At 72.7% G+C, this 56,072-nt stretch carries 55 protein-coding genes and 1 pseudogene (1 of these 56 running past the window's edge); 23 read left to right on the top strand and 33 right to left on the bottom strand.

Annotated elements, in window-relative coordinates; translation table 11 throughout:
- Together VGN18_RS02865 and VGN18_RS02860 are read left to right on the top strand one after the other, a co-directional pair.
- A protein-coding gene (locus VGN18_RS02865; RefSeq protein ID WP_327538125.1) for an STAS domain-containing protein crosses the window boundary here: on the top strand, positions 1-177 show its 3' end. It extends 177 nt beyond the left edge of the window; 177 of the gene's 354 nt are visible here — the last part of the coding sequence; the start codon falls outside the window, past its left edge; its stop codon occupies positions 175-177.
- Positions 178-313: 136 nt separating this feature from the next.
- Positions 314-640 carry an STAS domain-containing protein gene (locus VGN18_RS02860; RefSeq protein WP_327538124.1) on the top strand — a complete coding sequence of 109 codons (327 nt, stop codon included), beginning with the start codon at positions 314-316 and terminating at the stop codon, positions 638-640.
- An 11-nt stretch (positions 641-651) separates the two neighbouring features.
- Here the strand turns inward: VGN18_RS02860 and VGN18_RS02855 are convergent, their stop codons facing one another.
- The 3 genes from VGN18_RS02855 to pruA form a co-directional block, all read right to left on the bottom strand.
- Positions 652-1,170, bottom strand: coding sequence for a hypothetical protein (locus VGN18_RS02855; RefSeq protein WP_327538123.1), 519 nt, complete (start codon positions 1,168-1,170; stop codon positions 652-654).
- 82 nt (positions 1,171-1,252) lie between these two features.
- Entirely contained in the window at positions 1,253-1,417 is a 165-nt protein-coding gene (locus VGN18_RS02850) for a hypothetical protein (protein WP_327538122.1), read from the bottom strand.
- A gap of 64 nt (positions 1,418-1,481) precedes the next feature.
- On the bottom strand, positions 1,482-3,110 hold the full coding sequence (gene pruA, locus VGN18_RS02845) for an L-glutamate gamma-semialdehyde dehydrogenase (RefSeq protein ID WP_327538121.1): 1,629 nt from the start codon (positions 3,108-3,110) through the stop codon (positions 1,482-1,484).
- 151 nt (positions 3,111-3,261) lie between these two features.
- Between pruA and VGN18_RS02840 the strand changes: the two genes are divergently transcribed.
- The 8 genes from VGN18_RS02840 (at position 3,262) to VGN18_RS02805 (ending at position 10,753) form a co-directional block, all read left to right on the top strand.
- Entirely contained in the window at positions 3,262-4,272 is a 1,011-nt protein-coding gene (locus VGN18_RS02840) for a helix-turn-helix domain-containing protein (protein ID WP_327538120.1), read from the top strand.
- Between the two features lie 139 nt (positions 4,273-4,411).
- Positions 4,412-5,563 (top strand): FAD-dependent oxidoreductase, encoded by a 1,152-nt coding sequence (locus tag VGN18_RS02835; protein ID WP_327538119.1) that lies wholly within the window; start codon positions 4,412-4,414, stop codon positions 5,561-5,563.
- Positions 5,563-6,711 carry an acyl-CoA dehydrogenase family protein gene (locus tag VGN18_RS02830; protein ID WP_327538118.1) on the top strand — a complete coding sequence of 383 codons (1,149 nt, stop codon included), beginning with the start codon at positions 5,563-5,565 and terminating at the stop codon, positions 6,709-6,711. Before VGN18_RS02835 ends, VGN18_RS02830 begins: the two co-directional genes overlap by 1 nt.
- Positions 6,708-8,105: a class I adenylate-forming enzyme family protein gene (locus tag VGN18_RS02825; RefSeq protein WP_327538117.1), complete on the top strand. Its 1,398-nt coding sequence runs from the start codon at positions 6,708-6,710 to the stop codon at positions 8,103-8,105. Before VGN18_RS02830 ends, VGN18_RS02825 begins: the two co-directional genes overlap by 4 nt.
- A 61-nt stretch (positions 8,106-8,166) precedes the next feature.
- Entirely contained in the window at positions 8,167-9,003 is an 837-nt protein-coding gene (locus VGN18_RS02820) for a DUF6282 family protein (RefSeq protein WP_327538116.1), read from the top strand.
- Positions 9,000-10,049 (top strand): isocitrate/isopropylmalate family dehydrogenase, encoded by a 1,050-nt coding sequence (locus VGN18_RS02815; RefSeq protein ID WP_327538115.1) that lies wholly within the window; start codon positions 9,000-9,002, stop codon positions 10,047-10,049. The genes VGN18_RS02820 and VGN18_RS02815 overlap by 4 nt, the downstream gene beginning before the upstream one ends.
- The gene (locus VGN18_RS02810) at positions 10,046-10,492 is read left to right on the top strand and encodes a VOC family protein (RefSeq protein ID WP_327538114.1); all 447 of its coding nucleotides are present in this window, start codon (positions 10,046-10,048) and stop codon (positions 10,490-10,492) included. Before VGN18_RS02815 ends, VGN18_RS02810 begins: the two co-directional genes overlap by 4 nt.
- A complete protein-coding gene (locus VGN18_RS02805; protein ID WP_327538113.1) occupies positions 10,493-10,753 on the top strand; it encodes a pyridoxamine 5'-phosphate oxidase family protein in 261 nt (86 codons plus the stop codon).
- 7 nt (positions 10,754-10,760) lie between these two features.
- On the opposite strand, the gene eboE is transcribed toward VGN18_RS02805, so the two are convergent.
- The 14 genes from eboE to VGN18_RS02735 all read right to left on the bottom strand — a co-directional run bounded on the left by eboE (position 10,761) and on the right by VGN18_RS02735 (position 27,168).
- Entirely contained in the window at positions 10,761-11,972 is a 1,212-nt protein-coding gene (gene eboE, locus VGN18_RS02800; protein WP_327538112.1) for a metabolite traffic protein EboE, read from the bottom strand.
- Positions 11,973-11,996: 24 nt separating this feature from the next.
- Positions 11,997-13,247 (bottom strand): 2-oxo acid dehydrogenase subunit E2, encoded by a 1,251-nt coding sequence (locus tag VGN18_RS02795; protein WP_327538111.1) that lies wholly within the window; start codon positions 13,245-13,247, stop codon positions 11,997-11,999.
- Positions 13,244-14,221, bottom strand: coding sequence for an alpha-ketoacid dehydrogenase subunit beta (locus VGN18_RS02790; protein WP_327538110.1), 978 nt, complete (start codon positions 14,219-14,221; stop codon positions 13,244-13,246). Before VGN18_RS02790 ends, VGN18_RS02795 begins: the two co-directional genes overlap by 4 nt.
- Positions 14,209-15,273 carry a thiamine pyrophosphate-dependent dehydrogenase E1 component subunit alpha gene (locus VGN18_RS02785; protein ID WP_327538109.1) on the bottom strand — a complete coding sequence of 355 codons (1,065 nt, stop codon included), beginning with the start codon at positions 15,271-15,273 and terminating at the stop codon, positions 14,209-14,211. Before VGN18_RS02785 ends, VGN18_RS02790 begins: the two co-directional genes overlap by 13 nt.
- Positions 15,270-16,616 (bottom strand): Xaa-Pro peptidase family protein, encoded by a 1,347-nt coding sequence (locus VGN18_RS02780; RefSeq protein WP_327538108.1) that lies wholly within the window; start codon positions 16,614-16,616, stop codon positions 15,270-15,272. The genes VGN18_RS02785 and VGN18_RS02780 overlap by 4 nt, the downstream gene beginning before the upstream one ends.
- A 72-nt stretch (positions 16,617-16,688) precedes the next feature.
- Positions 16,689-17,228 (bottom strand): VOC family protein, encoded by a 540-nt coding sequence (locus VGN18_RS02775; protein ID WP_327538107.1) that lies wholly within the window; start codon positions 17,226-17,228, stop codon positions 16,689-16,691.
- An 11-nt stretch (positions 17,229-17,239) separates the two neighbouring features.
- On the bottom strand, positions 17,240-18,310 hold the full coding sequence (locus VGN18_RS02770; RefSeq protein ID WP_327538106.1) for a 2,3-butanediol dehydrogenase: 1,071 nt from the start codon (positions 18,308-18,310) through the stop codon (positions 17,240-17,242).
- A gap of 23 nt (positions 18,311-18,333) precedes the next feature.
- The gene (locus VGN18_RS02765; RefSeq protein WP_327538105.1) at positions 18,334-20,835 is read right to left on the bottom strand and encodes an ATP-binding cassette domain-containing protein; all 2,502 of its coding nucleotides are present in this window, start codon (positions 20,833-20,835) and stop codon (positions 18,334-18,336) included.
- A gap of 94 nt (positions 20,836-20,929) precedes the next feature.
- Positions 20,930-22,039, bottom strand: a complete 1,110-nt coding sequence (locus VGN18_RS02760; protein ID WP_349259816.1) for a substrate-binding domain-containing protein — start codon at positions 22,037-22,039, stop codon at positions 20,930-20,932.
- Positions 22,040-22,193: 154 nt separating this feature from the next.
- The gene (locus VGN18_RS02755; protein WP_327538103.1) at positions 22,194-23,213 is read right to left on the bottom strand and encodes an ABC transporter permease; all 1,020 of its coding nucleotides are present in this window, start codon (positions 23,211-23,213) and stop codon (positions 22,194-22,196) included.
- 149 nt (positions 23,214-23,362) lie between these two features.
- Positions 23,363-24,232, bottom strand: coding sequence for an NAD(P)-dependent oxidoreductase (locus tag VGN18_RS02750; RefSeq protein WP_327538102.1), 870 nt, complete (start codon positions 24,230-24,232; stop codon positions 23,363-23,365).
- Positions 24,225-25,277 carry a zinc-dependent alcohol dehydrogenase gene (locus VGN18_RS02745; RefSeq protein WP_327538101.1) on the bottom strand — a complete coding sequence of 351 codons (1,053 nt, stop codon included), beginning with the start codon at positions 25,275-25,277 and terminating at the stop codon, positions 24,225-24,227. Before VGN18_RS02745 ends, VGN18_RS02750 begins: the two co-directional genes overlap by 8 nt.
- A gap of 26 nt (positions 25,278-25,303) precedes the next feature.
- Positions 25,304-26,284, bottom strand: a complete 981-nt coding sequence (locus VGN18_RS02740) for a zinc-dependent alcohol dehydrogenase (RefSeq protein ID WP_327538100.1) — start codon at positions 26,282-26,284, stop codon at positions 25,304-25,306.
- A 95-nt stretch (positions 26,285-26,379) separates the two neighbouring features.
- Positions 26,380-27,168, bottom strand: coding sequence for an XRE family transcriptional regulator (locus VGN18_RS02735; RefSeq protein WP_327538099.1), 789 nt, complete (start codon positions 27,166-27,168; stop codon positions 26,380-26,382).
- 150 nt (positions 27,169-27,318) lie between these two features.
- On the opposite strand from VGN18_RS02735, the gene VGN18_RS02730 reads away from it, so the two are divergent.
- The 6 genes from VGN18_RS02730 to VGN18_RS02705 all read left to right on the top strand — a co-directional run bounded on the left by VGN18_RS02730 (position 27,319) and on the right by VGN18_RS02705 (position 32,784).
- Complete coding sequence (locus VGN18_RS02730; RefSeq protein WP_327538098.1) at positions 27,319-28,392, top strand: SDR family oxidoreductase; 1,074 nt, start codon at positions 27,319-27,321, stop codon at positions 28,390-28,392.
- Positions 28,389-29,855, top strand: a complete 1,467-nt coding sequence (locus VGN18_RS02725) for an aldehyde dehydrogenase family protein (protein WP_327538097.1) — start codon at positions 28,389-28,391, stop codon at positions 29,853-29,855. Before VGN18_RS02730 ends, VGN18_RS02725 begins: the two co-directional genes overlap by 4 nt.
- Before the next feature lie 286 nt (positions 29,856-30,141).
- Positions 30,142-30,276, top strand: coding sequence for a hypothetical protein (locus VGN18_RS21165; RefSeq protein ID WP_327538096.1), 135 nt, complete (start codon positions 30,142-30,144; stop codon positions 30,274-30,276).
- Positions 30,277-30,307: 31 nt separating this feature from the next.
- Positions 30,308-31,342 carry a proline racemase family protein gene (locus tag VGN18_RS02715; protein WP_327538095.1) on the top strand — a complete coding sequence of 345 codons (1,035 nt, stop codon included), beginning with the start codon at positions 30,308-30,310 and terminating at the stop codon, positions 31,340-31,342.
- Positions 31,339-32,262, top strand: coding sequence for a hypothetical protein (locus VGN18_RS02710; protein WP_327538094.1), 924 nt, complete (start codon positions 31,339-31,341; stop codon positions 32,260-32,262). Before VGN18_RS02715 ends, VGN18_RS02710 begins: the two co-directional genes overlap by 4 nt.
- A 117-nt stretch (positions 32,263-32,379) precedes the next feature.
- Positions 32,380-32,784 carry a VOC family protein gene (locus VGN18_RS02705; protein WP_327538093.1) on the top strand — a complete coding sequence of 135 codons (405 nt, stop codon included), beginning with the start codon at positions 32,380-32,382 and terminating at the stop codon, positions 32,782-32,784.
- Positions 32,785-32,799: 15 nt separating this feature from the next.
- On the opposite strand, the gene VGN18_RS02700 is transcribed toward VGN18_RS02705, so the two are convergent.
- Positions 32,800-33,450, bottom strand: a complete 651-nt coding sequence (locus VGN18_RS02700) for an FMN-binding negative transcriptional regulator (RefSeq protein WP_327538092.1) — start codon at positions 33,448-33,450, stop codon at positions 32,800-32,802.
- Positions 33,451-33,521: 71 nt separating this feature from the next.
- Here VGN18_RS02700 and VGN18_RS02695 point away from each other — a divergent pair, with 71 nt between their 5' ends.
- Positions 33,522-35,432 (top strand): SpoIIE family protein phosphatase, encoded by a 1,911-nt coding sequence (locus VGN18_RS02695; RefSeq protein WP_327538091.1) that lies wholly within the window; start codon positions 33,522-33,524, stop codon positions 35,430-35,432.
- Between the two features lie 10 nt (positions 35,433-35,442).
- Here VGN18_RS02695 and VGN18_RS02690 read toward each other — a convergent pair whose 3' ends face one another.
- The 3 genes from VGN18_RS02690 to VGN18_RS02680 are packed head-to-tail and all read right to left on the bottom strand — an operon-like array spanning position 35,443 to position 37,540.
- Entirely contained in the window at positions 35,443-36,318 is an 876-nt protein-coding gene (locus VGN18_RS02690) for a 5'-3' exonuclease (protein ID WP_327538090.1), read from the bottom strand.
- 34 nt (positions 36,319-36,352) lie between these two features.
- The gene (locus VGN18_RS02685) at positions 36,353-36,823 is read right to left on the bottom strand and encodes a MarR family winged helix-turn-helix transcriptional regulator (protein WP_327538089.1); all 471 of its coding nucleotides are present in this window, start codon (positions 36,821-36,823) and stop codon (positions 36,353-36,355) included.
- Positions 36,824-36,871: 48 nt separating this feature from the next.
- Entirely contained in the window at positions 36,872-37,540 is a 669-nt protein-coding gene (locus VGN18_RS02680) for a response regulator transcription factor (protein ID WP_327538088.1), read from the bottom strand.
- 145 nt (positions 37,541-37,685) lie between these two features.
- Here VGN18_RS02680 and VGN18_RS02675 point away from each other — a divergent pair, with 145 nt between their 5' ends.
- Positions 37,686-38,108 carry a response regulator transcription factor gene (locus VGN18_RS02675; RefSeq protein WP_327538087.1) on the top strand — a complete coding sequence of 141 codons (423 nt, stop codon included), beginning with the start codon at positions 37,686-37,688 and terminating at the stop codon, positions 38,106-38,108.
- A gap of 6 nt (positions 38,109-38,114) precedes the next feature.
- Here VGN18_RS02675 and VGN18_RS02670 read toward each other — a convergent pair whose 3' ends face one another.
- Positions 38,115-39,728 (bottom strand): GAF domain-containing protein, encoded by a 1,614-nt coding sequence (locus VGN18_RS02670; RefSeq protein WP_327538086.1) that lies wholly within the window; start codon positions 39,726-39,728, stop codon positions 38,115-38,117.
- A gap of 189 nt (positions 39,729-39,917) precedes the next feature.
- Between VGN18_RS02670 and VGN18_RS02665 the strand changes: the two genes are divergently transcribed.
- Positions 39,918-40,631: an EAL domain-containing protein gene (locus VGN18_RS02665; protein ID WP_327538085.1), complete on the top strand. Its 714-nt coding sequence runs from the start codon at positions 39,918-39,920 to the stop codon at positions 40,629-40,631.
- 3 nt (positions 40,632-40,634) lie between these two features.
- On the opposite strand, the gene VGN18_RS02660 is transcribed toward VGN18_RS02665, so the two are convergent.
- Positions 40,635-41,090: a hypothetical protein gene (locus tag VGN18_RS02660; RefSeq protein WP_327538084.1), complete on the bottom strand. Its 456-nt coding sequence runs from the start codon at positions 41,088-41,090 to the stop codon at positions 40,635-40,637.
- Between the two features lie 177 nt (positions 41,091-41,267).
- On the opposite strand from VGN18_RS02660, the gene VGN18_RS02655 reads away from it, so the two are divergent.
- The gene (locus tag VGN18_RS02655; RefSeq protein WP_327538083.1) at positions 41,268-42,698 is read left to right on the top strand and encodes a PAS domain-containing sensor histidine kinase; all 1,431 of its coding nucleotides are present in this window, start codon (positions 41,268-41,270) and stop codon (positions 42,696-42,698) included.
- A 10-nt stretch (positions 42,699-42,708) separates the two neighbouring features.
- Here VGN18_RS02655 and VGN18_RS02650 read toward each other — a convergent pair whose 3' ends face one another.
- From VGN18_RS02650 to VGN18_RS02610, 9 genes are all read right to left on the bottom strand, one after another.
- A complete protein-coding gene (locus VGN18_RS02650) occupies positions 42,709-43,131 on the bottom strand; it encodes a response regulator transcription factor (protein ID WP_327538082.1) in 423 nt (140 codons plus the stop codon).
- A 114-nt stretch (positions 43,132-43,245) separates the two neighbouring features.
- Positions 43,246-43,752, bottom strand: coding sequence for a hypothetical protein (locus VGN18_RS02645; protein WP_327538081.1), 507 nt, complete (start codon positions 43,750-43,752; stop codon positions 43,246-43,248).
- Positions 43,749-45,035: a DUF58 domain-containing protein gene (locus tag VGN18_RS02640; RefSeq protein WP_327538080.1), complete on the bottom strand. Its 1,287-nt coding sequence runs from the start codon at positions 45,033-45,035 to the stop codon at positions 43,749-43,751. The genes VGN18_RS02645 and VGN18_RS02640 overlap by 4 nt, the downstream gene beginning before the upstream one ends.
- The gene (locus VGN18_RS02635; protein WP_327538079.1) at positions 45,032-45,991 is read right to left on the bottom strand and encodes a MoxR family ATPase; all 960 of its coding nucleotides are present in this window, start codon (positions 45,989-45,991) and stop codon (positions 45,032-45,034) included. The genes VGN18_RS02640 and VGN18_RS02635 overlap by 4 nt, the downstream gene beginning before the upstream one ends.
- Complete coding sequence (locus tag VGN18_RS02630; RefSeq protein ID WP_327538078.1) at positions 45,991-46,509, bottom strand: hypothetical protein; 519 nt, start codon at positions 46,507-46,509, stop codon at positions 45,991-45,993. Before VGN18_RS02630 ends, VGN18_RS02635 begins: the two co-directional genes overlap by 1 nt.
- Positions 46,502-47,251: a DUF4129 domain-containing protein gene (locus VGN18_RS02625; RefSeq protein WP_327538077.1), complete on the bottom strand. Its 750-nt coding sequence runs from the start codon at positions 47,249-47,251 to the stop codon at positions 46,502-46,504. The genes VGN18_RS02630 and VGN18_RS02625 overlap by 8 nt, the downstream gene beginning before the upstream one ends.
- A 10-nt stretch (positions 47,252-47,261) precedes the next feature.
- Positions 47,262-49,337: a phosphate acetyltransferase gene (gene pta / locus VGN18_RS02620; protein WP_327538076.1), complete on the bottom strand. Its 2,076-nt coding sequence runs from the start codon at positions 49,335-49,337 to the stop codon at positions 47,262-47,264.
- A gap of 74 nt (positions 49,338-49,411) precedes the next feature.
- Positions 49,412-50,881 (bottom strand): hypothetical protein, encoded by a 1,470-nt coding sequence (locus tag VGN18_RS02615; RefSeq protein WP_327538075.1) that lies wholly within the window; start codon positions 50,879-50,881, stop codon positions 49,412-49,414.
- A complete protein-coding gene (locus tag VGN18_RS02610) occupies positions 50,878-51,462 on the bottom strand; it encodes a TetR family transcriptional regulator (protein ID WP_327538074.1) in 585 nt (194 codons plus the stop codon). Before VGN18_RS02610 ends, VGN18_RS02615 begins: the two co-directional genes overlap by 4 nt.
- An 85-nt stretch (positions 51,463-51,547) precedes the next feature.
- On the opposite strand from VGN18_RS02610, the gene VGN18_RS02605 reads away from it, so the two are divergent.
- A complete protein-coding gene (locus tag VGN18_RS02605; RefSeq protein ID WP_327538073.1) occupies positions 51,548-52,465 on the top strand; it encodes an SDR family oxidoreductase in 918 nt (305 codons plus the stop codon).
- 45 nt (positions 52,466-52,510) lie between these two features.
- The gene (locus VGN18_RS02600; RefSeq protein WP_327538072.1) at positions 52,511-53,086 is read left to right on the top strand and encodes a DinB family protein; all 576 of its coding nucleotides are present in this window, start codon (positions 52,511-52,513) and stop codon (positions 53,084-53,086) included.
- 151 nt (positions 53,087-53,237) lie between these two features.
- Here VGN18_RS02600 and VGN18_RS02595 read toward each other — a convergent pair whose 3' ends face one another.
- Complete coding sequence (locus VGN18_RS02595; RefSeq protein WP_327538071.1) at positions 53,238-54,767, bottom strand: DHA2 family efflux MFS transporter permease subunit; 1,530 nt, start codon at positions 54,765-54,767, stop codon at positions 53,238-53,240.
- Between the two features lie 167 nt (positions 54,768-54,934).
- Between VGN18_RS02595 and VGN18_RS02590 the strand changes: the two are divergent.
- Positions 54,935-56,072, top strand: a pseudogene (locus VGN18_RS02590) (hypothetical protein); the annotation flags it as partial.

Below are 56,072 nucleotides of genomic sequence, written 5' to 3'. Positions count from 1 at the left end.
ACCGGACTCGGCGCGCTGATCACCATTCACTCGCACGCCGTCGACCGGGGCCTGCCGCTGGTGTTGTGCGGCCCCCGCGTCGGCCTGCTCCGGCTGCTGACGCTCACCGGCGTGGACACGCTGTTCACGATCCTGCTCGATGCGCCCGCATCGGCGGACGTGGAGCCGACCGCCTGACGCCGGCAGCCCCGGCTCCGGCGCCTGGGCTAGTGTCACTGTCACCGCGTCCCGCCCTCAACCCCAGCGGACGAGAGCGTCGAAGCAGCTCCCGGGACACGATGAACCGCTTCGTCGACGATTGCGACCAAGCCCCATGGCTCTCGAATTCAGCGTGACCCAGAGCCGTACCGGCGACACGATCGTCGTGGCCGTCGGCGGCGAGGTCGACATGCTCACCGCGCCGGTCGTCGAGAAGGCAGCGGCGGCGGCCGTCCTCGAGCCGGACGCGGTGCGGGTCGTCGTGGACATGACGTCGGTGTCCTTCCTCGACTCGACCGGTCTCGGCGCCCTGGTGCGCGTTCGTGAACTCGCCGAGAGCAACCGAACCGACCTGGTGTTGCGCGACCTGTCGCCGGAGATCCTGCGACTGTTCGAGCTCGTCGGGCTGCGAACCGTGTTCGACATCGAGCCGCGCGGCTGAAGGCACGCCGTTCACGACTCGTGGAACCGCGCCGCCACCCTGGGCCAGACGCTCGCGGCGCGTTCGGGCGAGGCGGGCGCGGCCCGGTCGAGAACGCGGTGTTCGACGCGGTCGAGGAACGAACGCACCGTCGCGGCGGCGAACCGCCGGCCGATCACGCGATCGATGACGACCCCGACGTTGCCCATCGGGGGCAGGTAACTGCCGATCATGCGGACGCGGGTCGACCCCGCATCGACGGCCTCCACGCTGATCGTGGCCTCCAGACTCGGGTAGAGGTCGTGCATCGGGCCGGTCGCCGACCAGCTCAGCGCGATCTCCGCCCCTGCCGCCGTCACCGCCGTCGGCAGGGCCCGGATCACGACCTGCTTGGTGGCGACGGAGACGCCGGCGCGGAGGAGGAGCGCATCCTGATCCTGGGCCGTGTCACTCGCACGGCCCGCCGCGCTCTCCGACCGCAGGTACTGCTCGAGCCGGGCCAGCACCCAACCGGCCGCCTCGGGCACCACGATCTCGTCACGCACGAACACCGGTTCATGCTCGCCCGGCAGCCGACCGGGACGCCAGAGTCGTCCGACTCAGCGAACGACGGGTCGATCCGGGCCGGCCGGTCTACCAGGCGCGGTTGGGATCGTCCTCGGCGAGTCGCGAGTGACTGCCGTCGTCGTCCTCGTCGGCCTTGGCGGCCGCGTCGGGGTCAGGATCGTCGACGGGTACGTCGAGACCGTCGTCCTGCTCTCCGGTGGGCAGCGACCTGTCGGACTGGATGTCGGGCATGGCAGCTCCTCTCGTCGCCGAGAGGCTCCCCAGGATCACCCGATCTTGAACCGGGTCACCCGCGTCAAGCCTCGAGGTGCGGGTAGCGGTAGTCGGTCACCCGCAGGTGGTTGCGCTTGGTCGAGCGCGGGCTGGCGAAGCGGATGAGGTTCCAGACCGTGCCGGCCTTGTCGTTGGTGCCTGAAGCCCGGGCGCCGCCGAACGGTTGGGCGCCGACGACCGAGCCGGTCGGCTTGTCGTTGACGTAGAAGTTCCCGGCGGCGTAGCGCAGCTCGTCGTTCGCCTCGCGCACCGCCGCCTCGTCGTCGGCGAACAGGGCGCCGGTGAGCCCGTACGGGGTCGACTCGTCGACGAGCCGCAGCGTGTCGGCCCAGTCGGCGTCGTCGTAGACGTAGGTGGTCAGAACGGGGGCGAAGAGCTCCTCGGTGATGAACGGCGAGCGCGGGTCGTCGACCTCGAGCACGGTGGGGTCGACGAACCAGCCGACCGAGTCGTCGGTGGTGCCCCCGACCACGACGCGACCCTCGGCCCGGGCCCGGGCCAGCGCCTCGGTGTGCTTGGCGTGCTGCTTGGCGTTGATGACCGCACCGACGTAGGTCTCGGTCTCGGTGGGGTCGCCGACGACGATGGACTCGGTGAGCTCGACCAGCCGCTCGCGCAGCGCCGGCCACAGGCTGCGCGGCGCGTACAAGCGCGAGGCGGCCGAGCACTTCTGCCCCTGGTACTCGTAGGCACCGCGGACGCAGGCCGTGGCCAGCGAATCCACGTCGGCCGACGGGTGAGCGACGATGAAGTCCTTGCCGCCGGTCTCGCCGACCACGCGCGGGTAGTTGCGGTACTTGCCGACGTTCGCGCCGACCGTGCGCCAGATGTGCTGGAAGGTGCCGGTCGACCCGGTGAAGTGCACCGCGGCGAGGTCGCGGTGATTGAGCGCCACGTCGCCGACCTCGGCACCGTCGCCGTACACGAGGTTGATCACGCCGTCGGGCAGGCCGGCCTCGCGCAGCAACTGCAGCGACAGGTGCGCGACGAGCGACGCGCTCTCGGCCGGCTTCCACACCACCGTGTTACCGAGGACGGCCGGCCCGAACGCGAGGTTGTTCATGCAGGTGAAGTTGAACGGCGTGACCGCGAGGACGAAGCCCTCGAGCGGCCGGTACTCGGCCGAGTTCCACTCCCCCGGCCGCGACGTCGGCTGCACGGCGTACATGTCGAGCATGTTCTTGACGTTGGCCCGGATGAAGTCGAGCGTCTCGCAGGCGGCGTCGATGTCGGCCTGATACGTCGTCTTGGACAGTTCGAGCATGGTGGCGGCGTTGAGCTTCGCCCGCCACGGCCCGTGCTCCAGCATGTCGGCGGCGCGCAGGAACGGCGCGACGCGGTCCTCCCACGGCAGGCGCCCCCACCAGCGGGCGGTGGCGAGCGAGGCGTCGATCGCCTGCTGCGTCTCGGCCGCGCCGGCCCAGTGCGTGACGCCGAGCTGCACCTTGTGCGCGTGCGGCGTGACGATCGGCGCGGTGCGCCCGGTGCGCACCTCGACACCGTCGATGACGTTGGCGACCTCCCATTCGGTGCCGCGGAGGTCGGCGAGCGCCGCCGCCGTCGCGGCCCGTTCCGGCGAGCCGGGCGCGAACGACAGTGGCGTGGTGGGTCCGACCGGGAAGAGCGGGGTGCGGGCGGCGGGTGCGGTCATGGCGGCATCCTGTCCAGGTTGCGAGCGACGTGTCTGCCGCTCGACGCTAGGCCGGTGCCCTCGGCGTGGCATCAGCCGCAGCGCGGAAACTCGCGGCGTGCTTTCCTACGATTGTCGGACTCGGCACCGGGGCCGGGGCGAGGAGGCGGACGTGCCCGACATCCAGCGCGAGGTGGAGGAGCTGGCCACCACCGTCGGATGCCCGGTGCTGGTCGAGGACAGCGCGCACCGGCCGCTGTGGTGGAGCGTCCAGGGGCAGGTCGACACCGTCCGGATGCAGAACATCATGCAGCGCCAACCGCCGCCGGCCGCGGCCGCCGTCGTCACCCGGCTCGGCCTCCCCGACGCGCCCGGCCCGGTGCGCACGCCGGCCGCGCCCGAGCTCGACATGGCCGAACGCTGGTGCGTGCCGATCCGCCACGGGCGGCAGCTGCTCGGCTACCTGTGGGTCGTCGACCCCGACGGCAAGATCGGCGAGGACGATCTCGCGCCGCTCGTGGCGTGCGCCCGATCGGCCGGCGAGGTGATGGCGGCCGAACTGCCGGTGATGCGCGACCGTGAGGAGCGCCGCCGGGACGCGCTCACCCGGCTCGCCGCCGCCCACGACGAGGAGGCGGCCGCCGAACTGATCCGGTCGGAGCGGCTGCCCCCCGGCTGCCTGGTCGCCGTCAACGCCCCGCCCTCGTCGACGGGGTGGGCGTTCGACGGCGTGAGCATCCACGCCGATCCCCCTGCGGCGGCAGCGTTCACCAGCGGTCGCCCGGTGCCGCTGGCCGACCTCGCCGTCGCGATCGGGCGGGCCACCGCCGTCCGTCGCGCGGTCGCCGCCGGCGCGATGCTGACCGCGCCGACCTGGGACGCGCTCGGGGGTTGGCACCTGATCGTCGCCGCGCCGGCCGAGCTGACCCCCGGTCGGATCCATCGCGGCGTCGACGTCCTGCTGGCGCAGAAGCGGTCCGACCTGCTCGACACGGCCCGCTGCGTACTCGACAACGGCGGCGATGTCACCCGCAGCGCCGAGGCCCTGCACATCCACCGCACCACGCTCTACTACCGGCTCGAGCGGATAGAGGCGCTCACCGGCGTCAACCTGCGCCTCGCCGAGGGGCGCGACGACCTGCACCTCGCCCTGCAACTCGCCGCGTACCGCAGCGTCGACTGATCGAGTCGTTCTTCGACAGTTGTCGGAAAGGTTGGTCTCGACTTCCGCTTTCCCGCCGATGCGGGGTCACGGCTGCGACGCCTAGCGTCGAGCCATTCGCGGCCCCGACCGGCGGCGCCGCGCGGAGCGAGGGTGGCCCATGAGCGAATCAGTCGCCGACGTGGTCGTCGTCGGGGCCGGCGCGATCGGCGCCAGCAGCGCGTTCCAGCTGGCGTCGGCCGGTCACCGGGTCACTCTCGTCGAGGCCCTGGACGGCCCGGCCGAGGGCAGCACCGGACGGTCGTTCGCGTCGATCCGGGGGCAGTGGGCCGACGAGCTCAACGTCGAGCTGTCGTGGCGCAGCATCCGGGCCTACCGCGACTTCCCCGCGGTGCACGGGATCGACGTCGGCTACCGCCCGTCGGGCTACCTGCTGCTCGTCTCCGAGCCCGCCTGGGCGGCCCAGTTGGAGGCGGTCGAACTGCAGCGCGCGCACGGCGTGCCGGTCGAGGTGCTCCCGTTCGCCGCCGCCCAGGAGCGGACGCCGTTCGAGACGGCCGGCCTGGGCGGCACCACCTGGGGACCGGCCGACGGTGTCGTCGACCCGCACCTGGCCAGCAGCGCCTACGTCGAGCTGGCGCGGGCCCGCGGCGCGCAGGTGTGCTACCGCAGCCCGGTCCGCGAGATCGATCCGCACGCCGACGGCGGCTGGAGCGTCCGGGCCGGCGACCGCACGATCCGCACGCAGTACCTCGTCAACGCGGCCGGTGGCTGGTCCGGCGAGGTCGCGCGGCTGGCCGGTCTGGACGTGCCGGTCGTCCACTCCCGGCGCAACGTCTACTCGTCGGCTCCGGGTGCCCTCGACCGGGCCGTCCCCATGACCGTGGACTTCACCTCCGGCGTGTACCTCCGCAGCGACGGGTCGCGGTTGTTGTTCGGCGGGGCCCGACCCGACGAGGTCGACGGCTACAACGTCCACGTCGACTGGTCCTGGATGGAGGCGCTGCTCGAGGCCGGCACGCGGCGCTTCCCCTGGCTGGTCGACGTCCCGCTCGACCGCGCCGGCTGCTGGGCCGGCACCTACGAGAACACCCCCGACCACCACGGCATCGTCGGACCCGCGCCCGCGGCGCCGACGTGGATCAATGCGTGCGGCTTCTCCGGGCACGGCATGATGCAGGCGCCCGAGATCGGACGGCTCGTGGCCGAGCAGATCACCACCGGCGCCATCACCAGCGTCGACGCGAGCGCCCTCCGGCTCGAACGCTTCACCGAAGCCCGGGCCACCCGCCCCGTCGAGCTGGTGTTCTGATGTACCCGGCGCTGTCGGCCGACCCGGCGCTGCGCGACTGGATCGCCGCCACCCGGAAGGACCTCGCCGCCTTCGGCGAGACGCACCGCGGCGAACTCGACATCGCCAACCGGGCGAACCGCTTCCCGCGCGACCTCTACCGCGAGCTCGGGCGGCTCGGCTACCTCGGTCCGCTCGTCCCGGCCGAGTGGGGCGGGCTCGGCGGCGGGGTGAGCGAGTACGCCGTGATCTCCGAGGAGGTCGGGCGGCACGGGCTCGTGTCGGGGCAGATCGCCGCGCAGGGTCAGCGGTGGCTGCTCGACTGGGGTACCGACGAACAGAAGCAGCAGTGGCTGCGCGGCATCGCGACGGGCGAGATCGTCTTCAGCGAGTGCATCAGCGAGATGAACGCCGGCTCGTCGTTCAAGGCGATGAAGTCGACCGCGGTCCGCGACAGCGGCGACTGGGTGCTGACCGGCAGCAAGACGCACATCAACCTCGGCGCCGACTGCGACGTCACCCTGTTCTACGCGATCGCCGACGAGGGGCTGACCTGCTTCCTCGTCGACATGACGCTGCCGGGCATCCGCACGCACGTCACGCGCGCCATCGGGCTGCGCCTGATCCGCACCGCCGACGTCGAGTTCGACCGGGTCCGGGTGCCCGACACCGCGCGGCTGGGACCACCCGGCGAGGGGCTGGCCACCTTCCTGTCGACCTTCAACGTGAGCCGGCTCGGCAACGCGTCGGAACTCATCGGGCTCGGGCGCCGGTCGCTGGCGCTCGCGCTCGACTACGCCGGCACGCGCCAGGTCGGTGACAACGTCGTCACCGACTTCCAGGGCATCCAGTGGACCGTCGCCGACGCCTGGACGGCGTTGCAGGCCGCGTCGCTGGCGCGCGACGACGCAGCGGTCGCGCACGGCCGCGGCGAGGACATCGCGCTGCGCACGACGACCGCGAAGAAGCTGGCGATCGCCGCGGCGGAGCAGGCCTCGGATGCCGCCTACAGCCTGGTCGGCGGGCACGGTCTGTACTTCGACACCCCGTACACCGACATCGTGAACGACATCAAGGTGCTCAAGGTCGCCGGCGGCTCGAACGAGATCATGCGCAACTTCATCGCCCGCCGCGTCCTCAACAGCGCCGACCACGAGGGGCTGGCGTGAACCTCGCGACGGCGGTCTCCGCCGCGCGGCCCGACCTGCGGCTCGGCACCGTGGACGACCAGATCGAGCTCGCCGGGGCACTCGGGTTCGCCGCCGCCCGGGCGCGGGAACTGCTCGCCTCGGGCCTCACGCCCGGTGATCGGGTCGCGCTCGTCGCGCCGACCTCGACCGACTACGTCGTGACGTGGTTGGCGTGCGTGCTCGCCGGGCTGCCGGTCGCGCTCGTCAACCCGACCTACCCGGACGAGTTGATCGAGCGCATGCTCGAACCGCTCGCCCCGGTCCGGGTCCTGCGCCCGGACGAGATCAACCGCGCGCGCACGGCCACGGCGGCGCCGGACGGGCTGCCGGGCGGGCAGGCGGATCCTTTCGACGTCGTCTCCTACATGCACACCTCCGGGACGACCGGGCTGCCGAAGCTCTGCGCCCAGACGCACGACTACTTCGCCCGGCTCGCCGCGGCGATGGCCGGGGCGCTCGAGCTGACCCCGGCCGATCGCGTGCTCGCGCCGCTGCCGCTGTTCCACATCAACCCGATGGGCTACGGCGTCATCACCGCGCTGCTCAGCGGGGCCGACGCCCTGACGGTGTCGAAGTTCTCCGCGAGCGGGTTCTGGCCCGCGGTGGTCGCGGAGCGCATCAGCGTGCTGATCCTGCACGCGCCGCCGGTCGAGATCCTCAAGCGGGCGACCACCGACGAGCCGGCCGCGGGTCACCGGGTGCGCACGATGTTCTACGCCGACCGCGACTTCCTGGAGCGGTTCGGCGTACCGGCCGCCGTCTCGGGCTACGGCTCGACCGAGGCGGGGGGCGTGTCGCACCTGCACCGCTGGGACCCGGCCGCCGACGTGATCCCGGACGACGCCAGCCGGCACGGCGGGGCCGCGCGCGAGGACATCGAGTGGCGTCTCGACGAGGACGGGATCATCCACGTGCGCGAGCGCGTCCACGCCGCCCTGTTCGACGGCTACGTGCGCGCCGGCGGCCTCGACCCGGCACGTGACGCCGAGGGCTGGTTCGACACCGGCGACCTCGGCCGGGCCGAATCCCCCGACCACCTCGTGTTCGTCGAGCGGGCGGCCGAGTCGATCCGGGTCAAGGGCGAGTTCGTGCCGATCCCCTTCGTCGAGAACCACCTCGCCGGGGTCGACGGTCTCACCGACCACGCGTTGTGGAAGCGTCCGGGCGCGCTCGTCGACGAGGAGGTCGTCCTCTACGCCGTCACCGACGAGCTGCCGCTCGAGCACCTGAAGAAGTCGATCGCCGCGCTGCCCGCGTTCATGCGGCCGGTCGCCGTCGCCCGGGTCGGGGCGTTGCCCCGCGACGCCGCCGCCGGCAAGGTGCAGCGCCGGCTGCTCACCGAACGACCCGTGCTCGAATGGGTGGAGCTGTGAGCGACGCTTGCGGAGCGAGCCGAGGGCATCGCGCCTTCGGCGGGCCGAACGGAGTGAGGCTGTGACGAGCGCGCTGCCCGGCTGGGCCGCCGACATGACCGACCTGCACGTGCACGCCGCCCCGAGCCTGCTGCCGCGCCACGGCAACGACGCGCAGACCACCGCGGCCGAACGGGCGGTCGGCTTCGGCACCATCGTGCTGAAGGCCCACGAGGGCAGCACGGTCGAGCGGGCCGCCGCGCTCGGCGACGAGGTGTTCGGCGGCATCGTGCTCAACAGCCCGGTCGGCGGCGCGAACCCCGACGCCGTGCAGGTCGCCGCCCGCCTCGGCGGGCGCGTCGTGTGGATGCCGACCGTCTCCGCGCCGAACCACAAGCGCGGCGCCTCGTCGCCCGAGCTGTCGGTGCACCGCGGCTTCGAGCTGCGCGTGGTGGAGATCGTCGACGACACCGGTCGGCTGCTGCCGGCCTGGCACGACGTCCTCGACGTCATTGCCGAGCACGACCTGCTGCTCGCCAGCGGCCACCTCGCCGCCGCCGAGACGGTGCTGCTGTTCACCGAGGCCCGCCGCCGCGGCGTGCAGCGGCTCATGGTCAACCACCCGCTCATGGCGTTCCTGCACTGGAGCGACGAGGCCGCGCTGGCGCTGCAGGCCCTCGACGTCCATCTCGAACTCGGCATCCTGCCCGACCTGCTCGGCGATGCCGACCACGCCAGCCTCGACCTCACCCGCAGCTACCCGCCCTCGCTGCTCGTCTTCGGCGGCGACCTCGGCCACGCGCACCACCCCGGCCCGGAGACCGCGGTCGCGCCGTGGCTGCACGACCTCGAGGCCCGCGTCGGCCCCGACCGCGCCACCGCGATCATGACCACCCAGACCAGGAGCCTGCTGTCGTGAGCATCGTTGCCCTGCTGCCCGGTGACGGGATCGGCACCGAGATCCTCGACGGCCCGGTCGCCTACCTGCGCCGGCTCGCCCGCGACGGCGCGCCGGTCGAGCTCACCGGTCCGTGGGCCTACGGCACGAGCGGCTGGGCCGCCACCGGCTCGACGCTGCCCGACGACACCGTCGCCGCCTGCCGCGACGCCGACGTCGTGCTCTCCGGCGCGGTCGGCACCCACCCCGGCATCACCTCGGCCGAGTGCCCGAATCCCGAGGCCGCCCTCATCCGGCTCCGGCACCTGTTCGACCTGCGCATCAGCGTGCGCACCGTCCGCGTGCCCGGCGAGGCCGACGTCATCATCGTCCGCAACATCACCGGCGGCGCCTACGCCGGGCCCGACCAGCGGGTCGAGAGCGACGGCACCGGCGACGCCGAGGACCGCATCGTGCTCAACCCGCGGCGCGTGCAGGAGGTCTTCGACATCGGCGTCGAGCACGCCCGAGCGCACCCGGGCCGGCGGGTCATGAGCGTCGACAAGGCCAGCGTCTACGCGACGTCACGGTTGTGGCGCCGTATCTCGCACGCCACCGCCGGGGCCACCGGCCTCGCGATCGACGACGTCAATGTCGACCGCGCCGCCTACGAACTCGTCAAGTACGACCAGCTGCCGGCCGTCGTCATCACCGAAGGACTCTTCGGCGACATCCTCTCCGACATCGTGTGCGCCCGCGCCGGCTCGCCCGCGCTGTGCGGCTCGGCCACGATCAGCCCCGACCGGCGCTTCGGCCACGGCGTCACCGCGCTGTTCGAACCGGCGCACGGCTCGTCGCCGCACCGCACCGGCAGCCGTCGATCCAACCCCACCGGAGCGTGGCTCGCGCTCGTCGACCTCCTCGCCTGGTGCCCCGACCTCGCCGCGCTCGACCTGCACACCCGGGTGCGCGGCGCGATCGACCGCGTCCTCGACAAGGGCGCCCCCACCTACGACCTGGCCGGCCCCGGGACGCCCGTCCTCGACCTCGACCAGTTCAACGAGCGCATCCTCGAGGAGCTCCCGTGACCACGCCGTTCCACCGGCTCCACCACATCTGCCTCGTCGTGCACGACATCGACGCCGCCCAGACCTACTACGAGTCGATCGGTGTCGGGCCGTGGCGCGAGTACCCGCCGCTGACCGAGTACACCGACCTAGACGTGCCCAGCCCCGAGGCGTTCCGGCAGATGCGCTACCGCGTCGTCGATCTCGACAACGTCCAGCTGCAGCTCTGCCAACCCCCGGAGCTCGACTGCCCGCAGCGTCGCTTCCTCGACACCCACGGCGAGGGCGTCTTCCACCTCGGCTTCGAGCACGACGTCGACGGCGCGATCGCGCTGGCTGGAACGCTCGGCCTCGACGTGCTGATGCGGGGACAGCGCCCCGACGGCAGCGGCTTCGTCTACTTCGACACCCGCGATCGCGCGGCCGTCGTGCTCGAGACCCGCCGGTCCCCCCAGGCGTCGTGAATGACGTCGTTGCCGAACGGTCCGTACCCCGCGGTGCTCACCACCTACCGCGCGGACGACACGGCGGTCGCATCGCCCGTCTGGTTCCGCCGCACGGGGGAGAAGCTCGATGTGGTCATTGCCGACGGTGACGCCAAGCTCCGTCAGCTCGCCCGCCGGCCCGAGTGCAGCCTGCTCGTGTTCGAGGCCGTGCCGCCGTTCCGCGCCGTACGCGTCGAGGGTGCCCGGATGTGGGACCTGAGCGGCATCCTGCCGTCCTGAGGATCGGTCAGCCGGTCGCCGCGACCAGCGTCTGCCGCATCCACTCCAGCTCGCGGCAGACGTAGTCGACGATGTCGCCGGTCTTCAGGTGCGAGGGCAGCACGTCCCACGTGTAGGTCTCGATCTCCAGGTGGTCCGACAGCGGCAGCTCGGCGTGCACGGCGATCGCGTCCTCGATGCCGGAGCGCGTCGTGCGGAACTCGCCCAGGTCGTCGAGGAAGACCGGGACGTGGAAGTGGGTGCGCCACTCGCGCTCGCCCGACGGGTCCTGCTTCCAGCGCTCGATGGCGTCGGCGAGGGTGAGCAGGCGGGTCAGTTCGCCGTCGCGGGCCTCGGTGGTCTGGCTCAGGTAGATCGTGTCGGTGAACGGGGTCAGCGCGGCGATGCTGTCGGGCGTCACCTGCGGGACCCGCAGCGCCGCCGCGGCCTGGAACTTGAAGATCGGGACGCCGGCGTCACGGAGCGACCGCAGCGAGGCGCCGATGTCCTCGAACTCGACCGACTGGTGGCAGATGTCGAACACCACGCCGAGGTGGCGGCGGACGAGGCCGGTGACCTCGGCGGCGGGCAGCCCGGTCAGCTCGGCGAGGATGCGGGTGCCCTGCGGCGACCAGACGTGCTCGCGGAAGTAGGCGATCGTCTCCTCGGTGGTCTCGAGGAAGCAGTACGGCTCGGGCTCGAGCGCCAGCTTCATCCGCCGGCCGGTGCGCGCCTCGAGCGCCACGAGGTGCGCCACCACGCGGAGCAGGTTGCCGGTGAGCCCGGCGACGTCGGCGTCGGTGCGCACCTTGGGCCGGAACGCGAGCGGCGCGGTCTGGATCGACGGCGCGACGTGGTCGGGCGTGATCTCGGCCAGGATGTCGGCGACCTGGCAGGTGTAGCGCACCCGGTCCTCGGTCGACCAGTCCGGCTCGTAGACCTGCTCCATGACGACGCGGTTCTTGAACGGCCCGTAGGGGAACGCGTTGACGGTGAACACGTACATGTCGTGCTGGTCGAGCCAGGCGTGTAGCCGCTTCCGTTCGGCCGGATCGTCGGTGAGCTGCTGCGCCGAGTCGGCGGAGAGCCGCAGTGACAGCCCGTACGGCGCGTCGGGTGCGACCCGCGCCTTGACGGCGGGGGCGAAGGTCTCGAGGCTCTCGCGCATCTCCGGCCAGGTGTCGCCGGCGTGCACGAGGGTCGAGTAGGCGAGGTGGCCGATGCGGCTGCCGAGGTACACGGAGGAACTCCCTGGGTGGACGGGTCAGGCCAGCTCGTGCTGGAACTGGCCGGCCTCGAGTCGCCGCTTCACCGCGGTGAGGAAGCGGGCGGCGTCGGCGCCGTCGACGAGGCGGTGGTCGTAGGTGAGGGCGAAGTGGGCCAGCGACCGGATCGCGATGAGCCGCTCGCCGTCGGGCTGGCGCCAGACGGCGGGCCGCTCCACGACCGCACCGGTGCCGAGTATGCCGACCTGGCCGGGCACGAGGATCGGCGTGTCGAACAACGCGCCGCGACTGCCCGTGTTGGTCAGGGTGAACGTGCCGCCGACCAGCTCGTCCGGGGCGATCCCACCCGTCCGGGTGCGGTCGGCGAGGTCCTCGATCCGGCGGCAGAGCCCGAGCAGGCTCAGGTCGCCGGCGTCCCGTACGACCGGTACCAGCAGGCCGCGTTCGGTGTCGACGGCGACGCCGAGGTGCTGGGCGTCGTGGTGGATCACCGAGCGGCCGTCGGGGCCGACCGAGGCGTTGAGCAATGGGAGGGTGCGCAGCGCCTCGACGGCGGCCTTGGCGAAGAAGGCGGTCAGGGTCAGCCGAACGCCCAGCCGCTGCGCCAGCTCCGGCGCGGCGACACGCCGCAGCGCAACCACGGCCGTCACGTCGACCTCGACGACCGTGGTCAGCTGGGCCGAGGTGTGCAGCGACTGCATCATGCGGTCGGCGATGACCGTGCGCAGCGGGCTCATCGGCTCGACGCGTTCGCCGGCCGTCGGTGTGTATGTCGGCGCCGGTGCCGCCCCGACCGGCGGCGCCGCCACGGCGGCGACGGGCTCGGGCTGCTGGTGCGCGGCGGCGGCGCTCGCGACGTCGCGCGGCGTCACGCGGCCGCCCGGCCCGGTGCCGTGCAGCAGCGTCAGCGCGACGCCGTTCTCGGCGGCGAGCCGACGGACCCGGGGCGAGTGGACGTGCCGGTGCCGCCGCGAAGCGGCCGGGCCGGGCGCGGCCGCGCCACCGCCGCCCACCGCGACCGGGATCGGCGGCAGGGCCACCGGCGCCGGCGCCGTCGACCCGATGACCGCGAGCACCGTGCCGACGGACACGGTGGTGTCCTCGGCGATGACGATCTCGATCAGGGTGCCGGCGCCGGGCGAGGGGACCTCGGTGTCGACCTTGTCGGTCGCGATCTCGAGCAACGGCTCCTGATCGGCGACCTGGTCGCCCACCCGCTTCAGCCAGCGGGCGACGGTGCCCTCGGCGACGGTCTCGCCGAGCTGCGGCATGGTGACGTCGATGTTCACGACTGCAGGGCCTTCTCCACCGTCGTCGCCACCACGTCGGCCGAGGGAAGTACCAGATCCTCGAGCGAGTCGGCGGCGGGCAGCGGGATGTGCGGCGTGGTGATGCGCTGGATCGGACCGTCGAGATCCCAGAACGCCTCCTCGGCGGCGATCGAGGCGATCTCGGCCCCCCACCCGAGCAGCCGCGGGTTCTCCTCGACGGTGAACAGGCGGCCGGTCTTGGCGACCGAGGCGAGGATGGTGCGGGTGTCCAGCGGCACCAGCGAGCGGACGTCGACGACCTCGGCCTGGATGCCTCGCTCGGCGAGCTGGTCGGCCGCGTCGAGCGCGCGCTTGACCGTGAGCCCGAGCGACAGGATCGTCGCGTCGGTGCCCGGCCGCCGCACGACGGCGGTGCCGAGCTCGTCGACGATCTCGCCGTCGGGCACCTCGCCCTTCATGGCGTACAGGCCCTTGTGCTCGAAGAACAGCACCGGGTCGTCACTGCGCACCGCGGCGGCCATCAATCCGACGACGTCGCGCGGCGTGGACGGGGTGACCACCTTCAACCCCGGCACCGCCATGGCCCAGTTCTCGACCGCCTGCGAGTGCTGCGCCCCGAAGCGCAGGCTGCCGCCGTTGCCGGTCTTGATCACCAGCGGGATGGTGACCTGGCCGCCGGTCATGTAGCGGGTCTTGGCGATCTCGTTGACGACGATGTCCCAGCAGACCGCGAAGAAGTCGGAGAACATGATCTCGGCGACCGGACGCAGGCCGGTCATCGCCGCGCCCATGGCCGCGCCGAGGATGGCCTGCTCGGAGATCGGGGTGTCGATCACGCGGCGCGGGCCGAACTCGTCCAGCAGCCCGACGGTGGTCTTGAAGACGCCGCCGGCACCGGCGACATCCTCGCCGATCATCACGACCCGCTCGTCGCGACGCATCTCCTGGGCGATGCCGCGCGCCACCGCGTCCCGATAGGTCAGTTCCGCCACGACGAGCCTCCGTCCGCCCACAGGTCGGTGAAGGCACTCTCCGGCGGGGGCAGCTCGCCGGCGATGGCCTCGTCGGTCGCGAGGTCCACGGCCTCGGCGACCTCCTTGTCGATGAGGTCGAGCTCGGCGCGGTCGACGCCGAGGCGTTCCAGCCGACCGCGGTAGATCGCGATCGGGTCGTAGGCCTTCCACGCCTCGACCTCGTCCTGCGGCCGGTACTTGCCCGGGTCGGCCCGCGAGTGGCCGCCGTGGCGGTAGGTCAGGGCCTCGACGAGCGACGGCCCGTCGCCGCGGCGGGCCCGCTCGATCGCGGAGGCGGCGGCCAGATAGGTCTCGTCGGCGTCGTTGCCGTCGACGATGACCGGCTCGAGCCCGTAGGCCGCGGCCCGGTCGGCCGCGGGGTGCGGCACGGCGGTGATGTCGGCGATGGAGGTGTACTCCATGTAGAGGTTGTTCTCGCAGACGAACACGATCGGCAACTTGTAGACGGCGGCGTAGTTGAGCGCCTCGTGGAACGCGCCGATGTTCGTGGTGCCGTCGCCGAAGAAGCAGACCGTCACCTGCCCGGAGCCGCGGTACTGCGCGGACCAGGCCGCACCATTGGCGATCGTCAGGTGCGCGCCGATGATCGCGTAGGAGCCGAGCACGCCGTGCTCGACGCTGGTCAGGTGCATCGAGCCGCCCTTGCCGCCCATCAACCCGTTGGCGCGACCGAGCAGCTCGGCGAGCACGGGCGTCATCGGCACGCCGCGGGCCAGCGTGTGCGCGTGACCCCGGTACGTCGCGAACGTCAGGTCGTGCTGGTGCATCGCAGCGCCGAAGCCGGCCGAGATCGCCTCCATACCGAGCGAGAGGTGGCTGGTGCCCTTCACGAGCTGGCGCATGAACAGGTCGTAGGCGCGCTTCTCGAACTGGCGCATCTCCTGCAGCTTGCGGTAGATGCCCAGGCGGGTCTCGATCGGCACGGGGGCGTCGTCGTGCCGGGTCTGGTCGGTCGGCGGCAGCACCACGCCGTGCGCGCCGTACTCGTGGTCGGACAGCGGCAGCCTCACGCGACACCACCCCGGCTCGCGCGGGTGTTGAGATGCGACTGGCTGTCCCGCTCGATGGGCAGCGGGCCGCTGGTCGTGTAGTACCGCTTCCCGGCCACGAGCAGCTCCTCGGCCGGGAACTTGGTGATGACCTCGCAGCCGGTCTCGGTCACGACGAGTTCCTCCTCGATGCGGGCCGCCCCCCATCCGTCGTCGGCGGGCCAGTACGTCTCGAGCGCGAACACCTGCCCGACCTCGAGCGTCTCGGGGTTGTCGATCGAGGTGAGCCGGCTGAAGATCGGCCGCTCCCAGATGCTCAGGCCGACGCCGTGCCCGTACTGCAGCGCGAAAGCCGCCTCTTCGTCGGGGAAGCCGAACTCCGGTGCGGTGGGCCAGACCTGGACGATCTCGGCCGTAGTCGCGCCCGGCTTCACCAGATCGATGGCGTTGTCCATCAGCTCGCGACAGATCTTGTACGCACCGCGCTGCGCCGAGGACGCGCTGCCGACGGCGAAGGTGCGGTAGTAGCAGGTGCGGTAGCCCTGGTAGCTGTGCAGGATGTCGAAGAACGCCGGGTCCCCGGGCCGGATCAGCCGGTCGGAGAACACGTGCGGGTGCGGTGAGCAGCGTTCGCCGGAGATCGCATTGACGCCCTCGACGTACTCCGAGCCGAGGTCGAACAGCTTCTTGCTGACCAGGCCGACGCACTCGTTCTCCCGCACGCCCGGACGCAGGAACTCGTAGAGATCCTCGTAGGCGGCGTCCACCATCGAGGCGGCCTGGGTCAGCAGCCCGATCTCGTCGGGCGTCTTGATCCGCCGCGCTTCGAGGAAGACCTGCTGTCCGTCGACGACCGGGAAGCCGAGCTCCTGCAGCGCGAACAGCACCGGCGGCTCGATGACGTCGACGCCGATGGGCTGGCCGGCGAGGCCGAAGTCGTTCATCACCTGCGCGACCTTGGCCGCGACGTCCTCGGCCCGCCCGGCCCCGGGCGGGATCGCGCCGCGCAGCGTCGAGATGCCGGCCCGAGCGCCGTAGTGCGGGCCGCGGCCGGCGGCGTCGTGCGGGGCGTCCAGCCAGGGCGACTGCAGCTGGTGGTGCCGGGCCGCCGAACCGAAGTCCCACAACACCGGGTCGCCGCCGCGGGGCAGCAGCGCGAAACGGATCATCTTGTCCATCGCCCACGTGCCGATGTGGGTCGCGGTCATGTACCGGATGTTGTGGAAGTCGAAGGTCAGCACGGCGCCGAGGTCCGAGCGATCGAGTTCGGCCTTGAGCTTCTGCAGCCGTTCCCGGCGCAGGCGGTCGATGTCGAGCCGGTCCTCCCAGTCGACCCGCGTCGTGCCGAACGTTGCCGAAACCATGGTGATCTCCTCTGTGGCAGGAACAGGGCGGCCGCGTCGTGGGGTGCGAGCGGCGTGGCGTGGGCCGTCGGCTCAGCCGAGCCGGGCTTCGACGGCGGACAACGGGGGTCGGGAGCGCAGGTACTCGGCGGCGTTCGCCTCACGTTCCGCCTTGCGGTAGTAGGCGATCTCGACCAGTTCGAGGGCCAGGCCGTCCGGATCGCTGAAGTAGACCCAGCGCCAGCCGCTCAGCGGTCCCGAGTCGACGACGTTGACGTCGGAGTAGAACCGCACGCCCTTGCCCTCGAGTTCGGCCTTGGTGGCGCGCACGTCCTCGACCTTGAAACACACGTGGGCGGCGCCGAGGTGGTGGTTCGGCACCGGCGCGGTACTGGTCGCGGGCCGGTTCGCGTACTCGATCAGTTCCATCGTCGAGTGCGGGCCGACCCAGAGGCTGACCTGACGCAGGCGCGCGCCCGGCACGCCGACCCCTCGCGCGAGTTCGGGTCCTTCGAACCACGGGGTGGGTTCATTGGCGAACGGCAGCCCGAGCAGGTCGTGGTAGAAGCGGATCGAGCGGTCGAGATCGCGGACGACGAGCCCGACGTGGTGCACCGCCTGCAGATCGATCATCGCCGTCCCCCTCAGCCCGCGAGGGTCGGGGAGGCCAGCACCTTGAGCTGATCACCCCGCGGGTCGACGAGGACGTCGAAGCCGCGGGTGACCACGTCCTCGAGCGAGATCTGCGAGGTGACGGCCTTCGCGACAGGGTACTTGCCGGAGGCGATCAGCCGGATGATCCTCGGCCAGTCGGTGATCAGGTAGCACCAGCTGCCCACGAGGCTGACGTCCTTCTCCGACAGCGCCATGCCGTCGAGGGTGGCCGGCGCGGTGTGCAGGCCGGTCTGCACGATCGCGCCACGCTTGCGGACGCTGGTCAGCGCGGTGGCCAGGCCGGGCGTCGAGCCGGAGCACTCGGCCACGACGTCGACGCCGAGTCCGCGGGTCAGGTCGGCGATGGCCTCGGCGAAGCCGTCCTGTGTCGGGTCGAGCACGGGGCCGACGTCGAGGGTCCGGGCCAGGGCGGCCCGGTTCGGGTTCGGCTCGGCGATGACGACGGTCGCGGCGCCGATCGCGTCCGCGTACAGCGCCGACAGCACGCCGATCGGGCCGGCGCCGGTGATCAGCACGACGTCGCCGCCGTGCACCCCGACGCGGTCGATGCCGTACGCAGCGACGCTGGCCGGCTCGACGACCGCGCCCTCCACGTCGCTCACCTCGTCAGGCAGGGCGGACACCTGGTAGTCCTTGAGCACGGCGTACTGCGCCAGGCCGCCGGTCTCGGCACTCAGCCCGGTGCAGGCGAACTTGACGCACAGGTGCCCGAGACCCTGGCGGCAGTAGGCGCAGCGACCGCACACGATGGCCGGCATGATCGCGACCCGGTCGCCGACCTCGACGTCGGTCACCTCGGGGCCGGCCTCGACGACGCGGGCGGAGAACTCGTGCCCGAGGGTCTGCGGCAGGGTGACGCCGGTCAGCGGGTGCGGGGTCACCGGCGTGACGATCGGCCCGACGAGGTACTCGTGCAGGTCGGTGCCGCAGATGCCGCACCAGGCGACCTCGACGAGCACCTCGTCGGGAGCCTTGATCGCCGGGCGATCGACATCCTCGACGCGGATGTCCTTCTGGGCGTGAAAGCGAGCAGCGCGCACGGTGGCGAACCTTTCTCGAGTGGTCAGCGGACGGCGCGGCCGGTCCGGCGCACCTGGCTGTAGATGACGGCGGCGGCCACGACGAGCGCGCCCTGGAAGAAGTACTGCCAGGTCTGGGTGAGGTTGAGGAACACGGTGGCGTTGAGCACCTGGACGATCAGGCCGGCGCCGAGCACCGTGCCGAGGAACGTCCCGCGCCCGCCGGCCAGGCTGGTGCCGCCGAGCACGACGGCGGTGATGCTGGTGAGCGTGTAGCTGGTGCCCTGCGACGGGTCGCCGATACCGAGTTGCGCCAGCAGGACGATCGCCCCCAGGAACACCAGCGTCGAGCAGGCTACGTAGGCACCGATGACGGTGGGCGTGACCCGCACGCCGACCTTGCGGGCCGACTCCTCGTGGGAGCCGACCGCGCGCACCTTCAGGCCGGTGCGGCGATAGCGGAGCACGGCCTCCAGGACGAGCGCGAGGCCGACCATCACCAGGAACGACAGCGGGATCGGGCCGATCCGACGCGTCACGGCGTCGGTGACCGTGCTGCCGATGGGTCCGCCGGGCACGGAGCGCAGCAGGAAGCTGAGCCCTTGCAACCCGATGTAGGTGGCGAGGGTCGCGGCGACCGGCGTGAACCGCGCGAAGCGGATGAGGGAACCGTTCACCGCACCGGTGCCGATGCCCGAGGCGAGCATGAGCAGCAGGCCCAGCAGCATCGTCGGACCGCTCTTGCCGTCGCCGAGGAAGAACGACCCGACCACGACCATGAAGCCGGCGAGCGGGCCGACGGACAGGTCGATGCCCCCGACGAGCAGCGCGACGGTCTGGCCGAGGGCGATGAAACCGAGGGCCGCGCACGAGGTCGCGACGGACGTGATGTTGAAGGCGGAGAGATAGCGGTCGTTGCGGCTCAGCACGTACGCGCCGAGCGCGATCATGACCAGCGCCAGGATGATGACCGGGGCGTAGTCGCCCGTGACGAACCGACCCAGCGCGGACGAGGAGGGGCGGCCCGCGCGGACCTGCTCCCGCCGATGACCGGTTGCGCGCACGGCCGAGTGCACGAGGGCCTGCTCGGTGATCGCCGTGCCCTCGAAGGTTTCGACCGCCGACCCGCGCGACATGACGATCACGCGGTCGCAGAGTCCCTCGAGCTCCTTCGCGTCGGACGACGCGACGACGACCGGCACTCCGGCCGCCGAGATCTCGCGCAGGATCCGGTAGATCTCGGCGCGGGCGCCGACGTCCACTCCCTGGGTCGGCTCGTCGGCCACGAGGATCGCGGGCTTGGACATCAGGGCCCGGGCCAGGACCACCTTCTGCTGATTGCCACCGGACAGCGCCGAGACCAGGGCCTCCTGCGACGGTGTCTTCACCGCGAGCGACTGCAGCTCGCGCGACACCGCCCGGTTCTCCAGGCCCGGTCGCAGCAACGGGCCGCGCCGGAACTGCCCGAGCGCCGACAACGCGGCGTTCTCGCGCACCGACATCGACATCATGAGGCCGTCGCGGTGCCGGTCCGCGGGCAGGTAGCCGGAGCGGTGGCGCAACTGCTTGCGGGAGTAGCGCCGGTCACCGATCCGGATCGTGCCGTCGGAGGACGACAACCCGGCCAGCGCGTGCAGCAGCGCGCTCTGCCCGTTGCCCACGATGCCGGCGATGCCGATGATCTCGCCGCGGCGAGCGGTGAAGGAGACGTCGTGGAAGCCGTCACCGGACAGGCCCTGCACAGCGAGCACCTCGTCCGTCGCCGCGGCCGGGTCGCACTTCGGCGGGAAGGTGCGCTCCAGCTTGCGGCCGACGATCAGGGCGAGCAACTCGTCGTCGGTCACGTCCCCCGCGGCCGCGCTGCCGCTGACCTCGCCGTCGCGCAGGACGGTCACCCGATCGGCGAGCGCGCGGACCTCGGCGAGCCGATGGGTTATGTAGACGACCGCGGTGCCCTGGGCCGCCGCGGAGCGGACCCGCTCGAACAGCAGGTCGACCGACTCCTGCCCGAGCGGAGCGGTCGGCTCGTCGAGGATGAGCAGCGACGGTCGGGTGACGAGCGCCTTCGCCAGTTCGAGCAGGTGCTTCTGCGCGATGGTGAGCGACCCGACACGGTCCTCCAGGTGCGGGAGGAAGCCGACGTCGTCGAGCATGGCCCGCATTGCCCGCCGCGCCCCGTCCGGGTGCTCCAGGTAGGCCGCCGGCACGGCGGTCCGGATGTTCTCGGCCACGGTCATGTCCGGCATGACCGCCGGGTGCTGGTGCACGATGGCGATGCGCAGCTGCGTCGCCTGCACCGGGGTGAGCCGGGTGTACTCGTTCCCGCCGATGGAGACCGTCCCGGTGTCGGGCGCGATCGCCCCGGAGGCGACGGCCATGAGGGTCGACTTTCCCGCGCCGTTCTCGCCGAGCAGCGCGTGCACCTCGCCGCACCGGATGTCGAGGTCGACGTTCGTGAGCGCGGCGACACCGTCGTAGTGCTTGCTGATCCCGGACAGCGCCATGGCGGTCGCGGACGCTGCGGTCAACGTCGTCTGGTCGTTCACGATCAGAGTCCTTCCGTCCGGGGGTGGAGCGTCGACGTCCGGTGCAGGGCCGGCCGGGCGTCATCGCAGCCGGCCGGCCCCGCGGTCACGGGATCTACTTGTTGAACAGTGCGGCCTGCTGGGCGCCGGGCAGCTGGGCCGACAGGTACACGTCGCCGGACAGCCCGCGGTTGCAGGTCACCGGGTGCGGCGTGCCGCTGACCGAGTCCTCGAACACCGGTGCCTCGAACTGGGTGTCCGTCGGCGGGGTGCCGCCGGTGGCCTTGGCGATCGCCCACTGCACGGCCAGCCGCGCGTTGTCGTTGCCGGTCGCGACGGTGAAGAGCTTGAACTTCGGGTTCTTCGCCTTGTGGTCCTCCCAGAAGCAGGACAGCGAGTTGCCGTCCGAGGTGACCAGCGCCGGGATGGACCGGCTGCTCTTCTCGAACTCGGGCAGCGCGCCGACGAGCGACGGGCCGAAGTCGGAGACGATCACGTCGATCTTGGAGTACTTGGCGATGTCGGCCGAGAGCACCTGCTGGCTCAGCGACGGGTCCCAGTTGGTGACCTCGAACGGCTGGGCGCCGACGAACTTGTACTTGCCGGTGGGGTCGAGCACCTGGTGCATCGCCTTGCCCTCGGTGATGCCCTGGCTGTTACCGGCCGGCCCGGACAGGAACAGGATGTTGCCGCCGCTCGGCAGGTTCTTGACGATCCAGTTGGCCCAGTTCTTGCCGTCGTTGGCGAAGTCGGCGCCGATCCACTTCGTGTAGTCCACGCCGTCCTGGCCACCCGGGTCGACCCGGTAGGGCACGGTTACGACGCCGGCCTTGTAGGCGCTGCGCAGCGCCGGAAGGACAGCCTTGCCCGCGTCGGGGAAGACGACCAGCGCGTTGACACCCTTGGCGACCATGCCCTGGATGTCGGAGATCGCCTTCTGGACGTTGCCCTGGCCGTCGGCGTAGCTGAAGCTCGTGACGCTCTTGCACTTGGCGACCTCGGCCTTGGCCGACGCCGTCGTGACCAGGCGCCAGCTGTTGCCCCCGAAGCCGTCGGTGAGGCCGAGGCTGATCTTCTTCGACCCGCACCAGGACGGGCCGGTGGCAGCGGCCGACCCGCTGCTCGACGAGCCGCCGGAGTTGCCGGAGCTGCCGGACGTGCCGGCGGTTCCGCCGGAACTGCTACAGGCACTGGCCAGCAGGGCCACAGCGCCCACCGCCGTCATCGTGCGGACCGCGGACGACATCTTGAGCATGGGGTGTCCTTTCTCGGGTGCGGCTTCAGGGCACGGCGGGATCGCCGTGTGGGCCACGGATTTCGGATCGAGTTGTGGAGCGGGGCCGCGGTAGCGGCAGGGGGTGGACGGTCCGGTAGGACGGCTATGCGGGTGCGGGTCTGGGTGCGCGCCCGGACAGCCGGGTGCGCAGCCGGGACCAGTTGACGGTGTAGAGCGCGACCCCGATCGTGAGGGCCGCGGCCTGCACCAGGGTCTGGACGGCGAACGTGACGCCGAGGGCGAGCACGTACTGCTGCAGTTGCGTCAGGAACAGCGCCGCGAGGGCACTGGCGACCAGGTTGCCCCGGCCCCCCAGCAGGGAGGTGCCCCCCAGCACGACAGCGGCGACCGAGGCGAGCACGTAGCTGTCACCCTCGTACGCGGTCGGCTTGTTGATGATGCCGGCGAGCAGCGCGCCGGCCAGCCAGTACATCACCGTGGCCCACACGTAGGCCCCGGCCTGGAAGCGTTGGATTCGCAGGCCGGTCGTGAAGGCGGCGAAGGGATTCGCGCCGACGGCTTCGAAGCGGCGTCCCGCGGCGGTGCGCTTGACGACCACGGTTACCAGCGCCACCGCCACGAGCGCGAACCAGACGGCGTTCGGCACGCCCAGCGTCGAGTTGCCGGCGAGGCGAGCCATGAGGTCGGTGGTCTCGCGCGGGGTGCCGCCGCTGACGCCGAGCACACCGGCGTACAGCAGTGCGTTCGTGCCGAGGGTGGCGACGATGGCGTTGAGGCCGAAGCGGCCGATCAGCAGGCCGTTGAGCAGCCCCGCGGCCACTGCGGCGGCGAGGGCGAGCAGCGCGGCCGGGAGCACCTTGCCGTTGTCGCCGTACGCCTCGTGCGTGATGATCACGACGACCAGCGACATGGTGCCGGCCACCGACAGGTCGATGCCGCCCTGCATGACGACCAGCGTCTGACCGAGCGCGGCGATCGCGAGCACCGCGGCGAACGGCAGCATCGAGAGCAGCGCTCCCTGCTTCATGCTGCTCGGCGCGGTGAGGTAGCCCAGGACGGCCAGCGCGAGCAGGGCGATCAGCACCGTGCTCATGCCTCGGGACGGCACGGCGCGCACGCGACGGCGCTCCGGAGCAGTCTCCTGCTCGGCCACTGCGGTCATGGGATCTCCTGGTGGGGGCTGTTCACCGGGCTCGTCGGTCGGTGCGTAGTCACCGCCGCGATGTGTTTCACAGGACTATACGAATGAGGTGCGGTGTTCACAATAGGTTGACACCATGGAAATGAAGTTGTGACGACCGGCGGTGCGGCTCAGCCGGAGAAGCGGCTCAGGGCCGCCATGTCGGCCTGGGCGAGACCGGCGGCGCAGGCGTCGTCCACGAGCGCCCGAACCGCGTCGGTGACGCGGTGGGAGGCACCGGCAGAGCGTGCGGCCGCACCGATGAGCCGCAGGTCCTTCGCCACCAGCTCCAGGCTCATCGCCACCGGAGTCTCCGGGTCGAGGAACGCCTGCTTCTTGTACAGCACGTACGGGGCGGCGACGACGCTCTGGCTCAGGACGTCGTACGCGGCCGACCGCGTGATGCCGGAGCGTTCGGCAAGGGCGAGCGACTCGGCCAGCGCCGCGTTCAGGTCGTGCACGACGAGGTTGACGGCGAGCTTCATGGCCTGTCCGGCGCCCGCCGGGCCGACGTGCACCACCCGGTCGGCCACCGCCGCCAGCACGGGTCGCGCCGCCTCCAGGGCGTCCGGCTCCCCCGCGGCCATGACGAGCAGCGTGCCCGCGTCGACGGCCGGCACGCTGCCGGACACCGGGGCGTCGAGGAACCGCGTCCCAGCCGCCCCGAGCTCGCCGGAAAGGCGCAGCGCAGCCTCTCGACCGCTGGTGGCCATGTCGCACACGACGGTGCCGGGCGCGAGCGCGTCGATCACCGTGGCGTCGAGCAGCACTTCACAGGTCGCGGCGCCGTCGGCCAGCATCGCGACCACGACGTCCCGCGCACGGACCGCTTCGGCAGCACTTGCCGCGACGATGATGCGGCCGGGCGGGGCATCGCCCGCGAGTGCGTGGGCACCCGCCGCGGTCCGGTTCCACACCGTGACCCGGTGCCCGGCGGCGGCGAACCGGCGGGCCAGCGCCGCGCCCATCCGCCCCGTCCCGAGGACGGCGACCTCAGCCATGCCGCGCGCTCACGAGCACCTTGCCGGCGACCTGCCCCTCGGCCAGCGGCCGGAAGGCGTCGTCGACGACGTCGTCCAGGTCCACGACCCGGTCGACCAGCAACCCGGACAGCGGCCGGGTGGTCAGCAGGTCGAGCGCGCGGGGCAGGTCGGTGTCGCAGACGTGGGCGACGCTCGTGCGCACGGCGATCTCACGCAGTACGAGATCGGCGAGATCCAGGCTCTGCGGCGTCTTGGTCAGGCCGACGAGCAGCACCGAGCCGCCGCGTCCGGTCAGCGAGACGGCGTTCTGGGCCGCCCCGGGAACACCGGAGCCCTCGATGACGACGTCGGCGCCGCCGGGGATCAGGTCACGCACCGCGGCGATCGGCTCGGCCGGGCTGACGAGACAGGTCTCCGTCGCGCCGAGCGTCTGCGCGGCGGCGAGCCGCACCGGGTCGACGTCGACGGCGATCACCCGGCCGTCGTGGCCGGCCAGACCGGCGAGGATGAAGGACCCGATCGCACCGGCGCCGAGGAGCACCACCGTGTCGCCCGGGCTGACGCCGGCGCGGGCCACCGCGTGCAGCCCGACCGCCAGTGGCTGCGCCAGCGCCGCCTCGAGATCCGGGCACGCGTCGGGGATCGCCCGGAGGGTGGTCGCCGGCACGGCGACGAACTCGGCGAGCGCGCCGTCGGTGCTCAACCCGAGCGTGTAGTAGCGGTCGCAGAGGTTGGTCCGCCCCCGGCGGCAGCGCGCGCACTTCCCGCAGGAGACGCCGGCACCGCTCGCCACTCGGCGCCCGACCCAGCCGTCCGCCCCCTCGCCCGCGTCGACCACCTGGCCGACGAACTCGTGGCCGAGGACGGTCGGGCCGACATGGCCGCTGCCCGGGTGCCGCGTGGTGAGCGGCACCATCATGGGGCCCTTGGTGAACTCGGTGATGTCGGTGCCGCACAGCCCGTTGTAGGTGACCGCCAGCAACACCTCCCCCGGCCGCGGTGTGGGGCAGGGCCGCTCCTCGAGCCGCAGGTCACCCGGGGAGTGCAGGACAGCAGCGCGCATCGTCGGACTCCTCGTGTCTGCCGCGCTCAGAGCGTCGCGGACGACGTCATGTGGACCTTGATCTGGCTCTTGTCGGTGAGCACCGCGGCGACGGCGTCCTCGCCCTTGGCCAGCGGGTAGCTCGCGGTCACCAGCGGCGAGAGATCGACCCCGCTGCGGGACAGGAAGTTGAGCGTCTGCGGCCACACGCCGGGCGAGCCGATGATGCCGCGGGCCTGCAACTCCTTGGACTGGAACAGCCCGAGCTTCGCGGGCGTCTGCGAGCCGACGTCGATGCCGACGTAGACGAGCCGGGCCCGGAAGGCGGCGACCTCCAGCGCGACCGCCATGGCCTCGGGGCGCCCGCTCGCCTCGAACACGACCGACGCACCGGCGCCGCCGGTGAGTGCCGCGAGCTCGTCCAGGAAGCTGTCCGAGGTCGGGTCGACCGCCTCCTCGGCCCCCAGCGACAGCGCCACCCGGGCTCGGGCCGCGCTCGGCTCGGCCACGATCACGCGCGCCCCCTTCCGGGCGCTGGCGGCGACGACCCCGAGCCCGATCGGGCCGGTGCCGAGAACCACGACCGTGTCGCTGGCGTCGAGGTTGTCCGCGCGCAGCGTGGCGTAGTAACCGCAGCTGAACGGCTCGACCAGCGCACCCTGCGTCCAGGACAGGTTGTCCGGCAGCCGGTGCAGCCAGGACTCCTTGGCGACGAAGAACTCCGCGGCGGCGCCGCTGATGCTGAAGCCGAAGTGCTCCTGGCCGATCACGCATTCGCCGACGACCCGGTCGCCGACGCCGAGCGTCCGGACGTCGCGGCCGGTGCGGACGACCTCGGCCGCCCACTCATGGCCGGGGATGACAGGGAACTCGAAGGGGATGATGTAGCGCCCGGCCAGCAGTTCGATGTCGCTGTGGCAGATGCCGACGCTGCGGGCGGCCAGCAGTACCTCGTCCTCGGCGATCTCGGGGATCGCGATGTCGTTGACCTCGGCGCGGTTGTCGCCGACGAACTGCAGAGCCTTCACATGAGCCTCCAGGGGTAGGGCACGCGGCGGACGCCGGGCGGCGCGAACACGTGGTTGCGAGGTGCCGGACGGCCGCGGCAGCGGGTGGTCAGGCGTCAGACGTAGCCGTGGCGGACGCACCAGATGCCCCGCGCGACGCGGTCGGTGCGGTTGGCCAGCAGGTGCGGGATCGCCGAGTCGAAACCGATCGCCTCGGCGGCGTGCAGGGTGAGTACCTCGAACCCGACGGTGATCTCGAGCTCGCCCTCGATGAGGAAGCCGTACTCCGAGCCGACGTGCTGCAGCATCGTCTGGCCGGTCGTGGAACTCGAGTGCGGCGGGTAGATGATCTCGAGGAAATCCAGGCCGGTGCCGGTGTTGTCGGCCAGCCGCTCCCAGATGACCCCGCTGTCCATCTTCAGCACGTGCCGCTCGCCCGGGCGCGTGACGGACAGCTTCGCCAGCGCGCGATCGCGCGGCCAGGCGTCCTGCAGCGGGCCCAGCGACGACCGGCTGAGCGGCTGGCCCGGGGCGTGCGCGGCGCCCATGTCGACGACGGCCACCGGCCCATGGCCGGCGGCCGAGATCGCGGGCGCGGCCTCCACCGCCACGTCGTCGGCGACGAACAACTCGTCGATCGAGACGTCCAGCAGCTGGGCGAGCGAGTAGAGCGTGGCGACCGAGGGCTGCGACTTGCCGTTCTCGACCTGGGACACGAAGGCCGGCGACACCCCGAGCTGCCGGGCGACCTCACGCAGGGACATGCCGGAGCGCTCGCGCGCCCGCTTGAGCCGGATACCGAGCGTGCCCACGGGCTCGCTCAGCGACGGTTTGCCGCCGGTCGCCGACGGATCCCCGCCCTCGGCCACCGGCCCGCGCGCCGGAGTGTTCCTTCTGGTCGCCATCGCTTCGGTATCCGCTCGTATCGGGGTGGTCGCGTGTTCGCGACGACGCGACGTCGTCGTTCCTGACCGTAAAGCATTACTTGACGCGGCGTCTAGTGGCGGGCACGATTCGGTCGCACCGTCAAGCAGCACCTCACCCAAGGAGGACGGATGGAGCGCACCGCTCTCGTCGTCGGCGTCACCGGCATTGCGGGTTACAACATCGCGTCGGCCCTGCTCGCCGAGGGCTGGCGGGTCGTCGGGCTCTCCCGTTCCCCGCGCTACGAGGTCCCGGGCGTCGAGCACGTGTACGCCGACGTGCTCGACCGCGGATCGGTCGAGGCGGCGACGGCGGGCAAGGGCATCACCCACCTGTTCTTCGCCACCTGGTCCCGGCAGGACACCGAGGCGCAGAACTGCGCCGTGAACGGTGCGATGCTGGCCAACACGCTCGACGCCCTCGCCGTCACCGCCGACCTGCAGCATTCGGTCCTCGTCACCGGTCTCAAGCACTACCTCGGCCCGTTCGAGGCCTACGCCTCGGCGCCGGCCGACACCCCCTTCCGGGAGACGCAGGAGCGGCTCGCCTTCCAGAACTTCTACTACGAGCAGGAGGACATCCTGTTCCGCGCTGCGGCGCAGCAGGGCTTCACCTGGTCGGTGCACCGGCCGCACACGATGATCGGGTACGCGCTCGGCAACGCGATGAACATGGGCGTGACCCTGGCCGTGTACGGCAGCATCTGTCGCGCGACCGGCGAGGCGTTCGTCTTTCCCGGCAGCCCGCAGCAGTTCAACGGCGTCACCGACATCACCGACGCCAGGCTGCTCGGCCGGCACGCGGTGTGGTCGGCCACCGCTCCCGCGGCCAGGAACCAGGCCTTCAACACGACCAACGGCGACGTCTTCCGCTGGCGGCAGATGTGGCCGCAGGTGGCCGCGGGCCTCGGGGTCGACGCCGCGCCCTACCCGGGCCGGTCCACACCGCTGGACGGTCGCATGGACCACGCCGACGACGTGTGGAAGCGCCTCGTGGCCGAGCACGACCTCACGGACCTGCGGGCCGGCGAGCTGGCGTCGTGGTGGCACACCGATGCCGACCTCGGCCGCGAGGTCGAGACCTTCGCCGACATGTCCAAGAGCCGGGCCCTCGGCTTCCTCGACTACCAGGACTCCGTCCGGTCCTTCCTCGACCTGTTCGAGACGCTGCGGGCGCAGCGCGTGATCCCGCCGCTCGGCTCGTGACCGCCACCCGGGCCGCCATCCCCGGCATCGACCCGACCGCCGTCACTCCCGTCCCGCTGGTGGGGGCAGACGGGGTCGGTAGCGAGTGGTTGCCGGTGCACGCGCCCTACGACGGATCGCTGCTCGGCTCCGTGCCGTCGTTGACCCCCGCCGATGTCGATCGTGCGGTGGCCGCCGCGCGTCGCGCTCTCGACGGCGGGCCGCTCCCCCAGTGGCGCCGGGCCGAGATCCTCGACCGCGCGGCCGAAAAGCTGGCCGACCGGGTCGAGCAGTTCGCCCGCTGCATCGCCCTCGAGGCTGCCAAACCGATCCGCACCGCCCGCATCGAGGTCGAGCGGGCCGTGTCGACGCTGCGGTTCAGCGCCGCGACCGCGCGGCAGCTCACCGGTGACATGGTGCCGCTCGACGCGTCGGCGGCCGGCGAGGGACGGATCGGTTTCGTGCTGCGCGTCCCGGTCGGAGTGGTGGCGGCGATCGCGCCGTTCAACTTCCCGCTCAACCTGGTGGCCCACAAGCTCGGCCCGGCGATCGCGGCCGGCTGCCCGGTGGTGCTCAAACCGGCCAGCCAGACACCGTTCTCCTCGATCCTGCTGGCCCGCATGCTGCTCGAGGAGTGCGGGCTGGCGGCCGGCTACCTGCAGGTCGTCACCGGCCCGGGCAGCGTGATCGGCAACGCGCTCGTCGACCACGACGACATCGCGCTGGTGACCTTCACCGGCTCCCCCGAGGTCGGCTGGGGCATCCGGGCCCGGGCGCCGCGCAAGCGGGTCGGTCTCGAACTCGGCAATAACGCGCCCGTGATCCTCGAACCCGACGGCGACTGGCGCGCCGCGGTCGGCAAGATCCGGCTCGCCGGGTTCAGCCACGCCGGCCAGTCCTGCATCTCCACCCAGCGGGTGCTGGTGCACGCGGACATCGCCGACGAGGTCGAGGCCGCGCTCGACGCCGCCGTGCGCTCGCTGGTCGTCGGCGATCCGCTCGACGAGGACACCGAGGTGTCGGCGCTCATCTCGACCGGCGAACGCGACCGCGTGCTGTCCTGGGTCCACGACGCCGAGGCCCAGGGGGCGCGGGTGCTGGCCGGGGGCACGGTGCGTCCGGATGGCGTCCTCGAACCGACCCTGATCGCCGATGCCGACCCGCAGCTGACGCTCTGCACCCAGGAGGTGTTCGGCCCGGTCGTTGCGATCACGCGCTACGACAGCTTCGACGAGGCGCTGCGCCTGGCCAACGACACCCGCTACGGCCTGCAGGCCGGCGTCTTCACCGCCGACATCCACAAGGCGCTCGCCGCCGCCCGCACGCTCGACTTCGGCGGCGTCATCGTCAACGACGTGCCGACGTGGCGGGCCGACCAGCAGCCCTACGGCGGGGTCCGCGACTCGGGCAACACCCGCGAGGGGCCGGCCTGGTCGGTGCGCGAGATGACCGAGGAACGCCTGATCGTCCTCGCCGGCCCGTGACGCTGCGGGCGCGCACCCGCCGGCGCCGTAGTGCGCCTGGCGGTCCTCCGTCTCGACGGGCGGGGATCAGTCCTCGGGGATGACCCGGTCGAACATCTCGGGGCGGTGCGCTGTACTCGCCCGTCGCCGGCGCGACCACCCGCCGGCCCGCGAACACCATCCGGTCCGTCCACCTCGACCCGGCCGGCGGCGACTTCGTCCTCGACCACGACCGCATCGCCCAGGACGCCACCGCCATGCTGCGGCTCGAGCCGGGCGCAACCCGCACGCCAAGGACTTCGAGGCGATGGAGTTGCCGTCCGAGCCCGAGCTGCGCCTGAACGTCTACCCCGCCGGCCCGAACACCCCCATCGCGGCCGGCCTCAGGCTGCTCGCGAGCCGGGCTGCCACCCGCTCCGCCGAGGTCGCGTCCGACCGCTGAACCGGCCGTCCGCGATTGGCTAACCTGCCTCATGCCGACTGCCCCGATTGCGACGACGGACTACCACACCGGCGGCGAGCCGTTCCGGATCGTGGCCGAGCCGCCCGTGCCGCTGCCGGGCGCGACGGTGGCCGAGCGGCGGGTGCGGGCGATGGAGGATCCGGCGGCGCAGGCGCTGCGGGCGGTGCTGTGTTCCGAGCCGCGCGGCCACGCCGACATGTACGGCGGGTTCGTCGTGCCGCCGGACGATGCGGGCGCTGACCTCGGCGTGCTTTTCTGGCACAAGGACGGGTTCTCGACGGCCTGCGGGCACGGCACGATCGCGCTCGGCGTGTGGGCGGTGGAATCGGGACGGGTCGCGGCGCCGGAAACCGGCAGCGTCGACGTCGTGATCGACGTCCCGTCCGGACGGGTCACGGCCCGGGTGCATCGTGACGCTGCCCGGGTGGTGGCCGTCGACTTCGTCAACGTGGCCAGCTGGCTGGTCGCCCGTGACGTGCCGGTGACGACGTCGCGCGGCGAGGTGCTCGTGAGCGTGGCCTTCGGCGGCGCGATCTACGCGACGCTGCCGGCCGACCGACTCGGGCTCTCGGTCACGTCGCAGCACCTCGGCGAGCTCATCGCGATCGGCCGCGAGATCAAGTGGGCGCTGAACGAGTCCGAGTTCGCGACCCACCCGAGCGACCCGCGGCTGAACGGCATCTACGGCACGATCTGGTTCGACGAACTCGGCGACCGCGACAGCGACGGCGACGGCGACGGCGTCGTGCACCAGCGCAACGTGACGATCTTCGCCGACGGCGAGGTCGATCGCTCGCCCTGCGGCTCGGGCACCTGTGCCCGGCTCGCGGTCCTCGCCGCCGACGGCCGCCTGCCCGCCGGAACCGTGCTGCGGCACGACTCGATCGTGGGCAGCACCTTCACCGGCACCGTGCTGGAGACCGTTGAGGTGGGGGGACGCAGCGCGGTGCTCCCGCAGGTCACCGGCATGGCCTATCGCACCGGCGAGCACGTCTTCTCGATCGACCCGCACGACCCGCTCGTGCCGGGCTTCGTGCTGCGATGAGGTACGTCGATGCGGCCGAGGTCGCGGCGCTGGGACCGACCGGTGCGGTCGACGCGATCCTCGGCGCGCTGCGGGACGGCCTCGACCCGAGCGACGATCCGGCGCGCTCGGCGGTCGGTCTCGCCCACGGGCAGTTCCTGCTCATGCCGGCGCAGACGCCGACGTCCGCGGGGGTCAAGGTCGTCACCGTCGCGCCGGACAACCCGGGCCGCGGGCTGCCGCGCATCCACGCCGCGTATTTGCTGTTCGACCACGACACCCTGGCCCTGCGCGCGATCGTGGACGGCACCGCGCTGACCACGCTGCGCACCCCGGCGGTGTCGGTCGCCGCAGTGCTCGCCCGGCTGCCCGACCGCCCGCTGCGCCTGGCCGTGTTCGGCACCGGCCCGCAGGCCGTCGGGCACGTCGACACGCTGGCCGCCGTCCGCCCGGTCGCCGCCGCGACGTACCTGGCGCGGGACCCGTCGCGCACCCCCCTGCCGGCCATCGGGATCCGCACGCCGGCAGCCCAGGAGGCTCTCGCCGCCGCCGATGTCGTCGTGTGCGCGACGGCGGCCCGGTCGCCGCTGTTCGACTCGACCCTGCTGCGCGACGACGCCGTCGTGATCGCCATCGGCTCGCACGAACCCGACGCCCGCGAGCTGGATGCCGCCCTGCTCGCCCGCGCGAGCGTCGTCGTCGAGGACAAAGCCACCGCGCTGCGCGAGGCCGGCGATGTCGTCCTCGCCATCGCCGAGGGCGCTCTCGCACCGAGCGACCTGCTGCCCCTCCGCGACGTCGTGCTCGGCCCCGGTGCCCTCCCGCCCGACCGGCCGCTGGTGTTCAAGAGCGTCGGCATGTCCTGGGAGGACCTCGTCGTCGCCACCGCCGTCGTCGAGCACGGGGAAGCGCGAGACAGTTCGGTCCGCCGCCCTCGTTGATCAACGCGCCCGCAACAGGTCTGTGGGCCTGCTCCGAGCGAGATCATCAGGACGCACGCTGCCGAACAGAGCGGCTGGTGAGCGGCGCGTGTCGGTGGTCGATGCCACGATCAGCTCATGAGTGATCTGACGCCGTACCTGCTCCTGCCCGGCACCGCGAGGGAGGCCCTGACCTTCTACGGCGACGTGTTCGGGTGCGCGGTCAACCTGCACACGCTCGCGGAGTTCGGCCGCACCGACGGGCCGGCCGACGCGATCGCGCACGGCTACCTCTCCGATGGTCCGGTCACGGTGTTCGCGGCCGACGTGACCGGCGACGAGACGCCGTTGCGGGTCGACGGCCTGATGTTCTCCCTGCTGGGCACGAGCGATCCGGCGGCGCTGCACGAGTGGTTCGCCCGGCTCGCCGACGGCGGCACGGTTCTCGACGACCTTCAGATCCGCCCGTGGGGCGCGACCGACGGCCAGGTCGTCGACCGGTACGGACTTCGGTGGCTCATCGGGTACGAGCCCGCCGCGTAGCACCGATCACCGTGGTCACGATTCCGCTCGGGCGGCCAGCGCCTGCATCGCGCCGGCCACGGCCGCGGCCGCGGCGTCGTCGGGCGGGGCGAGCCGTTCGTCGCGAAGTCCGGCGACGACCCCGGCCCGGTCGGCCTCGGAGCGGTTCTGGCTCAGCTTGGCCTTGCCCTCGACCCGGGTCACGGTGAATTCGAGACCGACGATGCCGTTGAGCTGGGCGGCGATGTAGGGCTCCGGCGCGTCGGTGACGTGCCACGGGTGCGCGCGCCCGTTCTCGTGCGTCTCGGTGAGTTCGGTGACCGCGCGCCGCACCCAGTCGCTGTCCTGGTGGATGCGCACCGTGCCGGTCAGGTGCACCGCGCTGTAGTTCCACGTGGGCACGACCTTGCCGTGCTCGGCCTTGGCCGCGTACCACGACGGCGAGATGTAGGCCTCCGGCCCGCCGGCGATCAGCAGCGCCGGGGAGCCGTCGGCGACAGCCCGCCAGTGCGCGTTCGCCTTGGCCATGTGCGCGATGACGACGTCGCCGCGCCACAGGATCGGGAGCAGGGTTGCGAGCGGCGCGCCGTCCTCACCGACGGTCACCAGCCACGCGGTGCGGGTCGCGGCGACCATCGCCCGGACGGTGTCGGGGTCGGTCACCTCGTTGAACGGCGGCGTGTACATGCGCTCAACCTACGACGTGCCCGGTGATCACCCGGCGCAGCGTGGTGCTGTGCACGGCCTAAGCTCGAACCGTGTCCGACCGCAGTCTCGAGGAACGGCTCGGCGACCTGCTCGCCGTGACCGACGTCCGGCTCACCCGGCTGGACGTCGACGACATGCTGCTCGAGGTGCTCGAGCGGCTGCGCACGATCCTGGACGCCGACACCGCGGCCGTCCTGCTGCGCCAGCACGACGACGACGACTACCTCGTCGCCCGGGCCGCGCGCGGGCTCGAGGACGAGGTGCGGCAGGGCGTGCGCGTCCCGATCGGCACCGGGTTCGCCGGCACCATCGCCGCGCGGCGCGCCCCGGTCGTCCTCGACCGTGTCGACGCCACGACCGTGGCGAATCCGGTCCTGTGGCGCACGGGCATCCGGCGCATGGCCGGGGTGCCGCTGCTCGTCGGCTCGCAGTTGCTCGGCGTGCTGCACGTCGGGCGGCTCCAGGACCGCCCGTTCGCCGAGTACGACGTCGAACTGCTGCAGCTCGCCGGCGAGCGCGTCGCGGTGGCCGTGCAGACGCGGCGGCTGGCGGTCGAGGCGGCGGCCGGTTCGCTGCTCGAACGCGAGCTGATGCCGACCCGGCTGCCGACGTTGCCGGGCCTGCGGTTCGCCTCGCGCTACGCCCCGGCCGAGGACCGCTCGATCGGCGGTGACTGGTACGACGCGTTCGTGCTGCCGTCCGGCCAGCTGTGGGTGCTGATCGGCGATGTCGCCGGACACGGCCTCGGCTCGGCGGTGATGGTCAGCCGGGTCAAGACCGCGATCCGGTCGTACGCACTGCTCGGCGGCCCGGTGCACGACGTGCTCGAACGGACCAACCAGAAGCTGCTGCACTTCGAGAGCCAGACGATGGTCACCGTGCTGGCCGCGACGTCCGAGCCGCCGTTCGAGCACTTCGTGATGAGCTCGGCCGGGCACCTGCCGCCGGTGCTGGCCACGCCGGCCGGCACCGAACTGGTCGAGATCGTGCCGGGTCCGCCGCTCGGAGTGGTGATCGAGGCGCGGTACACCTCGACCACCACGACCCTCCCCGCGCACAGCACGCTGCTGCTCTACACCGACGGTCTCGTCGAGCGCCGCGGCGAGGCGGTCGACGTCGGGCTCGGTCGCCTGCGGTCGGCCACCGAGAACCTTCCGCCCGAGGACGTGTGCCGCGACGTGATGCTGCAACTCGTCGGCAGCACGCCGACGCTCGACGACGTCGCCCTGCTCGCGATCGGTCGCACCGAGGCGCCCGACCGGCCCGCGACCGCGTGCGTCGAGCTGCGCCTCGCTCCCGCGCCGGACTCCGTGGCCCGCGCGCGCGACTTCGCACTCGAAGCCGGCCGGGGGATGCCGCCGGCGACGCGGGGCGTGCTCAAGCTGCTCGTCTCCGAGCTCGCCACGAACTGCGTCATCCACGCCGCCAGCGAGTTCACGCTCCGTCTTGTCCGCGAGACCGACCGGGTGCGGGTCGAGTGCAGCGACACGGCGGCCGGGACGGTCCGGCGCCGCGACGCCGAGCTGAACGACTCGCACGGCCGCGGCGTGTCGTTCGTGCAGCAGCTCGCCGACGACTGGGGCGTCGATGCCCACACCGCCGATCCCGGCAAGACCGTATGGTTCGTCCTCCGCCTGGACCGGCCGGATGCGACCGGGGCCGGGGCGCCGGGCGACACCGGCACGCTCGTGCTCGACCTGTCCGGCGAGCTGGACATCGCCCGCACGCACGAGATCGTCGCCCGCGGCGCCGCCCTGCTCGAGGACGCCGGCCCCGGGCACCGGCTGGTCGTCGACCTGTCCCGCGTCGGGTTCATCGACTCGTCCGGCCTGAGCGCGCTGCTCCGCCTGCGTCGCACGGCCGTGGCCCGCGACGTCGCGATGTCGCTGCGCGGCGTGCCCCCCGTGGTGGCGGCGGTGCTGCGGCTGTCCGGCCTCGATCAGGTGCTGCTGCCCGACTGACCGGGCGCGATCACGACCGGGCGGCGGCGAGTGCGGCCGCGTCCTGCGCCAGCCGCGGCCAGCCGAACCGCTCGCACCACGCCGGGAAGGCGGCGGTCGGCCCGCTCCAGTGCCAGTCGTCGACGGTGCCGACCTCGGCGTCGGTGCGCACGGTCGCGATCACCTTGAACAGGTCGGCGTTCTCGCGCTGCGCGACGAGGGTCGCGGCCAGCTTGGCCGCGCCCCGGACGGTCACGTCCCAGTCGGCGGCGTCGGCCGGGATGTCCTCGAGATGCCCGTACCGGGCGAGCAGGGTCGCAGCGGTCTTGGCGCCGAACCCGGGCAGGCCGGGGAAGCCGTCGGCGGTGTCGCCGACCAGGGCCAGCCAGTCGGGGATCGAGCCGGCCGGGACGCCGAACTTCTCGATCACGCCGTCGACGTCGATCAGCTTGTCCTGGCGTCGGTCGAGCTGAACGACCTTGCCGCCGACGCACTGGCCCAGGTCCTTGTCCGGCGTGCAGATGACCACCTGCTCGACCCGCGGGTCGGCCGCCGCCACCGCGGCGGCGCTGGCCAGACCGTCGTCGGCCTCGACGTCGACCATCGGCCACACCGCGACGCCGAGGGCGCGCAGCGCGTCCTCGAGCCAACCGAACTGGCCGAGCAGGAGCGGATCCATGCCGGCGCTCGACTTGTACGTCGGCCAGAGATTGTTGCGGAAGGACTCGATGACGTGATCGGTCGCGACGCCCAGGTGGGTCGCGCCGTCCTGCAGCATGGTGAAGACGGACTGCACGACGCCCCGGGTCGCGCCGATCTCCCGACCGTCGCCGTCGAGGTGCCCCGGCCGCGGTGCGTAGTACTGCCGGAAGATCTCGTAGGTGCCGTCGATCAGGTGCACGATCACCGGCCGAGCCTGTCACAGACGCGGCGCGAATGCCTCAGCCGCGCGGCGCGCGCCGGTACGGCTCGGATTCGAGCAGGCGGCTCTGGGCGTCGAGGGCCGCGGCCGCGTCCTCGAAGGTCTTGGTCATGTCGATCAACGCGTCGCGGGAGTGCTCCCCGAACGCGCGGACGCTGAGGTCCCGCAGCCAGGACAGCGCCCGCTCCCCCTCCTCCGACACCACGAGGATCGTCTTGCGGCGGTCCCTCGGGTGCGAGCGGCGCTCGATCATTCCGGCGGTCTCAAGCCGGTCGATCGCCGCGGTGATGGTCGAGGCGTTGCGGCCGAGGGCCACGGCGAGTTCGGTCGGGGTCACCGGGTCGGGGTAGCCCACCAGGCTGAGGATGATGACCTCACCGAGGGCCAGGCCGAGGTGGTCGGCCATCTGGGTGCGCAGTCGTTCGGACGACACGACGACGCGGCGCATCGACTCGAGCATGATCTGCAGTTCCGGGCGTACCTCAGCCACGACCACCCTCCCCGGCGGCGACAGAAGATGAACTGTGCCACACGGACCTCAGCCGTTGATCAACCCCTCCCGGATGGCGATCGAGAGGACCTCGAGCTTGGAGTGCGCGCCGAGCTTCGCCGACAGGTTGGCCACGTGATTGCGCACCGTGTGCACGCTGACGAACATCTGCTGGGCGATCTCGGCGTTGGACAGGCCGTTGGCCAGGTGGGTGAGCACCTCGCGCTCGCGCTCGGTCAGGGTCCACGCCGGGTCGGTCGCCCGGCGGCGCAAGCGGGGCAGCAGGCGGGCCAGCATCGCCGGGCTCACCGACGCCTCGCCCGCCGCCGCCGACCGCACCGACGACAGGACCTCCCCCAGGCTGCGCGACTTGTCGACGAACCCGGCGGCGCCTGCCTCGATGGCCGAGATCAACACGTGATCGGCGGTCGAGGCGGTGAGCATGACGACCTGCGGTGCCGGGTCCAGCGCGAGCAGCGGCGCGATCAGGGCGATGCCGTCGCCGTCGGGCAGGCGATGGTCGAGAAGGACGACATCGGGCTGGATCGCCGCCGCCTTGGCGACGGCCTCGGCCGCCGTCGCGGCGATGCCGACGACCGTCAGGTCCGGCTCTGCCTCGAGCACCATCGCGAGGCTGGCGGAGAAGACCTCGTGGTCGTCCACGATCATCACGCGGATCGACATCGGGTCGGCGGGCGGCGGCGCGGCATCGCTCATAGGGATCCATCATGCTCGATCACGGTCGGGCGAGACGCAGACGCCGCCGGGTAGTGCCACCGCACTAACAACCGTTGGCGTGTGCGACGCATGGTCTCGCCGCCCCGACCGGCCGATCATTTCCGGTGACCGGGAGGGGAATGCCGTGCCGCTACGCGTCCTGATCGCGGACGACGACGACGAGGTGCGCTCCGCTCTGGTCCTGATGATCGGGTCCGACGAGCAGTTCGAGGTCGTGGCCGACGTCGCGTCCGCCCCGGCCGCGGTCGAGGCGGTCCGCTGCGGACCGATCGACATCGCCGTGCTCGATCTCAACATGCCGGGTCGAGGCGTGGAGGCCGCGCGCGAGATCGCCGCCATCTCGCCCCGCACCACGCTGATCGTCGTGTCCGCCCGGATCGACTCGACCACGGCGAGCACGCTCGTCCGGGCCGGGGTGCGGGGCATCTTCGTGAAGGGCCAGCTCGACGCCGACCTGCCCGAGACGATCGCCGCCTGCCACGCCGGCGAGGTCCGGCTGGCCGTGCCGGTGGCGGCCGACGCGCTGCGCGCGGTCAGACCCCGCTGATCCGGCTCAGCCACCGGCGGCGGGCGTGCAGTCCCCGGTCACCGGGATCCGGCAGCGCACGATCGTGCCGCCGCCGGGTCGGGCCTCGATAGCCAACCGGCCGCCGGTCATGCCGGCCCGGTCGCGCATCGTCGCCAGCCCGCGGTGCCCGGGCGCCGAGACGAACGTCCCCGGGTCGGACGCGTTGCCGTCGTCGGCCACCGTGATCTCCACTGCGTCGCCCACCCGCAGCACGCCGATCGTGACGGCGGCGGCGTGGGCGTGGGCCCGCGCGTTCGACATCGCCTCCTTCGCGATCCTCAGCGCCTGGGCCCGCGCGGGTTGCGGCAGGTCCGGATCGCCGACGCTGTCGACCGTCCACGAGGTCGCGCCGCCCTCGAAGATGTGCGCCGCCATGCTGCGCAGCGCGTCGACCAGATCGAGGTCGTCCGGGGCCGGTTCGAGGTCGAACAGCAGCTCGCGCAGCCGTTCGCTGGCGCCCGTGACCACCCGCTTCACCGCCACCACGTCGTCGACCAGCTGCGGTGCCGCCTCGGCGATGCGGCGCTGCAGCAGGCCGAGCCGCAGGTCGACGGCGGCCAGGCTCTGCACGGAATCGTCGTGCACGTCGCCGGCGATCTTGGCCCGCTCGGCGTCCTGGCTGTCGACCACGCGCTTGAGCAGCGCGTTGCGTTCGCGGGTCGCGGTCTCGAGTTCCGCGACGGCGCGGAAGCCGTCGAGGGCGTAGGAGACGTCGCGGCCGGTGCCGTCGAACAACGCGCGCAGCTCGTCGTCGAAGAGGTCCGGGATCGCCGAGTACAGCGTGAGCACGGCGCTCGGCCGGCCGTCGACACACAACGGCACCGTGGCCGCCGCGTTGATGCCGTAACGCTCGGCCGCCGCGTGCCAGGGTGCGGTCCGCGGGTCCTGCTGGAAGTCGTTGCAGTAGCAGGAGCGGTTCTCGCGCAATGCCACCGCGGTCGGCCCCTGCCCGAGCGGGGACGCCGGGTCGAGGCGGATGTCGAGCGCGGCGATGTACTCGGGCACCGCCCCGGCGCAGGCGTCGACGACGACCCGACCCTCGGCGTCGGCGCGGCCGATCCAGGCGCCGAGCAGGCCGCCGGACTCCACGATGATCCGGCACAGCTCGCTGAACAGCTCGTCGGCGTCGGCCGAGTGCACGATGGCGTGGTTGGTCTCGGCGATGGTCCGGTGGATGCGGGTGAGCGCGGCCACGCGGGCAGCCGCGGCCTGCCGGGCCGAGATGTCGATGACCGCCGCCACGACCCACCGCTGCGCGCCGATCTCGACCGGCGTGAGGCTGATGTCGAGCGGCACGATGCTGCCGTCGGACCGCCGGCCCGTGGCGTTCAGGACCCCCATCGGGCGCGGCCGCGGATCGTGCAGGTACTCCGCGCGCAGCACCCGGTGCCGGGGCACGACGGATTCCTCGAGCAGGATGTCGAGCGACTGCCCGACCAGGTCGTCGGGCCGGTAGCCGAAGATCCTCGCCAACCGGGCATTGACGTAGCGGATGTCGCCCAGCGTGTTCACCGCGAGGACGCCGTTCGGGGAGGCGTCCAGCAGGGATCGGACCGCACCGGTGAGCAGGGCGTCGTCCCCGCCCTCGGGCGGACTCATCGCTCCCTCTCCCACCGGCCTGACCCTACCGTCGCACCTGCCGGTGGTCCGGGCGTCCGATGCGCCGTAGTGCCGATGCCCCAGCGGTGATTGGGCCACGGGGGGCTTCATCCGGCGGGCCGGCCCCGGCAGGCTGGGAACCGTTCGGCGGTCGGGCACCCGGGGCAGAGAAGCAGGTGGAGAGCAGTCATGCGCAAGGCCCGCCCGCGTCGTCGGCGCCGCGAGCTGCTGCACCTGCTCGGCCGGGACGTCGCGATCGAAGTCGCCTTCCACCCGATCGTCGACGCCCGCACCGGCGCGGTGCTCGGCCACGCGGCCGTCACCCGCTTCCCCGGACCGATCGGGCACGGACCGGCCGAGTGGTTCGCCGACGCCCGCACGGCCGATCTCGCAGCCGAGCTCGAACTGCGCGCGGTGGCAGCCGCGCTGCGCCGCTTCCGGGCCGGCGACGACGGCTACGTCGCCCTCGACGTCTCGCCCGAGACCATGGCGCGCGGTGAGCTGCTGCCGCTGCTGCTCGCCGGCCCGGTGCCGGCCAGCAGGGTCGTCGTCGAGCTGACCGAGCACAGCCCGGTCGAGGACTACGAGGCGGTGCGGCGAGCCCGGGAGGCGTTCCGTGCGCACGGGATCCGCCTCGCCGTCGACGACGCCGGATCGGGCTACGCGTCGTTCCGCCGCATCGTCGCGACCGACCCGGACATCATCAAGATCGACCGGTCGCTCGTCGTCGGGGTGCACGCCGACGCGGCCAAGACCGAACTGGTGCGTTCGATCGTCACCCTGGCCCGGGCGCGCGGGGCCGACACGGTCGCCGAGGGCGTGCAGGACCTGACCGACGCGACCCGCGGGGCCGAACTGGGCGTGGACGCCCTGCAGGGCACCCTCGTCGGCGGCCCGCGGTGACGATCACGCGGTCGGGAGCGACAGCCCTTCGCGCTCGTCGTCCCACGCCGCGGCGCTGATCCGCCAGCCGGCGGCCGTCCGGACGAACTGCAGGGTCTTCATGCCGCGACCGGTCACCGCCGCGCCGTCCTGCACCCACGACTTCGCGTAGCGGCACAGGTGCTGGGCGATGTCGCCGAAGACGTCGGTACGGCCGTCCAGCTCCCATTCCCGGAAGTCCGACAGGGTGCCGCTCGACAGCAGCGCGGCCCGCGGCTCGATGAACCCGTCGATGTCGTAGACGACCGGTTCCATCCCGCAGGTGCGCACGATCACCGCGCCCGGAACGAACAGCTCGCGCAGGGCATCGAGCCGCTCCGGGGCGTCGGGCGCCGAGGTGAACGCCGCGAAGAACGTCGTCACCAACGCGGCGATCGCGGCGCGGTCGGACATCGGGCGCAACGGCGGCGTGTCGATCACGCGATCACGGTAGTGGCCCCGCCGACCGACGGGTCGGCGGGGCCGTCGCGTCAGTCCCCTTCGGTGCCGGCCGGCGTGGCCAGCACTGGCGGCAGGTGCCCGGCCGGCACCGCATTGTGCGCGGGATCGGCGCCGCTCCGGGTAGCGTCGGGGTTCCGACTGCCGGCGGAGGAACCCATGACAGCTCGACCGGGGATCGTCGACCTCGAGGCGGCCTTCGACCGGGTGAGTGACGGCGTCTTCGTGCTCGACCCGCACTGGCGTTTCCTGTTCATCAACACCGCCGCCGCGGAGCGCATCGGCAGGACGCCGGCCGAGGTCGTCGGCCGCAACGTCTGGGACGAGTTCCCGGCCCAGATCGGCTCGACGTTCCACGAGCGCGGGCAGCGGGCCTTCGAGACCCAGGAGGTCGTCGAGTTCGTCGAGTACTTCGAGGAGACCGGCCTGTGGTTCAGCGTCCGGATCTTCCCGTCGCCCGAGGGCCTGACGATCTACTTCCAGGACGTAACCGAGCTGCGCGCCCTCGCCGGACGCAACGAGGCGGCCCAGGAGCGGCTGCGCGAGTCCCACGCGATGCGGGTGCGCTTCGAGGCCCTCGTCGAGGCGTCCTCGGACTTCATCGCCATCGCCGACCTGTCCGGTCAGGTGCTCTACGTCAACCCCGCCGGCCGCGAGATCGTCGGCCTCGAGCCGGAGGTCGACGTCCGCGACACGGTGATCGCCGACTACCTCACCGAGGAGGGCATCCGGGCGTCGCAGGAGGTCGAAGTACCGGCGGTGGTCGCCCACGGCCGATGGACCGGCGAGACCTCGCTGCTCGACCGCCGCACCGGTGGGTCGATCCCGGTGTCGGTGTCGAGTTTCCTGATGCTCGACCCCGAGACCCACGAACCCTTCGCGCTCGCCACCGTGCAACGCGACATCTCCCGCCAGCTCGCGGTCGACGCCGAGCTGCGCCGCGTGGCCGGGCAGCGCCAGGAACTGCTCGACCGGTTGGTCACCGCGCAGGAGGCCGAGCGGGCCCGCATCGCCGCCGACGTGCACGACGAGTCGGTGCAGGCCTGCGCCGCGGTGGCCCTGCGGCTCACCCGCCTCGAGGGCCGGCTCGCGAAGGACGCCCCGCACCTGCTGCCGTTGCTCACCGACGCCAACGAGGCCGTCGAGACCGCGACCTCGCAGCTCCGAGAACTCCTCTTCGATCTCGAGACGGCCGACTCCGACTACAGCCTGATCGAGGCCGTCCACGAGGCCGCCGAGCACATCCTCGGCGACACCACGACGAGCGTGTCGGTGCTCGGGGATCGCGAGGCCGAGCTGAAGCCGTCCGAGCGGGGCCAGGCCCTGCGCGTGGTGAAGGAGGCGCTGCGCAACGTCCGGGCCCATGCGCACGCCGGCATCGCTCAGGTGGTCGTGCGCATCGTCGACGGCGGCGTCGAGTTCGTCGTCGCCGACGACGGGGTCGGCATCGACCCCGAGACGGTGACCTCGCCGCCCGGCCACCACGGCCTGGCCGGCATGCGGGACCGCTGCGAGATCGCCGGCGGCTGGTTCCGCTTCGAGCGGAGCGAGCCGTCCGGCACCCAGGTGCGGTTCTTCATCCCGGCCTGAGGCCGGGGGGTCAGCGCTGCCGCTGGGCGAACAGCCGCAGGCCCTCGGCCGCGGTCGGGACGGCGAGGATGACCTCGCCGCTGTGGCAGCGGGCCACCAGGCCGGCCCAGCCGAGACCGAGCCGTTCCTTGGTGAACATGCCGCGCACGCCGGCGGCGAGCAGCGCGGCGACGACGGCGCTGGTGAGGGCGGAGGACACCGCGATCATCGTGATGTTGCGCCCCCGGGCCCGGATCGCCTCGGCGGCCTCGACACCGCCGCCGGCCATGCGCACGTCGAGCAGGACGATGTCGGGCGCCAGCCGATCGACGAGCTCGAGCACCTCGATGCCGTCGACGGCCTGACCGACCACCTCGAAGCGATCGTCGTCGTCGAGCAACGCGCACAACGCGGCCCGCACGCCGTCGTCGTCGTCGGCGGCCACGACCCTCATCGCCATCTGCTCCCCCGCCGCGAATGATTGCCCGGTCAAGCGTCCCGTTAACGACGGCGGGGGGCGCGGCCCATCGGGCGGACTCCACCTAGTGCCGATGCACCACCCGGTCGATCATCGCAACGCGCGGCCGAGCGGCACCGCGACGAGCGCCAGGGCGGCCAGCAGGCCGAGCAGTTCGATCACCGGTGAGCCGCGACGGCTGCCGATCGCGTAGTCGGCCGCGATGAGCGCCGCGGCCGCACCCAGGACGAGCGCCGAGCGCCGCACGAACCGGATGCCCACGGCCCGGTCGAGCCGCGCCCCGAGCGGGACCACGGCGGCCAGGGCCGCGCCGGCGTGGAGGAGGTAGAGCGCCGCGGCGGCGATCGCGACCCGGACGAGCGACGGGTCGGCGTGCCAGTCGTCGGCCACGATCCAGGTGATGACGAACGCGAGCGTCACCGGGCCGGCGCCGGTCCGGTCGGGACGCACCAGCACCCCGACGAGTCCGGCCGCGGCCAGCACCAGGGTGAGCACGTTGGGCCGCACCGGCGTGAGCATCAGCGCGACGCCGGCCACGAGCAGGACGCCGCGGATGAGCACCGGCCCGGGCAGCGCCGCGGGCAGCGCGCGCTTCACGCCCGCACCCGAGGCGCCCGACGCGCCCGGCTCAGGTTGCGCAGTACGTCGTCCAGGCTGCGCGGGCCGCGCCATGCGACGACCGGGATGCCGCGCTCGGTGAGGCGGGCGATGTCGCCCTCACGCTGCAACTGCTGCAGGCGTCGGGCGAGATCGGTCCAGGTGGCCGACCGGGCGTCGTCGATGTGCTCGGGCAGCGTGTCGACGATCAACACCGTGTGCCCGGCCCGGGCGATCGCGACGGCGCGGTCGCGGGTGGCCGCGCCGATCAGCGGGCTGAGCAGCACGACCATCGAGGGCATCGGGATCGCCCGCGCCAGCCGCCCGTGGGCGGCGTCGAGCATCGGTTGCGGCGTGACGTGCACGAGCACGTCGAGGATCCGGTTGAGGTGGGCCTTGCCCGCCGACGGGCGGATCGGGCGCAGCGGCCGGGCGTGGTCGACCAGCCCGACCCGATCGCCCGCCCGCAGGTAGTGCTCGGCGATCGAGGCCGCGGCCCGCACGGCGGTGTCGAGGCTGCCGCGCGCGCCGTCGTCCGACGTCGCCGCCCGGACGTCCATCGAGGTGTCGATGACCAGCATGACCGCGGTGTCGCGGTCGGACACGGTGGCCGTGACGTGCAGCTGCTGCGAGCGCAGCGACACCGGCCAGTTGATCCGCTTGAGCCGGTCACCCGGGGCGAACGGCCGCACGCCGGCGAGATCACCCCCCTCCCCCGGGCGGCGCGAGCGATGCGTCCCGATCACGCCGGTCGCCACGGGCACGGCGTCGACCGCGGTGAACTGCTCGCGCAGCGGCAGCACGCGCACCCGCACCGGCGCCGTCACGATCTCCCGCCGCAGGAAGCCCTGCCAGGCCGATAGCGTGAGCGTGACCGGGCCGGCCTCGCTGCGCCCCCACCGCCGGGCCCGCAGCCGATGCCGCACCGCCACCTCGCGCCCGGCTCCGCATCGCACCGGCGGCGCCCCGGCCTGCAGGTGCGGGCCGGTGCGGACGCTGGAGGTCACGACGTCGAGCGGCGCGTCGCTGTCGAGGGTCACGGTCAGGGCGCCGGCCTGGTCCTCGAGCAGCGTGGTCGGGTCGACGTCGAGGTGAGCGTCGACCCGACCGGCCGGACGGAACGCGGCGTTGACGACGACCGCCGCGAGCAGCGGGGCGGCGAGGGCGAACAGGTCGCGGCGGTGCAGCGCGATCGCGAGGAAGAGCAGGCCCGCCGCGCTGGCGATCGTCGTGGTGAGGGCGAGCGTCGGCCGCCAGCCCGCTGCGGGCTCCGCCGGTCTCATCGTTGCGGAACCGGCCCGGGGGTGGCGACCGAGTCGCGCAGGGCCGAGATGACCGAGTCGGCCGACACCTGCGACATCCACATCTCGGGCCGCAGCACGACCCGGTGCGCGAGCGCCGCGACCGCGATGGTCTTCACGTCCTCGGGCACCACGTAGTCGCGGCCGCGGATCACGGCCAGAGCCCGGGCCACGAGCATCAGGGCCAGTGCCCCGCGCGGCGAGGCGCCGACCAGCAGCTGCGGGTGCGACCGGGTGGCCCGGGTGAGCTCGACGCAGTACTGCACGACCGTCGGGTCGACGACGACGTGCTCGACGGTGCGCTGCGCCCGGGCCAGACCGGCGGAGTCGGTGACCTGGTCCACCGGTGCGGCTTCGGCGTGTCGGTCAAGCCGGTTGACCAATACGCGCGCCTCCTGCTCGGCACTCGGGTAACCGAACGCCACCCGCAGCAGGAAGCGGTCGAGCTGGGCCTCGGGCAGGCTGTAGGTGCCTTCGTACTCGATCGGGTTGGACGTCGCGATCACGTGGAACGGCACGGGCAGCGGGAAGGTCGTGCCCTCGACGGTGACCTGCCCCTCCTGCATCGCCTCGAGCAGGGCGGCCTGGGTCTTGGGCGGCGTCCGGTTGATCTCGTCGGCGAGCAGCATCCCGGCGAACAGGGGCCCGGAGCGGAACTCGAACTCGGCGTTGCGCTGGTCGTACACGAACGAGCCGGTGATGTCGGCCGGCAGCAGGTCGGGGGTGAACTGCACCCGGCGGAACGGCAGCCCCAGCGCCTGCGCGAACGATCGCGCCGCGAGGGTCTTGGCGAGTCCGGGGTTGTCCTCGACGAGGACGTGGCCGCCGGCCAGCACGGCGGCGAGCACGAGTTCGAGGGCCTCGTACTTGCCGACCACGACCCGCTCGACCTGGGCGAGCACGGCGCGACCCAGCTCGGACGCCGCGCCGACCGACATCAGATCGCCTCGATCCGACCGATCCACTCCGTCAGCTGGGGCCGCGTCGGCCCGGTCGGCAGGGGGGCGGAAGAGATCGTCATTCGCCATAGGTCTTCTCCCAGGAGTTGGCGGGCGGGTTCGGATCGGAGGTCGAGATTGCGGCGTGAGCGCAGCCGCTGCGCGGCGAGGTCGGCGAGCAGCGGGGTGAGCACCCGGGCGAAGCGCTCGGGGTCGGACATCGCGGCATCGATGCGGCGCTCCAGTATGTCGAGCTCGGCGGTGTAGCGCGTCGAGCCCGGATCGGCGCCGTCGTCGGAGTCCCGGCGCGACGCGACGACCTGCACCGGCTGCCGCTCGAAGGCGAGCACGGCGACGAGCGTGAGCAGTGCCGCGCAGGTCACCAGCGCGATGACCAGCCACGGTCGCACGGACCGGTCGAACAGGGCGAGCACCAGCCAGGTGAGGCCGCCGCCGGCCACGCCCAGCACGGCGAAGAGCTGGAGCCGGGAGCGCACCGAGGCCGGCCCGTCAGGCATGGGCACCGGCCCGCAGTTCGGCCCGCGCGGTCTCGAGCGCGGCCCGCGCGGTCTCGAGCGCGGCCCGCGCGGCGGCGCGGTCGGCCTCGGTCATCGAGTGCTCGGAGAAGCGGGCCTCGCGGTAGAGCGCGGCGAGCCGCTCGAGCGGCTCGGCGCGCACGAGCCCCGCGCCGGTCACCCGCGCGACGAAGTCCTCGGCGGTGTCCGACCGCCGCCCCGGCACGCCGGCCGCGCGGGCCGCCTCGGCCAGGCGCAGCCAGCAGGCGATGATCGCGTCGTCCGGCTCGCCGCCGTCGAGCTCGGTCAGCCCGGCGTCGAGCACGCGGGCGATCTCGTCCGGGTCGTCCCGCTCGGCCGGCGGCGGGCCCGAGCCGGCGGGCCGCCCGCGGCGAGGCCGGCCGAGCCGCACGCCGCGAACACGGGCGAGGGTGTTCAGCAGCGCGATCAGCATCCCGACGAGCGACACCAGCACGACGAAACCGACCACGACCACGACGAGGATGTCGAGCCAGGTGAAACCGGCGACCTTGGGCAGCCCCTTGCTCGTCGGCGAGGCACTCGACGGCACGGCGCCCGACCGGGCCGTCGTCGTCGGGACCACGTGCCCCGGGGTCGGGGCCGCCGTCGGCAGCGGCGTGTAGGGCCGCGGCGAGACGTGCACCGCCACGAGCGCGAGCACCGTCGCCGCCAACAGCAGGGACGCTCCCAGCGCGACCCGTGACCGATATGACGACAGTGACACCTTTGCGAGACTAAACCGCCGCACCGACGCCGGCGGCCTGGATCGCCGTGATCGCGATCGTGTAGACGATGTCGTCGACCAGGGCCCCTCGGGACAGATCGTTCACCGGCTTGGCGAGGCCCTGCAGCATCGGCCCGATACTGACGATGTTGGCGCTGCGCTGCACCGCCTTGTACGTCGTGTTGCCGGTGTTGAGGTCGGGGAAGACGAACACGGTGGCGCGGCCGGCGACCGCGCTGCCGGGCGCCTTGTCGCGGGCCACCGAGGCGATCGCGGCGGCGTCGTACTGGAGCGGGCCGTCGACCAGCAGGCCCGGTTCGCGCTCGCGCACCAGCCGGGTGGCCTCGCGGACCTTGTCCACGTCGGCGCCCGCGCCGGAGCTACCGGTGCTGAAGCTGATCATCGCCACGCGCGGTTCGATGCCGAAGCGCCGGGCCGAGGCCGCGCTCTGCACGGCGATGTCGGCGAGCTGCTGCGCGTCCGGATCGGGATTGACCGCGCAGTCGCCGTACACCACGACCTCGTCCGGCAGGCACATGAAGAAGATCGACGAGACGAGCTGCGCGCCCGGTGCCGGACCGATGAGTTGCAGGGCGGGACGCAGCGTGGCCGCCGTGGTGTGCACCGCGCCGGCGACCATCCCGTCGACCCGGCCCAGACGCAGCATCATCGCGCCGAGCGTGATCGCGTCGGCGAGTTCGTCACGCGCCCGGTCGGGGGTCATGCCCTTGTGCCGGCGGGCGGCCACGAGCTCGTCGACGTAGTCCTCGGCGATGACGGCCGGGTCGAGCGCCTCGAGCCCGTCCGGCAGCGTGATCCCGAGCCCCTCGGCCCGGGCGGCGAGCTGGACCGGATCGGCCAGCAGCACGCAGCGGGCCAACCCCAGTTCGTGACACGAGACGGCGGCCCGGATCGTGCGCGGCTCCAGCCCCTCGGGCAGGACGATGCGGCGGTCGGCGAGCGCCGCGCGCTGGGTGAGCAGCCGCCGGAAGGCCGGCGGGCTCAACCGGCTGGCGTGCGCCGGCACGGCCACCGCGGTCAGCCATTCGGGGTCGAAGCGGCCGGCGACGGACGTCATCAGCCGTTGCGCGCGCTCGGCGTCCTCGGGCGGGACGGACGGGTCGACGTCGTGCACGATCGTCGCCGCCTCGTAGGTGCTGCTGGCGGTCAGCAGCACCGGCAGGCCGGTCGCGGCCGCGGGCCGGCACAGCTCCCACACGCGCGGGTCGGGCTGGACGTCGAGGGTGAGCACGAGCCCGGCCAGTTGGATGCCGTTCATGGCGGCCAGGCAGGCGCTGAGGATGACCTCGTGCCGGTCGCCCGGCACGATGAGCAGCCGCCCCTCGCGCAGCAGTGGCAGCAGTCCGGGCACGGCCTGCGCCGCCACGAGCACCTCCTTGACCCGGCGGTCCGGGTCACCGGCGTTCACCTCGGTGGTGTCGAGACCGGCGATGATGTCGCGGACCCGCGGCCAGGTGAGTTCGGCCTGGAAGGGCACGGCGGCGGCGAGCGCGATCCGGTGCCGGGCGAGAGCGGCGCCGACCTCCCCGGCCGCGTCCTCGGGCAGCCGGTTGGCCACGGCCCCGATAACCCGCGCCCGGCCGGCCGAGGCGTAGGCCTGGGCGGCGATCGCCACGTTCTCGGCCAGCCGCTCGAAATCGTGGCCGGCGGCCGCTCCCACGAGCACGACGTCGGCGTCGAGCGCCTTGGCGACCGCGGCGTTGACCCGGCTCGCGTAGACGAGCCCGGGCGCCGGTTTGAGTCCCTCGACGACGAGCACGTCGTGCCGCTCGATCAGCGGCTGGGCCGCCGCGACGACGAGTTCGAGCAGCGCGTCGAGGGCGTCTCGGCTGAGCAGCTGCTCGACGCGATCCGCCGCGATGGGGTCGGGCGAGTCCAAGCCGCAGGCGAGGCGGGCGAGCGCGCTCGTCGTGTCCGCCCGGCCGACCGCCTCGGCCGGCTGGGCCAGCGGTTTGAGGAAGCCGACGTCGACCCCGCGCTGCTGCAGGGCGTGCACCAGCCCGAGGCAGGACGCCGTCAGGCCCACGCCCCGCCCGGTCGGCGCGAGCAGCAGCGTGCGGTTCATCGTGGGCCGCGCAGCGGGCCGGCCGGTGGTCGCACGAGAGCACCTTAGTGCGTCTCCGGCGCGTCGCGAGGTCGTCAGGTGCGGGCGGCGCCGTAGCCCAGGACGGCGGCGATGCCGAGCGCGCTGCGCGGTTGGTACGGCCCGCGCCACAGGCCACCGTGGACGGCGTCGTGCGCCTCGTCCTGCCAGGGGTGCTCGTGGGCCGGGCCACCGCCGGTGTGCAGGTCGGCGACGAGCAACGCGGCCATCAGGGTGTTCGCCGTCGCCGGTTCGAAGACCTCGATCGAGAAGCGGTGTGCCTGGGCGTAAGCCGCGGCCAGCGCGCGGTTCTTGACGACCGAGCGGGTGCGCGTGGGCGGGGCGACGTTCATCGAGACGGTCGCGCCGGCGTCGCGCGCCACGGTCGCGCGCCAGCGGTGCAGGCGCTTGGCCAGCGCGTAGTTCGGCCCCTGCTGCGCGACGAGCGCGTCGTGCACGCCCGGGTACGCGCCGGTCACGTACTGGCGGCGCAGCAACCGTCCGCCGGACACCGCGCGCAGCGGCCGCCCGACCACCTTGCCGAGGCGGGAGCGGTGCTCGTACGCGGCGTGCGACTGCTCGACCGCCTCGCCCGGCACGGCGAAGACGTCGGTGGGCGTGGCCAGGAACGCGAGCGCGAGGTCGTCGATCACGCCCCCGAGGTGGTCGGCGAGCGCGTCGACGGCCGCCGCGAGTCGCAGGTTGGTGACCCCGTCGGCGTAGACGTAGTTGCCCAGCACCACCCGGCCGTCGAGACCGCGGATCCACTCGGCGGCGGTGGCGAGATCGCTCAGCAGGTCGAGCCCGGCCGCGTCGGCCGGGTCGCCGTCGTGGTCCGGCGGGACCGGTAGCAGCAGCGTGCCGGCGCGGTCGCGCCCGGCTGTCACCACCCGGCGCCACAGCGCCGGGCCGGGCAGGTCGATCGCCGCCACCCGAGCGCCCCAGCGCAGCAGGGCCGGCAGCGGTCCCATCTCGGCGCCGGCGCCGAGCACGACGACGGTGTGGCCGTCGAGCCGCAGCCACTCGGGGTGGGCCATCACGGTGCGCACGGTGTCGGCGGTCGACGGCTCGACGACGCCGGCGGTCACCCACTCGTCGAGGCGGCGGCCCAGCGCGTCACCGCTGAGGCGCTCGCCGCCGAGCGGCAGGCTGAACTCGCGCTCGGCCTCGCCGCCACCCGGGATCGTCGCCGTGGCGAGCGGGTCGCGGGCCGCGTCGAAGGCGACCGAGTCGAGCGGGATCTCCTCCCCGTCCTCCGCACCGAACCGCATCCGGTCGCGGACGGCGGCCAGGCCGTCGGTCGCGATCTGCACCGCGGCCGTCCGCGACACGAGCCCGGCCTCGAGCAGCCGGCGGAAGTGCACCGGGTAGCCGGTGCGCCAGTTGCCTTCACGCTCGGCGCCGAGCGCGCCCGCCGCGTCGACCGCTCGCAGGCCATCGGCCACCACGGCACGGCCGAACGCCGAACTGCTGCGCCGTCCCGCGTCATCCTCCGGGAGCAGCACACCTGTGTCCACGTCGCTCATCGGCTCCTCCGTCTCGCTGTCGGCGCGGTCACCGCCGCGAGCTGGTCGAACGTCTCGCGGATCACGCGCTCGAGCCCCTCGTCCTCGGCCGCGGTGATCCATCGCTCGAACGCGATCTTGAAAGCGGCGACGCCGGTCTCGGCTGCCAGACCGGCGACCGGATCGTCGATCCCCCGACGGCGCAGGGCGTCGGCGAGCGAGGTGGCCATCGCGGCCAGCTTGATCAGCTCTCGCTCCTGCAGGTCGACGTTGGCCGAGATCGCCCGCTGGCGTTGCTGGGAGAACTCCCGACGCTGCCCGATGCGGGCGCCGGCGGCGGCCAGCGCGTCGGCGACCATCCGGATCGGGGAGCCCGATGCGGGCGCGGCGGCCACGGTGTCGACGAGCACCGCCTCCAGCTCGCCCGAGCCACCGAAGAGCACCTCGCGCTTGTCGGTGAAGTAGCGGAAGAAGGTGCGCTCGGTGAGACCGGCCCGGGCCGCGATCTCGGCCACCGTGGTGCGGTCGAACCCGCGCTCGACGTAGAGCTCGAGCGCGGCCTGCGCGAGACGGCCCTGCGCGTTCGGTTCCCAGCGACCCACAGCCCCGATCCTAGTGATGACAGTGGCTGACACCGAGTGCTACATTTGATGTCAGTAACTGACATCAAGCTTCCGGAGGTTCTCCATGCGTGTCTTCGTCACCGGAGCGAGCGGCTGGATCGGTTCGGGTGTCGTGCCCGAACTCCTCGCCGCGGGTCACCGGGTGCTCGGCCTGGCCCGCTCGGACAATTCAGCCGCCGCCCTCGAACGGGCCGGCGCCGATGTGCACCGCGGCTCGATCGACGACCCGCACAGCCTGCACGCCGGCGCCCTCGCGACCGACGGCGTCATCCACCTGGCCTACAACCACGACTTCAGCGACATGGCCGGCGCCGCCCGCACCGACCGGCGGGCCATCGACACGTTCGGGACGGCGCTCGCGGGCAGCGAGCGGCCGCTGCTGATCGCGTCCGGGACGCTGGGCCTGGCCGTCGGCCGTCCCGGCACCGAGGACGATCGCCCGACCGACGGCGTGCACCCGCGCGTCGCTAACGCCGCCGCCGCCGTCGCCCTCGCCGAGCGCGGCGTGCGGACCGTCGTCGTCCGCTTCGCACCCACCGTGCACGGCCCCGGCGACCACGGCTTCCTGGCCCGCATCGTCGACATCGCGCGGACCACGGGCGTGTCCGGCTACATCGGCGACGGCGCCAACCGCTGGCCGGCCGTGCACCGCGACGACGCGGCGGCCCTCGTCCGCCTGGGACTCGAGCAGGCGCCGGCCGGGTCGGTGCTGCATGCCGTTGCCGACGAGGGCGTGCCGATCCGCGGCGTCGCCGAGGTCATCGGGCGCCACCTCGACCTGCCGGTCGTGTCGATCGCCCCCGAGGACGCGCCGGGACACTTCGACTGGCTCGCCGCCTTCCTCGGCGCCGACGTCCCGGCGTCGAACACGATCACCCGGCGGCTCACCGGCTGGACACCCACGCGCGCCGGCCTGCTCGCCGATCTCGACGCGGGGCACTACTTCCGCGCCGGCCGCGAAAGCGGAAGGCTCCGTTCCTGATCGACCGGTTGACTGGCGTCACCGACGATCACCGATGGAGGCGTCATGTTCACACCGGGCACGTACACCGAGGGCGAGGTCCTGCTCGGCTACCTCGACCAGCAACTGGCCGCACTGCGCGCGTCGGCGTTCGGACTCACCGAGGAGCAGGCCCGCGCCACCCCGTGCCGCAGCGCGCTGTCGATCGGCGGCCTGATCAAGCACGCCACCTACGTGCTGCGGGGCCGCGAGCGGCGCCGGGCCGACCCCGGCGCCATGCCCGACGAAGCCGGGTTCGCGCTGTTCATGGGCAGCTTCGCCCTGGCCGACGGCGAGACCCTCGCCGGCGCGCTCGACGCCTTCGACGCCGCCCGGGCGGCCTACCTGGCCAACGTGCGAGCCACCGATCCCGGGGCGCCGCTGCTCGAACCGCCGGCGCCGTGGGACGGCGTCTTCACCCCGACCGAGTCGGTCGAGCGGTTCGCCCTCGTCCACCACGTCGAGGAGCTGGCCCGCCACGCCGGGCACGCCGACATCATCCGCGAGCAGCTCGACGGCGCCGATGCCGCGTCGCTGCTGATGGCGCTCGAGGGCCGGCCGGGCAACGACTTCGTGCAGCCCTGGCGTCCTGCTGCCACCTGAGCGTGGCCGGTCGCGTCATCGGCACGATCCGTCACGCGGCCGGTCGCTCACTGATCGCCACGTGCGTGGCCGGGCAGCGGGTGAACGTCCGGGCCGCTGACCCGCAGGGCGGCCACGCACCGACGCCGCTACCCCCGCTCCGATTCGCGGGTCAGTGCATGGCGGCCGGCAGGACGACGTCGGCCTCGGCGTGCTCGGGGTCGTCGGCCTTGCGCCGCGGCAACAGCAGAGCCGGGACGATCGTCAGGATGATCAGCACGAGGGCGACGGTGAAGGTGGTCGCGAAGCCGTGCGCAGCGTCGCTGAAACCCTGGGCCAGCTGGCCCGGCGTCAGCTTGGCCGCGATGGACGGGTCGTTGCGCGAGGCCACGGCCGCGCCGGCGAACGGCGAGTCGCGCACCTGGTTGGTGAGGATCACCGACATCAGCGCGGCACCGATCGAGCTGGCGATCTGCTGCATGATGTTCATGAGCGTCGACCCGCGCGCGATGGTCGGCCCGCTGAGCGTCTGCAGCGAGGCGGTGAACAGCGGCATCATCGTGGCGCCCATGCCGAGGCCCATCACGAACAGCACGGCGAGGATCAGCAGATACGCGGTGTGCGGGCCCACCTGGGTCAGCACCGCCATACCCGCCGTGATCAGCACGAGGCCCGGCACCACGATCTTGCTGATCGCGATCCGGTCGGCCAGCAGGCCGGCCAGCGGCATCGTGATCATCGCGCCGATGCCCTGCGGGGCGACGAGCAGGCCGGCGTGCAGAGTCGACTGGCCCCGGACCTGCAGGAAGTAGCTCGGGATCAGCAGGCCGGCGCCGAAGAACGCGACCGCGAACAGGAACATGGCGATCGTCGAGACCGTCAGCTGCCGGTTCTTGAACAGCCGCAGGTCGATCAACGGGTGCTCGGGCCGGAACGCGTGGCGCACGAAGAGCACCACCAGCACCAGACCGATCGCTCCGGGGACGAGCACCCGCCCGGCCGCGACCGTGCCCTCGCCCGGGATGGACGAGACGCCGAAGAGGAACAGCGCGAGCCCGGGCGAGAGCAGCAGCATGCCCAGGAAGTCGAACGACTCCGACGGCTTCGGGGTGTCCTTCGGCAGTACCAGGTAGGCGTAGACCAGCGCGGCCGCGCCGATGGGCACGTTGATCAGGAAGATCCAGTGCCAGCTCGCCGCCTCGATGAGCCAGCCACCGAGGATCGGACCGCCGATGGGGCCGAGCAGCATCGGGACGCCGAGCACGGCCATCACCCGGCCGATGCGCTCGGGGCCGGCCGCGCGGGTCATGATCGCCATGCCGACCGGCATGAGCATGCCGCCGCCGAGGCCCTGCAGCACCCGGAACGTGATCAGCGAGCCGATGTTCCAGGCCGTGCTGCACAGCGCCGAGCCGAGCACGAAGAGCACGAGCGCGGTCATGTACATGCGCCGGGTGCCGTACCGGTCGGCCGCCCAGCCGCTGAGCGGGATCACCGTGGCCAGGGCCAGCGTGTAGCCCGTCATCGTCCACGCGACGTTCGCGTAGCTGGTGTGGAACACGGTCTGGAACGTCGGCAGCGCGACGCTGACGACGGTGATGTCGAGAATGGACATGATCGCCCCGAGCACGACCACGCCGGCCACCTTCAGGACGGCGCCGTCGAGTTTCGTGTCGGCCGAGGCAGCAGTCGCGTCACTCATGACGGCACCGTAGCCCCCGGATACGACACCTTTTGTCGCGTGCGCAATCGGCCTGATGTTCAAGTTGCCCGCAATCGGGTCGATTGACGGGGTGACGAACGTATTGCCGGTCCTGGGGCGAGCGCGTCGGCCGCAGGCGGCCTCGCGTCGCGTGTGCGGAGGTTGCTGTGATTGACACTGGCGTCGACGGAGTCGGGCACCGGGTGCAGGTCGCCCCGCACCGTCCGGTGATCCGCCCGCTCGCCGAGCCGGGCGCAACGCACCTGCCGGTCGAGGCGGTGCTCGAGGATCTCGCGGTCTGCGCGCTCCTCACCGACTCCGACGGGCAGATCCGCTACCTCAACGCCGCGGCCCGGGCCGGCCTCGAATCGCTCGGGCTGATCGGCGCGACCGGGACGCTCGTCGGCCGCTCGGTGGACAACCTCTTCCCGCCCGACGGCACCCCGTCGCCGCGGGAACTGCCGGTCGGCCCCGCCACCCTGCGGCTCACCGAACGCACCGTCCACGACGAGGCGGGCACCCCTTCGGGGCGGGTCGTCTCCTGGGAGGACGTGACGGCACGCATCGCCGAGGACCGCAGCCGCGCCGCCCTGGTCGTCGACGCCGCGGCCACCGACCGCGTCCGCGCGGCCCTGCGCGGCATCGACACGGTCGAGGCCGCGACCGCCGCCGCGCTCGACACCGTGCGCGACGCCTTCGGCTGGGCCTACGCCGCCCACTGGGCCGCCGACGACGACGCCACCCTCCACCTGCGCCTCGAATCGCGCAGCGACGGCGCGCGCCTGCGCCACCACCTCCACCCTCCGGCGATCGCGCCCGGCACGCACGGCCTGTCGGCGCAGGCCCAGCAGTCGCGCGATCTGCAGGCCTGGGGCGAGCGGGGCGAGTTCGTCCCCGGCACCACGGGCCACCTGCCCGCCGACCTGCTCGCCACGGCCGGTATCGCCTTCCCCCTGCTGCGCAACGGCGAGGTCGTCGCCACCATGGAGTTCTTCGCGACCGAGCCGGTCGTGCTGACGGCGCAGCGCCTCGACTCCCTGCGTAACGTCGCGCGGCTGGTCTCCGGTGTTCTCGAGCGCATCCACAACACGAGCGCGCTGGCCGCGATCGTCGACTCGGTCGCGGCCGCGACCGAACTGCTCACCGGGCTGAGCGACGAGATGAGCCGGGGGGCGACGCAGACGTCGGACCGTTCGGCGAGTGCGTCGGTGGCGTCGGAGGAGGTGTCGGCGAGCATCCAGACGGTCGCGACGGCGGCCGAGGAGATGACGGCCAGCATCCGGGAGATCGCGAAGAACGCCGCTG

It is taken from the genome of Jatrophihabitans sp. (genome assembly GCF_036000465.1).
GTDB lineage: Bacteria > Actinomycetota > Actinomycetes > Mycobacteriales > Jatrophihabitantaceae > Jatrophihabitans.
The sequence above is the reverse complement of the archived record's forward strand: the minus strand, read 5'-3'. Positions and strand labels throughout refer to the sequence as shown.

What these genes read in the sequence shown, in the direction of transcription:
- VGN18_RS02605 (WP_327538073.1), top strand. Translation starts at nt 51,548, where the DNA reads ATGCGTGTCTTCGTCACCGGAGCGAGCGGCTGGATCGGTTCGGGTGTC.
- VGN18_RS02805 (WP_327538113.1), top strand. Translation starts at nt 10,493, where the DNA reads ATGACGTCGTTGCCGAACGGTCCGTACCCCGCGGTGCTCACCACCTAC.
- VGN18_RS02835 (WP_327538119.1), top strand. Translation starts at nt 4,412, where the DNA reads ATGAGCGAATCAGTCGCCGACGTGGTCGTCGTCGGGGCCGGCGCGATC.
- VGN18_RS02630 (WP_327538078.1), bottom strand. Translation starts at nt 46,509, where the DNA reads ATGCCTGACGGGCCGGCCTCGGTGCGCTCCCGGCTCCAGCTCTTCGCC.
- VGN18_RS02710 (WP_327538094.1), top strand. Translation starts at nt 31,339, where the DNA reads ATGAGGTACGTCGATGCGGCCGAGGTCGCGGCGCTGGGACCGACCGGT.
- VGN18_RS02745 (WP_327538101.1), bottom strand. Translation starts at nt 25,277, where the DNA reads ATGCGCGCTGCTGTCCTGCACTCCCCGGGTGACCTGCGGCTCGAGGAG.
- VGN18_RS02750 (WP_327538102.1), bottom strand. Translation starts at nt 24,232, where the DNA reads ATGGCTGAGGTCGCCGTCCTCGGGACGGGGCGGATGGGCGCGGCGCTG.
- VGN18_RS02860 (WP_327538124.1), top strand. Translation starts at nt 314, where the DNA reads ATGGCTCTCGAATTCAGCGTGACCCAGAGCCGTACCGGCGACACGATC.
- pta (WP_327538076.1), bottom strand. Translation starts at nt 49,337, where the DNA reads ATGAACCGCACGCTGCTGCTCGCGCCGACCGGGCGGGGCGTGGGCCTG.
- VGN18_RS02755 (WP_327538103.1), bottom strand. Translation starts at nt 23,213, where the DNA reads ATGACCGCAGTGGCCGAGCAGGAGACTGCTCCGGAGCGCCGTCGCGTG.
- VGN18_RS02680 (WP_327538088.1), bottom strand. Translation starts at nt 37,540, where the DNA reads ATGAGCGATGCCGCGCCGCCGCCCGCCGACCCGATGTCGATCCGCGTG.
- pruA (WP_327538121.1), bottom strand. Translation starts at nt 3,110, where the DNA reads ATGACCGCACCCGCCGCCCGCACCCCGCTCTTCCCGGTCGGACCCACC.
- VGN18_RS02715 (WP_327538095.1), top strand. Translation starts at nt 30,308, where the DNA reads ATGCCGACTGCCCCGATTGCGACGACGGACTACCACACCGGCGGCGAG.
- VGN18_RS02850 (WP_327538122.1), bottom strand. Translation starts at nt 1,417, where the DNA reads ATGCCCGACATCCAGTCCGACAGGTCGCTGCCCACCGGAGAGCAGGAC.
- VGN18_RS02655 (WP_327538083.1), top strand. Translation starts at nt 41,268, where the DNA reads ATGACAGCTCGACCGGGGATCGTCGACCTCGAGGCGGCCTTCGACCGG.
- VGN18_RS02640 (WP_327538080.1), bottom strand. Translation starts at nt 45,035, where the DNA reads ATGAGACCGGCGGAGCCCGCAGCGGGCTGGCGGCCGACGCTCGCCCTC.
- VGN18_RS02730 (WP_327538098.1), top strand. Translation starts at nt 27,319, where the DNA reads ATGGAGCGCACCGCTCTCGTCGTCGGCGTCACCGGCATTGCGGGTTAC.
- VGN18_RS02600 (WP_327538072.1), top strand. Translation starts at nt 52,511, where the DNA reads ATGTTCACACCGGGCACGTACACCGAGGGCGAGGTCCTGCTCGGCTAC.
- VGN18_RS02595 (WP_327538071.1), bottom strand. Translation starts at nt 54,767, where the DNA reads ATGAGTGACGCGACTGCTGCCTCGGCCGACACGAAACTCGACGGCGCC.
- VGN18_RS02670 (WP_327538086.1), bottom strand. Translation starts at nt 39,728, where the DNA reads ATGAGTCCGCCCGAGGGCGGGGACGACGCCCTGCTCACCGGTGCGGTC.
- VGN18_RS02700 (WP_327538092.1), bottom strand. Translation starts at nt 33,450, where the DNA reads ATGTACACGCCGCCGTTCAACGAGGTGACCGACCCCGACACCGTCCGG.
- VGN18_RS02760 (WP_349259816.1), bottom strand. Translation starts at nt 22,039, where the DNA reads ATGACGGCGGTGGGCGCTGTGGCCCTGCTGGCCAGTGCCTGTAGCAGT.
- VGN18_RS02650 (WP_327538082.1), bottom strand. Translation starts at nt 43,131, where the DNA reads ATGAGGGTCGTGGCCGCCGACGACGACGACGGCGTGCGGGCCGCGTTG.
- VGN18_RS02775 (WP_327538107.1), bottom strand. Translation starts at nt 17,228, where the DNA reads ATGATCGATCTGCAGGCGGTGCACCACGTCGGGCTCGTCGTCCGCGAT.
- VGN18_RS02780 (WP_327538108.1), bottom strand. Translation starts at nt 16,616, where the DNA reads ATGGTTTCGGCAACGTTCGGCACGACGCGGGTCGACTGGGAGGACCGG.
- VGN18_RS02830 (WP_327538118.1), top strand. Translation starts at nt 5,563, where the DNA reads ATGTACCCGGCGCTGTCGGCCGACCCGGCGCTGCGCGACTGGATCGCC.
- VGN18_RS02615 (WP_327538075.1), bottom strand. Translation starts at nt 50,881, where the DNA reads ATGAGCGACGTGGACACAGGTGTGCTGCTCCCGGAGGATGACGCGGGA.
- VGN18_RS02635 (WP_327538079.1), bottom strand. Translation starts at nt 45,991, where the DNA reads ATGTCGGTCGGCGCGGCGTCCGAGCTGGGTCGCGCCGTGCTCGCCCAG.
- VGN18_RS02705 (WP_327538093.1), top strand. Translation starts at nt 32,380, where the DNA reads ATGAGTGATCTGACGCCGTACCTGCTCCTGCCCGGCACCGCGAGGGAG.
- VGN18_RS02665 (WP_327538085.1), top strand. Translation starts at nt 39,918, where the DNA reads ATGCGCAAGGCCCGCCCGCGTCGTCGGCGCCGCGAGCTGCTGCACCTG.
- VGN18_RS21165 (WP_327538096.1), top strand. Translation starts at nt 30,142, where the DNA reads ATGGAGTTGCCGTCCGAGCCCGAGCTGCGCCTGAACGTCTACCCCGCC.
- VGN18_RS02735 (WP_327538099.1), bottom strand. Translation starts at nt 27,168, where the DNA reads ATGGCGACCAGAAGGAACACTCCGGCGCGCGGGCCGGTGGCCGAGGGC.